Origin of the sequence: Rothia sp. HMSC067H10, from assembly GCF_001810635.1 — a bacterium.
Taxonomy (GTDB): Bacteria; Actinomycetota; Actinomycetes; order Actinomycetales; family Micrococcaceae; genus Rothia; species Rothia dentocariosa.
On record NZ_KV802317.1, the window covers coordinates 596,666 to 654,336 of the forward strand.

At 54.5% G+C, this 57,671-nt stretch carries 47 protein-coding genes and 1 pseudogene (1 of these 48 cut by a window edge); 18 read left to right on the top strand and 30 right to left on the bottom strand.

All coding sequences use genetic code 11. From position 1 onward, the window contains the following. Positions 1-164 precede the first annotated feature (164 nt). The gene (locus HMPREF2756_RS09595; protein WP_070620668.1) at positions 165-740 is read right to left on the bottom strand and encodes an HdeD family acid-resistance protein; all 576 of its coding nucleotides are present in this window, start codon (positions 738-740) and stop codon (positions 165-167) included. Between the two features lie 257 nt (positions 741-997). After that, positions 998-2,677 (bottom strand): energy-dependent translational throttle protein EttA, encoded by a 1,680-nt coding sequence (gene ettA / locus HMPREF2756_RS09600; protein ID WP_070620671.1) that lies wholly within the window; start codon positions 2,675-2,677, stop codon positions 998-1,000. Between the two features lie 180 nt (positions 2,678-2,857). Here ettA and HMPREF2756_RS09605 point away from each other — a divergent pair, with 180 nt between their 5' ends. Both HMPREF2756_RS09605 and HMPREF2756_RS09610 read left to right on the top strand, forming a co-directional pair. Next, a complete protein-coding gene (locus HMPREF2756_RS09605) occupies positions 2,858-3,271 on the top strand; it encodes an MmcQ/YjbR family DNA-binding protein (protein ID WP_004004862.1) in 414 nt (137 codons plus the stop codon). Between the two features lie 15 nt (positions 3,272-3,286). Continuing rightward, on the top strand, positions 3,287-3,925 hold the full coding sequence (locus HMPREF2756_RS09610) for a hypothetical protein (RefSeq protein WP_070620674.1): 639 nt from the start codon (positions 3,287-3,289) through the stop codon (positions 3,923-3,925). 62 nt (positions 3,926-3,987) lie between these two features. Here HMPREF2756_RS09610 and trmD read toward each other — a convergent pair whose 3' ends face one another. From trmD to ffh, 7 genes are all read right to left on the bottom strand, one after another. Further along, the gene (gene trmD / locus HMPREF2756_RS09615) at positions 3,988-4,860 is read right to left on the bottom strand and encodes a tRNA (guanosine(37)-N1)-methyltransferase TrmD (RefSeq protein WP_070620677.1); all 873 of its coding nucleotides are present in this window, start codon (positions 4,858-4,860) and stop codon (positions 3,988-3,990) included. Between the two features lie 3 nt (positions 4,861-4,863). Continuing rightward, entirely contained in the window at positions 4,864-5,502 is a 639-nt protein-coding gene (gene rimM / locus HMPREF2756_RS09620) for a ribosome maturation factor RimM (RefSeq protein ID WP_070620680.1), read from the bottom strand. Positions 5,503-5,692: 190 nt separating this feature from the next. Then, positions 5,693-5,935 carry an RNA-binding protein gene (locus tag HMPREF2756_RS09625; protein ID WP_004004867.1) on the bottom strand — a complete coding sequence of 81 codons (243 nt, stop codon included), beginning with the start codon at positions 5,933-5,935 and terminating at the stop codon, positions 5,693-5,695. Positions 5,936-5,937: 2 nt separating this feature from the next. Further along, on the bottom strand, positions 5,938-6,369 hold the full coding sequence (gene rpsP / locus HMPREF2756_RS09630) for a 30S ribosomal protein S16 (protein ID WP_013399230.1): 432 nt from the start codon (positions 6,367-6,369) through the stop codon (positions 5,938-5,940). A 203-nt stretch (positions 6,370-6,572) separates the two neighbouring features. Beyond that, the gene (locus HMPREF2756_RS09635; RefSeq protein WP_048751484.1) at positions 6,573-7,058 is read right to left on the bottom strand and encodes an NUDIX domain-containing protein; all 486 of its coding nucleotides are present in this window, start codon (positions 7,056-7,058) and stop codon (positions 6,573-6,575) included. Positions 7,059-7,110: 52 nt separating this feature from the next. Next, positions 7,111-9,525: a hypothetical protein gene (locus HMPREF2756_RS09640; protein WP_070620682.1), complete on the bottom strand. Its 2,415-nt coding sequence runs from the start codon at positions 9,523-9,525 to the stop codon at positions 7,111-7,113. 406 nt (positions 9,526-9,931) lie between these two features. Further along, positions 9,932-11,518, bottom strand: a complete 1,587-nt coding sequence (ffh, locus tag HMPREF2756_RS09645) for a signal recognition particle protein (RefSeq protein ID WP_013399233.1) — start codon at positions 11,516-11,518, stop codon at positions 9,932-9,934. A 187-nt stretch (positions 11,519-11,705) separates the two neighbouring features. On the opposite strand from ffh, the gene HMPREF2756_RS09650 reads away from it, so the two are divergent. Continuing rightward, positions 11,706-12,155 carry an NUDIX hydrolase gene (locus HMPREF2756_RS09650; protein ID WP_070620684.1) on the top strand — a complete coding sequence of 150 codons (450 nt, stop codon included), beginning with the start codon at positions 11,706-11,708 and terminating at the stop codon, positions 12,153-12,155. 141 nt (positions 12,156-12,296) lie between these two features. Here the strand turns inward: HMPREF2756_RS09650 and ftsY are convergent, their stop codons facing one another. Further along, positions 12,297-13,412, bottom strand: coding sequence for a signal recognition particle-docking protein FtsY (gene ftsY / locus HMPREF2756_RS09655; protein WP_004004877.1), 1,116 nt, complete (start codon positions 13,410-13,412; stop codon positions 12,297-12,299). Positions 13,413-13,683: 271 nt separating this feature from the next. Between ftsY and HMPREF2756_RS09660 the strand changes: the two genes are divergently transcribed. Continuing rightward, positions 13,684-15,288 carry an MFS transporter gene (locus tag HMPREF2756_RS09660; RefSeq protein ID WP_246825911.1) on the top strand — a complete coding sequence of 535 codons (1,605 nt, stop codon included), beginning with the start codon at positions 13,684-13,686 and terminating at the stop codon, positions 15,286-15,288. 83 nt (positions 15,289-15,371) lie between these two features. On the opposite strand, the gene smc is transcribed toward HMPREF2756_RS09660, so the two are convergent. Beyond that, complete coding sequence (gene smc, locus HMPREF2756_RS09665; protein WP_070620687.1) at positions 15,372-18,989, bottom strand: chromosome segregation protein SMC; 3,618 nt, start codon at positions 18,987-18,989, stop codon at positions 15,372-15,374. A gap of 444 nt (positions 18,990-19,433) precedes the next feature. Between smc and HMPREF2756_RS09670 the strand changes: the two genes are divergently transcribed. The 3 genes from HMPREF2756_RS09670 (at position 19,434) to HMPREF2756_RS09680 (ending at position 24,833) form a co-directional block, all read left to right on the top strand. Next, positions 19,434-20,507: a 3-oxoacyl-ACP synthase III gene (locus HMPREF2756_RS09670; protein WP_070620691.1), complete on the top strand. Its 1,074-nt coding sequence runs from the start codon at positions 19,434-19,436 to the stop codon at positions 20,505-20,507. A 133-nt stretch (positions 20,508-20,640) separates the two neighbouring features. Next, complete coding sequence (locus HMPREF2756_RS09675) at positions 20,641-23,571, top strand: alpha/beta fold hydrolase (RefSeq protein WP_070620694.1); 2,931 nt, start codon at positions 20,641-20,643, stop codon at positions 23,569-23,571. Positions 23,572-23,684: 113 nt separating this feature from the next. Continuing rightward, a complete protein-coding gene (locus tag HMPREF2756_RS09680) occupies positions 23,685-24,833 on the top strand; it encodes an NAD-dependent epimerase/dehydratase family protein (protein WP_070620697.1) in 1,149 nt (382 codons plus the stop codon). A gap of 8 nt (positions 24,834-24,841) precedes the next feature. Here HMPREF2756_RS09680 and mutM read toward each other — a convergent pair whose 3' ends face one another. The 10 genes and pseudogenes from mutM to HMPREF2756_RS09730 all read right to left on the bottom strand — a co-directional run bounded on the left by mutM (position 24,842) and on the right by HMPREF2756_RS09730 (position 36,451). Then, positions 24,842-25,837 (bottom strand): bifunctional DNA-formamidopyrimidine glycosylase/DNA-(apurinic or apyrimidinic site) lyase, encoded by a 996-nt coding sequence (mutM, locus tag HMPREF2756_RS09685; RefSeq protein WP_070620700.1) that lies wholly within the window; start codon positions 25,835-25,837, stop codon positions 24,842-24,844. A 78-nt stretch (positions 25,838-25,915) separates the two neighbouring features. Next, positions 25,916-26,602 carry a ribonuclease III gene (gene rnc, locus HMPREF2756_RS09690; protein WP_004004884.1) on the bottom strand — a complete coding sequence of 229 codons (687 nt, stop codon included), beginning with the start codon at positions 26,600-26,602 and terminating at the stop codon, positions 25,916-25,918. A 17-nt stretch (positions 26,603-26,619) separates the two neighbouring features. After that, a complete protein-coding gene (gene rpmF, locus HMPREF2756_RS09695; RefSeq protein WP_004004885.1) occupies positions 26,620-26,823 on the bottom strand; it encodes a 50S ribosomal protein L32 in 204 nt (67 codons plus the stop codon). A 30-nt stretch (positions 26,824-26,853) separates the two neighbouring features. Beyond that, entirely contained in the window at positions 26,854-27,381 is a 528-nt protein-coding gene (locus tag HMPREF2756_RS09700) for a YceD family protein (RefSeq protein ID WP_180950114.1), read from the bottom strand. 208 nt (positions 27,382-27,589) lie between these two features. Further along, a complete protein-coding gene (coaD, locus tag HMPREF2756_RS09705) occupies positions 27,590-28,087 on the bottom strand; it encodes a pantetheine-phosphate adenylyltransferase (protein WP_070620704.1) in 498 nt (165 codons plus the stop codon). Next, positions 28,081-28,698 (bottom strand): annotated as a pseudogene (rsmD, locus tag HMPREF2756_RS09710) (16S rRNA (guanine(966)-N(2))-methyltransferase RsmD); the annotation flags it as partial. The pseudogene rsmD and the gene coaD, both read right to left, overlap by 7 nt. Positions 28,699-28,766: 68 nt before the next feature. Continuing rightward, positions 28,767-32,057 (bottom strand): ATP-dependent DNA helicase RecG, encoded by a 3,291-nt coding sequence (locus HMPREF2756_RS09715; protein ID WP_246825912.1) that lies wholly within the window; start codon positions 32,055-32,057, stop codon positions 28,767-28,769. A gap of 184 nt (positions 32,058-32,241) precedes the next feature. After that, complete coding sequence (locus HMPREF2756_RS09720) at positions 32,242-33,459, bottom strand: DAK2 domain-containing protein (RefSeq protein WP_246825913.1); 1,218 nt, start codon at positions 33,457-33,459, stop codon at positions 32,242-32,244. 55 nt (positions 33,460-33,514) lie between these two features. After that, on the bottom strand, positions 33,515-34,600 hold the full coding sequence (locus HMPREF2756_RS09725) for a thiamine-phosphate kinase (protein ID WP_141747848.1): 1,086 nt from the start codon (positions 34,598-34,600) through the stop codon (positions 33,515-33,517). Positions 34,601-34,681: 81 nt separating this feature from the next. Continuing rightward, positions 34,682-36,451 (bottom strand): prolipoprotein diacylglyceryl transferase, encoded by a 1,770-nt coding sequence (locus HMPREF2756_RS09730; RefSeq protein ID WP_083301717.1) that lies wholly within the window; start codon positions 36,449-36,451, stop codon positions 34,682-34,684. Positions 36,452-36,726: 275 nt separating this feature from the next. On the opposite strand from HMPREF2756_RS09730, the gene HMPREF2756_RS09735 reads away from it, so the two are divergent. After that, complete coding sequence (locus tag HMPREF2756_RS09735; protein ID WP_246825914.1) at positions 36,727-37,317, top strand: DUF3515 domain-containing protein; 591 nt, start codon at positions 36,727-36,729, stop codon at positions 37,315-37,317. Between the two features lie 124 nt (positions 37,318-37,441). Here HMPREF2756_RS09735 and HMPREF2756_RS09740 read toward each other — a convergent pair whose 3' ends face one another. The 6 genes from HMPREF2756_RS09740 to leuC form a co-directional block, all read right to left on the bottom strand. Further along, positions 37,442-38,566: a D-alanine--D-alanine ligase family protein gene (locus HMPREF2756_RS09740; RefSeq protein WP_070620722.1), complete on the bottom strand. Its 1,125-nt coding sequence runs from the start codon at positions 38,564-38,566 to the stop codon at positions 37,442-37,444. Between the two features lie 107 nt (positions 38,567-38,673). Next, on the bottom strand, positions 38,674-39,786 hold the full coding sequence (locus HMPREF2756_RS09745; RefSeq protein ID WP_070620725.1) for an NAD(P)H-dependent glycerol-3-phosphate dehydrogenase: 1,113 nt from the start codon (positions 39,784-39,786) through the stop codon (positions 38,674-38,676). Positions 39,787-39,797: 11 nt separating this feature from the next. Next, the gene (locus HMPREF2756_RS09750; protein ID WP_070620727.1) at positions 39,798-40,652 is read right to left on the bottom strand and encodes a lysophospholipid acyltransferase family protein; all 855 of its coding nucleotides are present in this window, start codon (positions 40,650-40,652) and stop codon (positions 39,798-39,800) included. Position 40,653: 1 nt separating this feature from the next. Further along, the gene (gene murA / locus HMPREF2756_RS09755) at positions 40,654-42,087 is read right to left on the bottom strand and encodes a UDP-N-acetylglucosamine 1-carboxyvinyltransferase (RefSeq protein WP_004004898.1); all 1,434 of its coding nucleotides are present in this window, start codon (positions 42,085-42,087) and stop codon (positions 40,654-40,656) included. Positions 42,088-42,435: 348 nt separating this feature from the next. Continuing rightward, positions 42,436-43,029 (bottom strand): 3-isopropylmalate dehydratase small subunit, encoded by a 594-nt coding sequence (leuD, locus tag HMPREF2756_RS09760; protein ID WP_048778289.1) that lies wholly within the window; start codon positions 43,027-43,029, stop codon positions 42,436-42,438. An 11-nt stretch (positions 43,030-43,040) separates the two neighbouring features. Further along, on the bottom strand, positions 43,041-44,525 hold the full coding sequence (leuC, locus tag HMPREF2756_RS09765; RefSeq protein WP_048778287.1) for a 3-isopropylmalate dehydratase large subunit: 1,485 nt from the start codon (positions 44,523-44,525) through the stop codon (positions 43,041-43,043). A 200-nt stretch (positions 44,526-44,725) separates the two neighbouring features. Between leuC and HMPREF2756_RS09770 the strand changes: the two genes are divergently transcribed. Further along, positions 44,726-45,565 carry an IclR family transcriptional regulator gene (locus HMPREF2756_RS09770; RefSeq protein ID WP_371440705.1) on the top strand — a complete coding sequence of 280 codons (840 nt, stop codon included), beginning with the start codon at positions 44,726-44,728 and terminating at the stop codon, positions 45,563-45,565. 79 nt (positions 45,566-45,644) lie between these two features. Here the strand turns inward: HMPREF2756_RS09770 and HMPREF2756_RS09775 are convergent, their stop codons facing one another. Together HMPREF2756_RS09775 and HMPREF2756_RS09780 are read right to left on the bottom strand one after the other, a co-directional pair. Further along, the gene (locus HMPREF2756_RS09775) at positions 45,645-47,426 is read right to left on the bottom strand and encodes a dynamin family protein (RefSeq protein ID WP_070620731.1); all 1,782 of its coding nucleotides are present in this window, start codon (positions 47,424-47,426) and stop codon (positions 45,645-45,647) included. Next, positions 47,423-49,306 carry a dynamin family protein gene (locus tag HMPREF2756_RS09780; protein ID WP_070620734.1) on the bottom strand — a complete coding sequence of 628 codons (1,884 nt, stop codon included), beginning with the start codon at positions 49,304-49,306 and terminating at the stop codon, positions 47,423-47,425. Before HMPREF2756_RS09780 ends, HMPREF2756_RS09775 begins: the two co-directional genes overlap by 4 nt. A gap of 256 nt (positions 49,307-49,562) precedes the next feature. Between HMPREF2756_RS09780 and HMPREF2756_RS09785 the strand changes: the two genes are divergently transcribed. The 9 genes from HMPREF2756_RS09785 to epsC all read left to right on the top strand — a co-directional run bounded on the left by HMPREF2756_RS09785 (position 49,563) and on the right by epsC (position 57,113). Continuing rightward, positions 49,563-50,384 (top strand): DUF6318 family protein, encoded by an 822-nt coding sequence (locus tag HMPREF2756_RS09785; protein WP_246825915.1) that lies wholly within the window; start codon positions 49,563-49,565, stop codon positions 50,382-50,384. Positions 50,385-50,422: 38 nt separating this feature from the next. Continuing rightward, the gene (locus HMPREF2756_RS09790) at positions 50,423-51,136 is read left to right on the top strand and encodes a DUF6318 family protein (protein ID WP_070620737.1); all 714 of its coding nucleotides are present in this window, start codon (positions 50,423-50,425) and stop codon (positions 51,134-51,136) included. A gap of 121 nt (positions 51,137-51,257) precedes the next feature. Beyond that, a complete protein-coding gene (locus HMPREF2756_RS11205; protein ID WP_141747849.1) occupies positions 51,258-51,536 on the top strand; it encodes a hypothetical protein in 279 nt (92 codons plus the stop codon). Then, positions 51,529-52,068, top strand: a complete 540-nt coding sequence (locus tag HMPREF2756_RS09795; protein WP_141747850.1) for a DUF6318 family protein — start codon at positions 51,529-51,531, stop codon at positions 52,066-52,068. Before HMPREF2756_RS11205 ends, HMPREF2756_RS09795 begins: the two co-directional genes overlap by 8 nt. A 346-nt stretch (positions 52,069-52,414) precedes the next feature. Beyond that, positions 52,415-53,035: a DUF6318 family protein gene (locus HMPREF2756_RS09800; RefSeq protein ID WP_004004910.1), complete on the top strand. Its 621-nt coding sequence runs from the start codon at positions 52,415-52,417 to the stop codon at positions 53,033-53,035. A gap of 250 nt (positions 53,036-53,285) precedes the next feature. After that, positions 53,286-54,035, top strand: coding sequence for a DUF6318 family protein (locus HMPREF2756_RS09805; RefSeq protein WP_070620743.1), 750 nt, complete (start codon positions 53,286-53,288; stop codon positions 54,033-54,035). Positions 54,036-54,504: 469 nt separating this feature from the next. After that, entirely contained in the window at positions 54,505-55,116 is a 612-nt protein-coding gene (locus tag HMPREF2756_RS09810) for a DUF6318 family protein (protein WP_246825916.1), read from the top strand. 261 nt (positions 55,117-55,377) lie between these two features. Further along, positions 55,378-56,313, top strand: coding sequence for a cysteine synthase A (gene cysK / locus HMPREF2756_RS09815; RefSeq protein WP_004004913.1), 936 nt, complete (start codon positions 55,378-55,380; stop codon positions 56,311-56,313). A gap of 215 nt (positions 56,314-56,528) precedes the next feature. Beyond that, entirely contained in the window at positions 56,529-57,113 is a 585-nt protein-coding gene (epsC, locus tag HMPREF2756_RS09820; protein WP_070620749.1) for a serine O-acetyltransferase EpsC, read from the top strand. A gap of 340 nt (positions 57,114-57,453) precedes the next feature. Here the strand turns inward: epsC and gndA are convergent, their stop codons facing one another. After that, positions 57,454-57,671, bottom strand: the end of a protein-coding gene (gene gndA / locus HMPREF2756_RS09825) for an NADP-dependent phosphogluconate dehydrogenase (RefSeq protein WP_070620752.1). 1,255 nt of this gene lie beyond the right edge of the window; only the last 218 of its 1,473 coding nucleotides appear in the window; the start codon falls outside the window, past its right edge; it ends in the stop codon at positions 57,454-57,456.

Sequence of the window (57,671 nt, forward strand, 5' to 3'; positions counted from 1 at the left end):
CCGTGGCGCAGGAAATGATGTTCCGCCTGCCCGAGTACCGATAAAGCAGAGTACCGCTAAGGTTCCGGCGCAAACGTCAGAGCATACAGAAAGACCGTGTGAGGTGGTTGTCTCACACGGTCTTTCCGTATCTAGTTTATGCGCTCAACGCCGCTAACGGGTGTTTATCGGGCTTCGACGTCAATCACACCGTCCGGGGAAATGTGCACGGTGCTCTTGGTGCGGCGGGAAACGAAGAAGTCACCCACGAACACGAAGCCAGCCAGCATCAGCACCAGGGCAATCAGCCAGACCGCCACCGCGCCGAAGAGCACGGGGAACAGAACCACCAGCAGACCCAGAATCAGGGTTCCGATGGCGGAGAACTGCAGGTGTCGGCCAGCACTATAGCTGAGGTATTTCAACCCCTGAGCGGTCATCAGACGAATCAGCGCCCAGGAAATCAGCCACACGCCCACAATGGTCGGGATGTAGGTTGCCTGAGCGCCCGCGGAGGCACTGAGCAAAAGCAGACCCACAAAGATGGTGAGAATAGCATTGACCAAGTCCCAGCCGGTACGTGCCGGCTTCAGCGCACCGAAGTAACGCACCAGTTCAAACACACCACCGAGCAACACCGCAAAGGAGAACACAAATCCCAGAACTGCTAGCGGAGTAGCGGGGTTGGCGAACATGTAGATTGCCGCTGCAACCAGTAGCAGACCGGTCACTAGGGACATCCAGTTATATTTTGAAAGCATGATCTCAAGTCCTTCGTATCAAATGCGTTAGTTATACACACCCATTATAAACCGCGAATGTGAACTCCACCATGACGCACCGGTCACCACGGGGCGAACTATTTCTACCGGCGAGCACACGCCCCTCCCCTCGCCAGCGCACTCCCCTCGTCCGCGCGTACACCATTCCGCCCATACGACATCTAGCGGGCACAGCAAAGCCCCACCTCCGCACGCTTCAACAGCGCAGGAGGCGGGGCTTACTACCGAACCAAACCCTAGCGGGTCAGCTTGCGGTGCACCACGCGGTGCGGCTTAGCAGCCTCAGGGCCGAGGCGCTCAATCTTGTTCTTCTCGTAGGACTCGAAGTTACCCTCGAACCAGTACCACTGATCCGGGTTCTCATCGGTGCCCTCCCACGCCAGGATGTGGGTTGCCACGCGGTCCAGGAACCAACGGTCGTGAGAGACGACCACTGCACAGCCGGGGAATTCCAGCAGCGCATTTTCCAGGGATGCGAGGGTCTCAACGTCCAGGTCGTTAGTGGGCTCATCGAGCAGCAGCAGGTTACCGCCCTGCTTGAGGGTCAGCGCCAGGTTCAGACGGTTGCGCTCACCACCGGAGAGCACGCCCGCCTTCTTCTGCTGGTCCGGGCCCTTGAAGCCGAACGCGGAAACGTACGCACGCGAAGGCATTTCAACGTTGCCAACCTGAATGTAGTCCAGACCGTCAGAGACGACCTCCCAGAGGGTCTTCTCCGGGTCAATGTTCGCGCGGTTCTGGTCAACGTACGAGATCTTGACGGTCTCGCCGACCTTCAGCTCGCCGCCGTCGAGGGGCTCCAGGCCAACGATGGTCTTGAACAGGGTGGACTTACCCACACCGTTAGGACCAATCACACCCACAATGCCGTTACGGGGCAGTGAGAAGGACAGACCGTTGATCAGGGAGCGGCCATCGAAGCCCTTCTGCAGGTTCTCAGCCTCAATAACCAGGTTACCCAGGCGGGGTCCCGGAGGAATCTGAATCTCTTCGAAGTCAAGCTTGCGGGTCTTCTCAGCCTCCGCAGCCATCTCCTCATAGCGTGCCAGACGAGCCTTCGACTTAGCCTGGCGGCCCTTAGCGTTGGAGCGGACCCAGTCCAGTTCCTCGCTCAGGCGCTTAGCAAGCTTAGCGTCCTTCTTGCCCTGAACTTCGAGGCGGGCACGCTTCTTCTCCAGGTAGGTGGAGTAGTTACCCTCGTAGGGGTACAGGTTACCGCGGTCAACCTCGGCGATCCACTCGGCAACGTGGTCGAGGAAGTAACGGTCGTGGGTAATCGCAATGACGGCACCCTCGTAGGACTGCAGGTGCTGCTCCAGCCAGAGCACGGACTCTGCATCCAGGTGGTTGGTGGGCTCGTCGAGCAGCAGCAGGTCAGGCTTCTGCAGCAGCAGCTTGCACAGTGCCACGCGGCGGCGCTCACCACCGGAGAGGTGGGTGACGGGCATGTCAGCGGGCGGGCAGCGCAGCGCTTCCATTGCCTGCTCCAGCTGGGAGTCCAGGTCCCAGGCGTTTGCGGCGTCGATAGCTTCCTGCAGCTTACCCATTTCTTCCATGAGGGCATCAAAATCAGCATCAGGTTCAGCCATGAGCGCGGAAATTTCGTTGAAACGGTCCAGCTTCGCCTTGATCTCGCCCACGCCTTCTTCGACGTTGCCGAGCACGGTTTTCTCTTCGTTCAGCGGCGGTTCCTGAAGCAGAATGCCTACGCTGTATTCGGGCGAGAGGCGTGCCTCGCCGTTTGAGGGCTGATCCAAGCCAGCCATGATTTTCAGGATGGTCGACTTACCGGCGCCGTTGGGACCAACCATACCAATCTTGGCGCCCGGGAAGAACGACATGGAAACGTCGTTAAGAATGACCTTATCGCCCACAGTTTTGCGGGCTTTGGTCATCGTGTAAATAAATTCAGCCATAGTGTTCTATTCTACCGTGATTCTTTGGATGCGCACGCGGTTTTCGCCGCATATTTTACGGGTGTATTCTTTCCGTGTTCTAGACGTTCTACAGATGTGAACCGCCCAGGCAGCTTGGTTTTGGTTTTCCCAAACTTTGAATCCTTTCACTACGGTGTAACAGCCGTTAGACTCGAAGGTATGGGTACACCTAATTCTCAAGAGATAACCGCCGAAGACCTCCATGAGGTTGTTGATCAGATTGCGCTTACTATGCCGTTGGCGACCTCCGATCAGCCTTTCGGACCACGTAATACGGTGTACCGCATTAGCGGCAAAATTTTTGCTATGTACACAGACGGTATCGGCTACCCGATCGTGAATCTGAAGACCGACCCCGAAGAATCCGAGGTTCTGCAGCGCATGTACCCAAGCATTATTCCAGGGTGGCATATGAATAAACGGCATTGGATTTCGGTCGGTGCAGGCAAGGGTGTTACACGCCAGCTTCTTGAAGAGCTCATCGAAGATGCCTACCTGCGTATTATGTACGCCCTGCCCAAGGCAAAACGCCCTATCGAATTCCGCGAGCGCCCGGTTCCCGAAAAACATTAGATACTGCAGGCTCACATGTATATTCCTGCCAGCGATCCCGTTCTCTTTCTGAAGCTTTCTGCTGATTACAACTATGCATACATGGCGCATGGACGTACCGGCGGGGTGGTCTTGCGCGCCTATGATAGGTTTCAGAAGGCGCATGCTCTCGGTATTCCTGCGGTTCCGTGGGGCTTTTCATGCCCTGAGAAAACGGTTCGGCACATTCGCCAGGAAATTCTGCGTGCCCGTAAGCTAGGCGGTGAGCTGGAAATTTTGATGATCTATCGTGAGCCTGATCTGCCGGTTATTCCGGCGCCCGAATCGCACGGTTTTGAGAGGCGTGATGATGTTCCTCAGCTGATGCCTTCCAAGTTGCGTGATAGTTGGCTGGATGCCGGTTTTTCGGCGGAACGTCACGGTAGTTTAGAAGATCGGATGCTTGCTCTCGCTCAGGTAGAGGAATTTACTGACCCTGAACCTCTAGATCTTGCCCGCTACGAGCATACGAGTACTCACCGCCCGTTATCATTGTCGATGCGCGGCTCGCTGTCCCGTGCCCTGGGCAGTAAGTATAAGCCTGCGGAAGATCCGGGTGCTCCGAGTAAGATTTATTGGATCCAGGGGCACGCCGTTGTTTACGATATTCTCGACTTTGAACGTTTTAACCCCTAACTGTAAGGGGTTTCAACGAATGCAACGGTGCTGCGTGTTAGAGCTCTTCCGGTCTAGCTTGCTTAACGAGATTTAGGGAAATGCACACCGCGCTCGGCAAGAAAATGTCGGTCTTTCTTATCCCAATTTTCTTCAGGATACGCCTCAAAAAGATCGGGGCGGCGGCTCATGGTACGTTCAATCTGCTGCTCGCGCCGCCACCTGGCAATAGCACCGTGATTGCCCGAAAGCAGGATAGGCGGAACCTCGTAGTCGCGCCACTGCGCCGGTTTTGTATACACCGGGTACTCCAAAAGCCCGCCGGTGTGCGACTCTTCTGCAAGAGATTCTGGGTTTCCCAATGCCCCAGGAATTAGTCGAGTAATAGCCTCGATCATCGCCATGACCGCTACCTCTCCGCCGTAGAGCACATAGTCCCCTACCGAGACGGGAAGCACGCGGAAGCGGGTTTGTGCCCAGTCGAGCACACGCTCGTCAATACCTTCATAGCGCGCGGGAGCAAACGCAATATGCTGTTCTTCAGCGAGTTCATAAGCCATTTGCTGGTTAAAAACCGCGCCTGCTGGGGAAGGAACAATCAGGAGAGGACGATTATCCTGCGCAGGCACGAGTTTCTGAGGACTCGAATTTTCCTCTGCTCTTTCTCGCTGTTCTTCCGGCTCATCGCGATTATTTTCGTGGTGCTCTTCCCCTGCCTGCAGCGGTGAATTCGTGAGCACTTCATCAAGCGCAAGCCCCCAAGGTTCCGGTTTCATGACCATGCCGGCACCACCGCCATAGGGGGTATCATCAACCGTGTGGTGGCGGTCGAAGGTATAGTCACGCAGATTATGCACGCGCAGATCGACCAAACCGTTTTCGCGGGCTTTCCCTACCAGCGAGAGGTCTAACGGAGTCAAGTACTCGGGAAAAATAGTGATAACGTCGTAGCGCACAGGCTACTCCCCCGTATTTTCTGAGTTCGATGCGGCAGATTCTGCTTCAGCCACGTTGATAAGACCGGGTGGCGGGGTCAGAAGCACGAAGCCGGGTTCGTCCTCAGCGGTGGTCACAACTTCTGGAACGATTTCTTCGACGAAGGGAATCATAATCTCGTCACCGCCGTGCTCGGCAGCAAGTTTAACGAGCAGTATATCCTGCGCGGGCATGGTCTGCAGACCGGTAACCTTCCCCAGAGGCTTCCCCGCTTTAGGATTATTGACGGGGTTCTCCCCCTCAGGAACCTTCATCAGAAGATATACGGGCAGGTTCACGAGTTCCTGTTCGTAGAAGCCTTCATCATCTTCGTCCTCGGGAACTTCAAACATCAAGCGGCTGCCCCGCAGCTCTTCCGCTTGGTTGCGGGTAGTGACTTCCTCAAAACGCACCACCAGAATCTTTTTATTCCAGCGGTGCCCCACCACTTTAAGCCTTCCCGTTGGTGCAACAGTAGCCACAGGGGTTTTCGGGGTGAAGTTTTCCAAGTCGAGAACTTCTCCGGGGGCAAAGCGCTCCTCGGGGATATCTGTGAAGAGTTGAACCGTAACTTCACCACGAATACCGTGCGGTTTGCCGATGCGCGCAACCAAAACCTGCATGTTGTAAACCTCTAGAAAAACTGGGGCTTGTAGACACCTAATATTCTACCGGCAGGTCCGAAAAAGCGCAGATTCTCACAAGCTTTGGAAGCGCCCACCTGCTGTGCGATTACCTGATGAAAATTCTCACGCTTAAAGCAGAGCGTTCCAACACCTTGCCGGTGGTGGAACGCTCTTGATGCTATATCAGCTAACGTTTTCTGTCGGTGTCGATAATATCAATCCGAACCTGATCACCCTCAGAAATCGCATCCATCACGGTGCGAATGCTCTTAGCGGTTCGGCCCGAACGACCAATCACTCGACCCAAATCATCGGGATGTACCCGAACCTCCAGCGTCTCGCGATGGCGCTGCTGGCGCAAACGCACTTTCACATCGTCCGGATGCTCGACAATCCCTCGAACCAAGTGTTCGAGTGCATCAGCCAACATAATTACTCAGCTGCTTCCTCGGCAGCCTCTGCTTCAGCTTCAGCAGGAGCTTCCTCGGTTGCTTCCTCAGCCTTATCGGCCTTGGGGGTGATAGCCTCAGGCAGAATAACGGAGCCCTTCTGGGGAACAACGAATTCAGCCTTAGGCTCAACGGGCTTGATGCTGTTCTCAGCCTTCTCGCCCTTGAAAGTTGCCCAGTCACCTGAGAGCTTCAGCAGAGCCAAAACCTGTTCGGTCGGCTGTGCGCCAACAGACAGCCAGTACTGAGCACGCTCAGAGTTAATCTCGATACGCGAGGGCTGCTCGGTTGGGTGGTAGATACCGATCTCTTCGATAGTCTTACCATCACGCTTCACGCGAGAATCCGCAATCACAATACGGTAGCGAGGATCGCGGATCTTACCCATACGCTTGAGACGAATTTTAACAGCCACTGTAGTGGTTACTCCTGTTTCAATACTTGGTGCGAAACCGCGCTTCAGCACCCGTGGGGCGGGCCGTTCACGAAGTCTCTATGGACACAACAAAGCGCGAAGAGAGGGGTCACGCAATGTCGGGTACTCAGATAGGGTAACAAATAGGGCGATTTAAATCTAGCGGATCCTCGCGTTTTCGGGCATATGTCGCTGTTATAGCGTTAATCGTCGGAGCTTATCTCAAGAACTTCGCCGGTTTCGAGGGCTTTCAGGGCTTCTTGCAGCCGCCTCACCATCGCCGGGCGCACGTAATCGCCCAAGTTTTCGCCGGCCACCCACTCATAGGTCACCAGTTCATCATTCTGCAAAGTAATGGGGGTGTCGCGCGGAATAACGCCCGCATCGTACATGTAATATGTGGAATCGCCCCAGACACCTAATGCGAGCCCATGGAAAATAGCCACCAAACGACCCGGAGTCAGGGTAAGCCCTAGCTCTTCCTGAACCTCACGGAAGCATCCTGTTTTCGGTGCCTCGCCCGCCTCTACGGTTCCGCCCGGAAGAATCCAGCCGTCCTTGTAGTTCGGCTTCACCACAAGTAGTTCGCCTTCTTCATTGCGAATAAGCGCTCCGGCGGCAAGTCGACGTGTTGGAAGTGTTGCAATAAAAGCTACCAGTTCCTCATGGCTTAAATATGTATCTTTCATAGATTCCGCTTTCGTCTGTACTTAAGCATGGTTCTTGCAAGCGTTGAAGGTTTTAAGAGAAGAACTTACGGACGGTACGACGTACCCTCTCCCCCAGCTCTGTGGCGGACGAAGTATCTGACGTGGAACTCGCGACCTGCGAGCGGACTTTGCGGGACGACTTACGCGGAGCTTCCACGTAGATGCCGTCACGCAGGTCATCAACTAAGGTTCGCCGGTGCAGCCCCTCCGACGATGCGCCCTGCGGGTTATCGCCCCGGCGCACGAGCTCCGCGTTTACGGGAGCGTCTGAAGCTTCTTTACTGCGATGCTCATCAAGTTTCTCGCCAGCAAGCCGAGCGAGACGAGGCGCTAAGAGAATCTCACTCGTGCCGCCAGCTGCGAGAACAGTGCTCAGAGCTGTCAAAATTGGGGCGCTCTTACCCTGCGCTTTTTTGCGGCGCGCAACAGTCCAAAACACGGTTGCCAGCCCCAACTGCGCGGTACCGTCCACCCGAAAAACACGGGTAAGCAAACGATTTTTGAGGTCTTTTCCGGTAGAAGTCCCGCCGGGCGATTCCGAGTGTGCGGGCTGAACTGTATGCGTTGAAGAGTTCGTCTCAACGACCGCTTTGCCTGATGCACCGCTAGGACTATACGCATACACACGCGGACTTGAGGAAGGCTTTTTCACCAAAGACTCTTTCTGCTGATTATCACGTTGTTTGGTGGTACCCACATGAGTATATTCGTAAGGAATCTCGCCGCTTTGAGACGCAGCAAGCCACTCCGCAAGAGTCACACGGCGGTTTGTAGCTACCAGACGATAGCTGCGTTTTAAAGCCTCTATATCAGGGAGTTTATCGGACTGGTAATGCGCAGACAGTGAGTTATCGTCACTCTGTGCCGGATCCATGTCTGCTTGAGACGAACTTTCGTCATGAGGTGCCGCCAGCAATTCAGCAGGGTCTTCGCCAAATACACGAGCGGTTCCAATAGCACCGATCTCAAGCCCTTCCGTCGGTACCGCTGCCAGCTCAACGGGAACGTGCAATAGCTGAAGCACCGATTCGAGAGCAAGAGTGTTCTTCGTATCTCGCAGATAGCTTTCAAGGCGCCTTCCCGCAGAAGTTCCAGAAGGAACGCCGAAAAGCAGGGAAAGCTCAACAATAGAGCGAGTAAGCTCGTCTTGGTCCAGACCAAAAGGCTCGGGCGGCAAACCTGGCAGACTCGTCAGAATATCTTCTAAAGATCCCTCATAAGAATCGCAATGTTCACGAGTCATAGTTCGTGTGAGGGTCTTCGGAACAGACTGCCAGAAGAACTCCAGAATGGTCGAGTCCTTCTCCTCCGGCTCGCCCAACATCCAGGCAGGTGCGTTCTCGTTCTGCTCTAGCTCTTGAGGGGCCTCCATAAAGATGAGATGCTGTTGATGCGCATTCCCCTCCGCAATCAAGGCGTGACACTTTGCTTCGGCGATAACAGCCAAAATGTCATGCGGATCGCCACTAATAATCGTCCATGTTCCTGCCGGGGCTGCGACAATCTGGCGTTCCGGCTGGGTGAGGAGCATGCTGGTGAGTGCATCCAGGTTAATATCTAGAAGCGCCGCAGCATCGCCATCAACTAAAAATTCGATCTGGTAAACATCATGCGGTACCGGTACCCACATCCCTGGTTCTTCTTCAAGAGCAATACCGGTTACTGGCATTCGTTCAAGAAGCCACTCAACGTATTCTTCCAAGGGTTCACCCTTGCGAATCTGTCCGTGTGCCACATGCAAAACGTTCAGGTAACCTGCGGGATTAAGCGAACACAAAACATATATCTGAACTTCACGCTCGCCCATCTCATAGGCGATAAGTTCGGGTCGTTCCCGAGTCAGCTCTATAAGAGCCTGAATCACATCATGATCGCTGGCGGCGCGCGCCAACATGCGGCGACGGTGCAGGTTCTCATCCTCAACGTCAGAAAAAGTCACATCAAAGATTTCTTCGGGAGAACCCGCATGGTCATGCTGAGGAGCCGAATAATGTTCGCCGTTTTCCTCGGAGTTATCCGGATCTTGGGGAGCCGGAGTATCCTGCCACATCTGGTTAAGTTCTTCGACCGTCAGATCATCATGGGCTAGTGAGGCGGCAACATCATCTACTTCACGCGGATCAATACGGTGTTCTTTATCCTCATGAAGTTGTTTCGCCCGCCGGATCAGGTCAATAATAGCGCTCGCAACATCCGCAGTTTCAGGATCAGCATCATCACTAGAGTCACTGGAATAGACCACTTTAGAACCGGCGATGTCGGGGGTGTTTTCACCATACTCTAAAGACAGGCGAACCCATAAATAGTCCGGGATGGGGCCATTTTGACTGGCAGATGCCTCCGGCTTGGTGTAAGTCCAAGGGTTGGCAGTTTCATGGCGCTCACGACCGTTCTGTTCAGCGCCGCCCTGCGCTGATTCTCGGTGATGTTGCTCGTTGTTCTGCATTCTTCCCCTTAATAGCGTTCTGCCGTTTGCCTCATCTGCCCCGCTACTAACACCGTAACGCCTTCTGCTAATTTGTAGGCGCAGTTCGCTTTTAGGGCATCGCCGGTGAGAAACGGCGTTACGAATCATCGGATGCACACTGTAGAGATCTGCATTCCACGCCTATCAATCGGATCCGTTTTCTCATGCAGGTTTTCAGCCTGCAGCACGTGACCTGATGGTGTGTGTCATAGGCGCGGTATTATCGAATCCTCTATACCAGAGTAACGCGTATGTCTTCATGATGTGTGAATACGGAGTGAGTCGTCTTCATACACCGGTAAATTCTTGTCAAACAACGTTCACGATGTTTGACGGCTCTTTCATAAAGCCGCCAGAACACCGCGAACACCATTTCACAGTTCCTCTACTGTAGGAACTTCTCAAAGCCCTTCGGCAGATTCATCTTCGAAAGATCAAGATCTTCTTGCTGCTGCGCCTGCTGCCCGAAAGCCGCACCCTGGCGTGCCTTCTGAGCGGCAAGTGCCTCTGCCTCTTGCTGCTTACGCTTCATGGGGTTGCCTGAGCGACCCGCCTTCTTCTTGTTATTATTTTTCTTATTCTTTTTACGGTTACTTCCGCCAGCCGCGGCCATACCGGGCATCTGCATGCCGCCGGGCATACCAGACATCTTGCCGGTGGCAAGCTTCTTCATCATCTTCTGTGCCTGAGCAAAACGCTCCATGAGCTGATTCACCTCAGAAACAGTCACGCCCGAACCTTTCGCGATACGCGCACGGCGTGAACCGTTAATGATCTTCGGTGCCACACGTTCATGCGGGGTCATCGAACGTACAATAGCTTCAACGCGGTCAATTTCACGTTCGTCAAAAGACTCTAGCTGCTGGCGCATCTGGGCGGCACCGGGCATCATCATGAGAAGTTTCTTCATGGAACCCAGCTTGCGAATCTGCTGCATCTGCGCCAAGAAATCATCAAAGGTGAAATCTTCCTGATCAATGAATTTCTTGGCCATGCGGTCGGCTTCTGCCTTATCCCACGTGGCCTCTGCCTGCTCGATCAGGGTGAGCACATCGCCCATATCCAGAATGCGGCTGGCCATACGGTCGGGGTGGAATTGCTCGAAATCATCCACGTTCTCACCCGTGGATGCGAACATAATCGGTTTGCCGGTAACCGAAGCAACGGAAAGAGCCGCACCACCACGGGCGTCACCATCAAGTTTAGAGAGCACTACGCCGGTAAAGTCCACACCCTCGTTGAAGGCATTTGCGGTATTCACGGCGTCCTGACCAATCATCGCGTCGATTACGAACAGGACTTCTTGAGGCTCAATAGCATCGCGGATATTACGCGCCTGCTGCATGAGTTCAGCATCCACACCCAAACGGCCTGCAGTATCAACGATCACCACGTCATGGAGCTTCGCACGCGCTTCAGCAACGCCATCTCGCGCAACCTGCACAGGATCGCCAGTAGGGGTATCAAATTCACTGGTCACACCCGGGTGGGGCGCGAAAACGGGTACGCCCGCGCGCTCGCCCACAACCTTCAGCTGGGTCACCGCGTTCGGACGCTGCAAGTCAGATGCCACCAGGATAGGGGTATGCCCCTGCCCCTTGAGCCACTTCGCGAGTTTACCCGCCAGCGTGGTTTTACCGGCGCCCTGCAGACCAGCCAGCATAATAATGGTGGGACCGGTCTTAGCCATGTTAATGCGGCGAGTCTGCCCGCCCAGAATGGTAATAAGCTCTTCGTTTACAATCTTGACGATCTGCTGTGAAGGGTTGAGTGCCTCTGAGACCTCAGCACCGAGGGCACGCTCTTTAATATGTGCGGCGAATTCACGGACAACAGGCACGGCGACATCCGCATCCAGCAGGGCGCGGCGAATTTCGCGGACGGTTGCGTCAATGTCTGCCTCAGAGAGGCGGCCCTTGCCACGCAGGTTTTTAAAGGTTGCCGTCAAACGGTCAGAGAGAGAATTGAACACGAGCCGTGATCACTTTCTTATCGTCGAGGAAACGGACTGCACCCAGCTTGAACCCAAGATGGTCGCCCATTTTTAAGATGCTTACTCAATCTTCAAGGATACAGGATGTGCCAAGATCTACTGTCGATGACACCCTCCAATGAGCGTTTGGCGAAACTGTACATAATACGCAGTTGATAATAAAGGTATGGATTTTCGAACGACAGCTGCAGAATATCAGTACGGTGTGCGAGCTTCGGCACTGATCATACACGCCGGTAAGCTCTTGACCTACAGTCACGACGGCAAATATTTTGTGCCCGGCGGCGCTGTACAAGTTGGTGAGCACAGCGCGGATGCGGTGCGTCGCGAAGTACGCGAAGAACTAGGCATCGGCTGCACGATTCGGAAGCTTGCGTTCGTAGGAGAGCACCTTTTCACAGTGCACGATATACCGAACCATCGCATTGAATTTCACTACCTCGTGGAGGTTGATTCTGAAGCGGTTCCGATAACCACCTGCGAAGAGGAGCATCGCTACCCCTGTGCCTGGCTGCCGCTCGATTCCCTGGCGGATTATCCGCTCAAACCAGAGTTTCTCGTGCACGAACTGCCACATTGGAACGGAAAACTCAAGCACCTGGCAACCCATGAATAGGGTGTTCTGGCAAACGAATACACAAACCGGGAGCATTTTCTTCATCTGGTAACAATTTAAGATGAAGAAAACGCTCCCGGAAATATCGCCTCATCATGTGCTCCGCTAAAATGCACGACGCACAAGAGCAGGGTTCAGCCGCTAATCGAGAAGCGCATCCACGAAGCCTTCGGGGTCGAAGGGGGCCAGATCGTCCGGGCCTTCGCCGAGTCCCACGAGCTTGACGGGAACACCCAATTCTTCCTGAATAGCCACCACGATGCCGCCCTTTGCGGTACCGTCGAGCTTGGTGAGCACAATACCGGTCACGTCCACGATTTCGCCGAAAACCTTCGCCTGCACCATACCGTTTTGCCCGGTTGTCGCGTCAATCACCAAAAGCACCTCGGTCACGGGGGCTTCCTTTTCGATCACGCGTTTGATCTTGCCGAGCTGATCCATCAGACCGGCCTTATTCTGCAGGCGACCCGCAGTATCGACCAGCACCGTGCCGATACCCTCAGCCTTAGCGGTCTTCACCGCGTCGAAAGCAACAGAGGCAGGATCAGCACCTTCCTTTTCGCTGCGCACGGTCTTCACGCCCACGCGGTCGCCCCAAGTCGTCAGCTGTTCGGAAGCCGCAGCACGGAAGGTATCAGCCGCGCCCAGCAGAAGCGAATTTCCGTCCGCAACCATCACACGGGCGATCTTACCGACCGTCGTGGTCTTCCCTACGCCGTTCACGCCGACCACAAGCACCACGCCGGGATTACCGTCGGTGCCCTCGGTCTTTAACTCACGATCCATTGTGGGACCGATAATCTCAAGAAGCTCTTCATGAAGCATCTTCTTCACGGCGGCAGGGTTATCGGTTCCCTCCACACGCACCCGCTTCTGAAGCGCCTCCACCAAACGGGTTGTCGGCTCAGCACCCAAATCAGCCATGAGCAGAGTCTCTTCGACCTCATCCCAGACATCCTGATCGATACGATCTCGTGAGAGCAGAGCCAAAAGCCCCTTGCCCAGCATGTTGTTCGACCGCGCCAAACGGGCACGCAGCCGCACCAGACGCCCCGCCGAAGGATCAGGAATATCGTAACGGGAGGCTGGTTGCTCGGTCTCTTCCGATGTGTCTTCCGCCTGCGTATCATCAGCATCACGTGTGCTCGGATACCCGCCACGCGGCGCTTTAGCACCGCGTGTAAAGGCGAAAATAACGCCAGCAATCACTAATACACCCAGCACAACTGCCAGGATTATCCACATTGATTCATTCACACTACTAGCTTACCGGCTGGTATGAAGATGAAAAGGGGGCTTGTGAAGGAAAATCCGTTCTGCAGCGCACTTCCGCATAAAATGACTCTTCACTCAGGCGTTTCGCGGTAGGCGAGGAACATACAAAATTCTCCTGCCTGACGATTCTTATGAAGAGTAGACTAGTGAGAGCGAGCGGTATCAGGCAAGATTCTGATGCGCTCCCCCTAACCAACACGCACGGCAGCTTCGCTGCCAGGGTGGTTCTACCGCCAAATACTCAGAAAGAGTTATGACCCCGCACGAACACAACGCACAGTCCCAAGGCTCCTCCCCCGCAGAAACTCAGCAGGATACCGGGAAGAACAAACCTTCCAATACCGGCAGCACGCAGCAATGCACACCGGACTACATGAGTGCAGCAACCGGGGCGATCCCTATCGTCAGCCCCGGAGCGGATGCCATCGCATCCGCAACTATTGAGGATGAGAGCGGCAGGCGCATCCAGCTCACGAAGGCTGACGAAGCTGAAGGTGCACCGTCTGAAACCCCCGCAAAAACTCGTATTCCTACCGGGTTGAAGGTACTCATTGCCGCATCTTTTATGATCGCGCTCGGGTACGGACTCGTAGCACCTGTACTCCCCAGTTTTGCGCGTAGCTTTAACGTGGGAGTAGCGGCAACAACGATTGTGGTCTCGGCATTGGCAGCCATGCGGTTAATCTTCGCACCGGGGGCGGGCAAGCTCATCTCACGGTTTGGTGAGCGCCCTATCTACACCTGCGGCATGGTTATTGTGGCGGTTTCGTCCTTCGTAAATGCCGCTGCCTGGGATTACTGGGTGCTGCTCGCTTCGCGCGCATTCGCGGGTATCGGTTCGGTCATGTTCACGGTTTCTGCGATGGGTCTTCTGGTGCGTTTAGCACCTTCGCATATGCGCGGGCGGGTTTCGGGATACTACGCTACCGCATTCCTGCTCGGGAACATTATGGGGCCGGTCGTCGGCGGTGCACTCAGCGGCTTGGGGATGCGCCTGCCATTTGCCCTCTACGGCTGCTCTCTGCTGGTAGCTGGGGCTATCGTCTGGTTCATGATGCCTCCTGCCGATCAGATTGATGCCGAACGTGAGGCATATAGTCTTCCCACCCAGCATGATACTGGCTCCAAAGCTTCCCCCGATACTAACGATGCTTCTGCAACCGATGTACCGGCTTCGGGCAAGGAATCACCCCGGCAGAAACCCCCTATGCCAGCCACGATGACCGTTCGGCAAGCACTCAAATTTACGAACTATCGATCGGCGCTTTTCACGAACTTTACGATCGGCTGGGCTGTTTTAGGCATACAGTCTTCTCTGATTCCTCTGCTCGCGGCGTATTTGGCGACGGGCGGCGATGCGTCTAGGGCACCGGAGGGAACCGTCCTTGCCTCTACGGTGATGGCGGTCGGTTCGTTAGCAAATGCTCTTACCCAAACCGTTTCGGGGCGTCTATCAGACAACTTGGGGCGGCGCATCATGATTTTTATCGGTTTGCTTATCGCCGGAACCGCCATTTCGACTATTGGTATTTCTTCGGCGCTTTGGATGCTTGTGGCTCTCATCGTGGGTATGGGTGCTGGTGCCGCACTGATCACGCCCTCGCTGCAAGCCTCTGTTGCCGATGTGATCGGTAGCAAACGCGATGGAGCACCCGTGCTTGCAACTTTCCAAATGCATAGTGATTTCGGCATGATTCTGGGCCCGCTTCTCGCCGGTACTGTTGCCGATACGTGGGGCTTCACACCTGCATTCATGCTCTGCGGAGGTTTACTCCTGGCAGCTTCACTCACCTGGCTACCGTTCCGCACTCCACACTGGCCCCGCGAACTGGCGGATGAGAACTATACCGGAAGGTAGGGGAACATTCACAAAATACTGTGGGCTAAGAACATCTTCGAGCATTCTTAGCCCACAGTATTTTATTTTGCGCTTAGAAAACGTTAGAGCAGCTCGCGCAGCTCATCCATATTTTGTGAGATTACAGTCGAAACACCGTTGCGCATCGAAACGCCGTAAAGGGTTTGTGCAATCTGCATCGTACGTTTTTGGTGGGTTACCACGATGAGCTGCGAGCGCTCCCCTAGTTCTTGCAGTACTGTGAGGACTCGCCCTAGGTTGCGGTCGTCAAGGGCTGCTTCTACCTCATCAAGGGCATAAAACGGTGAGGGGCTTGCCATAAAGATGGCGATTAACAACGCCAGGGATGCGAGCGATCGTTCCCCTCCGGAAAGAAGCGAGAGACGTTTGACTTTTTTGCCAGCCGGACGGGCATAAATATCTACGCCTGAGTTAAGAATATCGTCAGGGTCGGAGAGTTCCAGGCGTCCCTCGCCTCCGGGGAAAAGTATGCCGAAGATACGTTCATAATGCTCGTTTACGGTGTTGAATGCCTGCGTGAAAACTTCGGCAATGTGGGTGGTGACTTCGTCCATGACGGTCATGACATCGCCGCGAGATTTTTTGAGGTCAGCGATTTGTTCTCGCAGGTAGGTGTGTCGTTCGCTAAGCGCTTCGTATTCTTCGAGGGCGAGGGGGTTGATTTTGCCGAGCTTTTCGAGTTCGCGTTCGGTGGCAGCAAGCCGTGTTTGAATGGTCTCGGTGGGTACGTAATCTTCGGCGTTTTCGTCTGGGTTGGGGTGTGTCTGCAGAATTTCGTCGAGAGGCAGCTGGGTCAGAAGCCGTGAGCGTTCTGCCAGAGTTTCACGACGGATTTCGAGGCGTGCGAGTTCGGTTTCGGCGCGCGAGATGAGGGCGAGGGCTGCTTGATGGGCCGTCGCAAGGTCTTGTTCTTCGGTATAAGTTTCGGCGCGTTGCTCTGCGGTTTCACCCATGCTGCGCGCGATTTCGTCAAGACGATTTTTCCAGGTTTCTGCTTCAGCAGCTAGAGCATCAGCTAGCGCGTGAGCTTGACGCTGTTGTGAACGTGCTGCGGTAGCTAGGCGATGCGCTTGCTCGCGCGCTGCCTGCGCCGCGGTGAGAGCACGTTCTGCACGGCTATAAACCTCCCGGGTGCGTTCCATTGAGGCTTCTGCAGCATGCATTTCGGCGACTCGTTGTGCAGCTTCGGCCTGGATGCGGGCATGGTGCTGTTCTGCCTCATGCAGTGTTTTGCGTGCCTGCGCGAGAGAGCCTTCGAGATCGACGGGATTATCCGGGGTACTGTCGGCTTCGGCCTCTGCACTCCCCATGATGCTATGCGTTATACGAGCTTCTTCATGGGCGGTCAGCTCGTCGCGTGTCTGTTGGTATGCGCTCTGAAGTTCCTGTGCTTCATCTGCGGCATGGTGCAGTTTTTCGGCGGCGCGCGCAATCTCTGCGTGCAGACTTTCGGATCGGCTTAGGATGCGCGCATGTTCAGCCTCGGCGCGGGCGCGGGCGGCACGGGATTCGCCTAGAAGTTTGGCGATTCCGCGTTCTGTCTCGAGTGCAGCGGTGAGAGCGCGTTCGGCGGCCGTAAGTTTTTTCTTGGCACGGTTGAGTTTTGCTAGAGCTTTTTCGGCGTCGTCACGGGAGGTCTGCGCGGCGGCGGCAAGTTCGAGGGCACTCTGTTCGTGTGCCGGGTGCAGAACACTGTAGGCGGTGTATTCGATTCCCTGCCTGTCGTAAACACGGTAAGCGCCGGCGGTAAGTGCTAAGGCAGCTGCGGGCGCATCCTGCACAAAGTAAACTCCGTGCAGGCGGGCGTAGAGTGCCGCGTTAAGAGCTGTGCGGGCAGATTTATCGAGTAAATTCTCTGCCGAGTCTGTGACAGGAGTAATGACTGTAAGCGCCGCTACGGCATCTGGCACATCTGAAAGATCCAGAGTTTTTTCCGCTAATTCTTCTGTCTTTCGAGATGGCTTCTTAGTCTTCGCTGTCTTCTTCCCAACATCAGAGATAAGACGAGAAATATGGGTGTCTTGCGGGGCGTTAATTGCCGCCGATGCAAAGGCAGCCAGTGCGGCAGAAGCGGCGCGCTCCCAGCCTTTCTCGATGGTAAGGACCTCGAAAACACGCACAAGCTGATCAAGATGTACTTCCGAGAGATTGCCAGCTATATCTAGGCTTTGCCCAAGGGCTTCTCGCAGAGTTGCGGCACGTTCATGGGCACCAGCATATGTTTGGGAGGCCTCTAATACCTGGGCACTGGCCTTTTCACGGGTTTCTTCGGCTTTAGTTCGTGCACTAGCGGCAGCGGTGAGATCCCGCTGGTGAGTTTCTTCTTCCGCTGCAGCTGTCTGCAGGGCAACCTCCGAGTGTGCCACGGTCTCGACCAAACGAGTAAATTCAGCATTCAAGTCTTCGTGTTCAGCACGGCGGGTCTCTTCCATGGCACAAGCGCGTTCATAGGTGGCGCGTGCCACGGCGGTAGCTTCAGCAAGTTCGGCACGGCGTTTTCTAGCGCGGTCACGCTCAGCCTCGTGTTGAGCACGGGTGTTTTCCAATGTGGCGAGAGCACTTGTAAGTTCCTGTACTCGACGTTCAGATTCCTGAGCCTCCGTCTGCGCTTTTTCGTGCTCAACAGCCGCGCTGTCACGATTTTTTTCATCCTCTGCAAGGCGTTGTGCACAGCGCTCAACTTCCTGCCGATAGTCTTCAAGAGCAGGAGCGTTTTCTTCCGCTTGGGCACGCTCAGCCGCTACCGCAATTACCGCGTTAACCCGTGCCACAAGCTCGCGGATGCGCGCTAGATGAGCGTTCGCCTCCGTTTGCTCGCGGCGGGTTGATTCAAGATTCTCGTCGAGGGTTTTTCGCCGCGTCCGTATTTTTTCGCGGCTTTCATCGAGTTCATGCGCCTGCTCACTCGTATCGCTAAGTCGCCGGGTCTGTTCCTGTACTTGGGCGTTGAGCGCATGGGTTTCTCGGGTGATTAGTATGCCGTGCAGTTCGCGGATGCGCGCTTGCAGTTCGCGCGCGGTTGCCGCAGACTCTGCTTGATCCCCAAGCGGTTCCAACTGGTTGCTGAGCTCGGCAGCCAAGTCGTTCAAGCGGGTCAGATTAGCACTCATGGCCTCAAGTTTGCGGGCGGTTTTATCCTGGCGGCGGCGGTATTTTAGGATTCCGGCGGCCTCTTCCATAATTTCGCGGCGTTCGGCGGCAGAGGCGTGCAAAATTTTATCGAGCTGACCCTGTCCGATAAGCACGTGCATCTCACGCCCCATTCCAGCTTCCGCGAGAATATCATGCACATCGGACAGACGAGCAGGCGACCCATTAATCTCATATTCGCTGCCACCGGCACGGAACATAGTGCGTGAGATCTCGACAGCGTCGGCGGGTATCGACAGCGCACCATCTGTATTATCTAGGCGCAAAACAACTTGGGCACGCCCTAATTGGGATTTTCCGCCGTTTTCGGCTCCACCCGTACCAGAACCCGCAAAAATAACATCCTGCATGGAACCGCCACGCAGAGTTTTCGCCCCCTGCTCCCCCATAACCCAGGCGAGCGCATCCATAATATTTGATTTTCCTGAGCCGTTAGGACCTACCACAGCGTTAATGCCGGGGGTGAATTCAAATGTGGTGGCCGATGCGAAAGACTTGAAGCCGCGTAGGGTGAGCGAAGTCAGGTGCACGGATTGCCTTTCATTGGGTGGAAACCGCGCCGGGATTTTAGCAGGCGCAGAGTAGTTCTATTGTACTCAGATGCATCATCAGCGTTCCGGGTGTGAAACGAGCTCATCCAGATTTTAAGGATGCACAACGGACGTTGCCCGGCTTTAGGAAAGTTTGCATCCTGATCTGCCGGGAAGCGTCGGCTTCCAGTTGAAGGTCTTAAGCGATAGGTGAACGAATATTCCGTATCTCGAAGCCGCCAAGGGCTGCACAATAACTTTACGCCTTGATATTCTAGGGATGTCTGCCATGCGGCGCACGGAGTCATGAATGCGGAATTTCGGACTTTAGGGCGCGGGTACGGTAGATTTAACTAAGTCGACGATGCGGGGAGCGCACCAGCGCCTCCGCTATTTCTTCGTTGTGCCCATCATAGACGTACCTCCCTGTAAAGGTCATACAGATTGTCCGAACACACTGCAGCCGCGACTTCTGACGCAGATAATCCCGGCGTAAATTCTGATATCCGGCATCGTAACGCTGCTTTACTTTCTATCGCGCATGAACTTCCTCCCCGTGTAGTTACAAGCTCATATTTTGACGAACAATTGTCCAACACTTATAAGCGTCTGAAGATGCCTAAGGGGTTACTGGAGCGTCTGGCGGGGATTAGCGAACGTCGTGGCTGGGCTGAGGGCCAAACTTTTGAAGATGGTGCCGTTGCTGCAGCAGAGAAAGCGCTTCAAGCTGCGAAGGTTGACCGGGATCAAGTGGGGCTGCTTATTAATGCTTCTGTAACCCGCGACAATTTTGAACCCGCAGTATCTGTGGGTATTCATGACCGCCTTAATCTGCCTCGTCACGCCCTAAACTTCGATATTACGAACGCCTGCCTAGGGTTTGTAAACGCTATGACTGTGGCATCTACGATGATCGATTCCGGTGCCGTTGACTACGCTCTCGTTGTTGCCGGTGAAGATCCTTCCCCGTGGCATCGTACCGCCCTGCGGATTTTGAGCCAGCCTCATACATCTCGTGAGGATGTGCTCGCCCAGTTTGCTACCCTCACCCTCGGCTCGGGCGCGGCGGCGGCGGTACTCGGTAAGGCAGATGCGCATCCCGAAGGGCACCGCATCATCGGTTCGGTATCGCGTGCGGGAACTGAGCATCGTAATCTGTGTATTGGCGGTGAAGCTGATCAGGGCATGAATACTGATGCCGCTGGTCTTCTTGAGCATGGTCTGCAGCTGGTAGCTCAGGCTTGGGAACAAGCTCATGAGGACGGCTGGAAGTGGACCGATATGGATTCCTATGTAACTCACCAGATTTCTAATGCTCACACCAACGCTATTATCGAAGCCGTGGGCATTAAACGCGACCGTATTCCGCTGACTTTCCCCGTTTGGGGTAACGTAGCGGCAGCGGCACTGCCCATGACTCTTGCGGAATGCGCCCCCACCTATAAAAAAGGTGACCGTATTCTATGCATGGGTGTGGGTTCCGGTTTGAATACTGCGCTCATGGAAATCGACTGGTAATGTGAATTAGTATCGTCTCATCGCGTGGGAGCCTCGGCAGGTGCGGGGCTCCTCACTGTATCGGTACATAGCCCCACGCCAAGGTACTCTGAATATCACCGGCGACGAGCCGTCGCAACAGCAAGGACAGTATATGCGCCACCTTAACTTCCCGAAGACCCAACCACCATATAACCCACACGAGTGGACGGGCGTTGATCCTCGCTACTCGCACATGCTTGAGGTACCTACCACCGCCCCGATTGAGCTGCGGGCCGCCCAAGCGCAGGCACGACGGTGGCATTACCTCGACAATACTCCAGCGCTTCAGGAACATGGGCTTGACCCTATCGGCACGATCCTGTGCGTACACGGCAACCCCACCTGGTCGTATTTGTGGCGTACCGTACTCGATGCCGGCGTGAACAGTACAGCACCGTGGCGTGTTATCGCTGTCGACCAGCTCGATATGGGGTACTCCGAACGCACTCACCTCGACCTGGAGGACGAACGGCGCTCGCTTGAAGACCGCATAGCAGACTTGAGCGATTTTACCCGCGAACTCGGGCTGGATAAAACCGATAAACCGGTGGTGACCCTCGCCCATGACTGGGGCGGTTTAGTCTCGCTGGGCTGGGCGCTTGAACACCAAAATATTCTTTCGGGCGTCATGCTCACGAACACAGCCGTATATCACAATGGTGTTGAGCGCATCCCGGCGGCGCTGCGCCTAGCTTTGGGGGTTCACGAGCTGGGTACACGAGACTCTACAACTTTTCTAGACGTTACTCTGGGGCTGGCGCAGAACCAGGGCCGGGTGCCCTCCGAAGGTGAGCCAGGCTCTTCGGAACAGGCTCTAGCTGGGCCACAGGAATCCCAACCGCGTGCACTTTACCCCAGCAAACTTCACGAGGGGATTCGCCGCACCTACCGGGCGCCTTATGCGCATCCGGCGTGGCGCGAGGGTATCCGCAATTTTGTGGGCGATATTCCCACCGGAACCGATATACCCTCATACGCTCATATGGTGCGCATCGCGGAAGGTGTTCGGGATTTGAAGGTTCCCGCATTCTTCCAGTGGGGTACTAAAGACCCGGTTTTTCAGCGGCGCTACCTCTTCGATCTGATGGATCGTTTTCCCCAGGCCAAGGTACACCGCTATGAAAAGGCGTCGCACCTAGTTGCCGAAGATGAAGATATTGCCGCCCCTATCTTTGCTTGGCTGGGGCAGAACTTCGGCACGCTCGTTGAGGGTTATCTAGAGAAACCGGTCAACGCAGAGGCGCAGCATCGTGAGGCTCGGCGAGCTTTGGACGAACGTATTCGGAATCTGAAAACTTCCGAAGAAGCAGCACACGAAGAATTCCGCCCGATGATAGCAGCGTTGAACGAACGCGCGCAGGACACCTCACTCGCAATTGTAGATATGGACTCCGCAGGCGATGGTACCCAGGTTGCAGCACAGCTTACGTGGCAACAGCTCGCAATGCATGTAGATGCGGCGGCGGCACGCCTGCACGCCCTAGGGGTACGTCCCGGTGACCGTGTGAATCTGATGGTGCCACCTGGGTCACGCCTGACAACGCTTATTTATGCGTGCCTTAAACTGGGCGCGGTTATTGTGGTGGCGGATACCGGTTTGGGGCTTACGGGCCTTACGCGCGCACTCAAGGGCGCCAACCCGCAATTTATCGTGGGCATTCCCGCCGCTCTCGCCGCCGCACGATCCCTGTTATGGCCCGGGCACCGCATTTCCGTAGAACCGCTCGGTAAATTCCAGGATCGGGTGCTCGGTGTAGAAGGTTCTGTCTTTGAGTCCGCTCACAAACATTCGGCGCGTTCTAAAACATCCGAAAACACACTCAGCGCCCCTATTGCCACTCCTGCGGTTATCGAGTTCCCCGACCCCGATCCGGATGCGGATGCCGCTGTCCTGTACACTTCCGGCTCAACCGGCCCCGCAAAGGGTGTTGTGTACACCCAGCGCCAGCTGGCGGGTATGCGCGATGCCATCGTCAACACCTACGGGTTCAAGTCCGGGTCAGGTCTGGTGGCTGGATTCGCACCCTTCGCGCTTCTAGGTCCGGCACTGGGCGCTACGAGTGTTACCCCGAAGATGGATGTGACCAAGCCCAAGACGCTCACCGCAACCGCGTTAGCCTCCGCGACCGAGGCGATTGGCGCATCCACCGTCTTCGCCTCCCCTGCGGCACTCGTGAACGTGGTGGCAAGCGCCTCCGAACTCACCGATTCGCAGCGCACAGCCCTAGCGGAGGTCACCACTGTGCTGTCGGCTGGGGCGCCTATTCCTGTTCCTCTGCTTGACGAACTCTCGAAGCTGATGCCTCATGCCTCGCTGCACACCCCTTATGGTATGACCGAGGGACTGCCGGTTACCGATGTATCTTTGGATATGATTCGCCAGGCACTAGCTGAGGGAACCCCGAATGCCGAGGGCGATATTCTTGATCCTTTTGCACGAGATGGGGTATGTGTAGGGTACGCGGTATATGGTGCGGCGGTGGCGATCGCTCCTTTGCAGGAGGATGGAACCGTGGCTTCGGAGATGACTCACGAACCGGGTGTGACCGGTGAGATTTTGGTATCGGCTCCCCATGTTAAAGACCGTTACGATACTCTGTGGGTGACTGAAGAACAATCGATTTCGACCCCCGGCTGGCATCACACCGGCGATGTGGGGCATCTGGATGCCGCCGGTCGTCTCTGGGTTGAGGGGCGCTTAGCGCATGTTCTTTTGACTGCCCAAGGTGTGCTGACCCCGGTTGCCGCCGAGCAGTCCGCTGAGACCTTGGATGCGGTACGCCGTGCCGCACTGGTCTCGGTCGGTCCTGCAGGTACCGCCGCACCCGTGCTCGTCATTGAGGCCGCCGACCGCAAGCTTAAGCAGGGGCAGGCACCCTTCGAGCTGAGCCGACAGATCCGCGAGCGCGTTCAGGACGATACGGGTATCGAGCTGGCGGTTGTGTTGGTTATCAAGGAGCATCCGACCGATATTCGCCATAACTCGAAGATTGATAGGCCTGCCCTTGGCGAGTGGGCTTCAAAGGTACTTGCGGGTGCTTAGTTCTTAAGATAGCGGAGAGAGGACGCAGAGAATCTGCCTGATACTGTTCTCCCGTTGTGTGTTCGCATGTAGATTCTTGAAGATCAGGAGAAACCTGAATTTTGGAGGCTTTTATGGCTACCCCGGCTCCTTTAGCGGCTCGGTATACCGACCCTGCGCCGCGGTCTTTGCGTCCTGTCGATGAATCGTATTTTGCTGCCCGTAGCGGCGAACGTGTGCTTATTACCGGTGCAAGCGGTATGCTCGGTCGTGAAACCGCCATCGCGCTGTTGCGTGCTGGGTATGATGTGCGCGTATTCCAGCGCAGTGATGCGGGTATTGCAGCGCTGCTGCCAGATACGATACGCCCTCGTTTCGATCAGGTTCGCGGTTCTCTTAATAATGCTGAGGTTATTGAGCAGGCTCTTGTGGGAGTGGACGGCATTGTGCATGCCGCTGCGAAAGTCTCGGTTTCGGGCGATTGGGAGGATTATGAGCGTACCAATATTGTGGGCACGCAGGCTCTTCTGGATGCCGCTATAGAGCGTTCGATTCCTAAGTTTTTGTATGTATCTTCTCCTTCGGTTGCTCATGCCGGAACGGCTCTCATCGGCGAGGGGAACGGGGTGGCATCCCCCGAGCATGCTCGCGGAAACTATGCTCGTTCCAAGGCGACGGCAGAGCTTGCGGTTTTGGCGGCGAACGGCACGAAGCTCGCCTCGGGATCTACCTTGCGCGTGGGGGCGTTACGCCCGCATCTGATTTGGGGACCGGGCGATACTCAGTTGGTGGAGCGCATCCTAGATAGGGCTCAGTCCGGGCGGCTGCCCCTGCTTTCCGGGGGCACAGGTCTGATCGATACGCTCTATATTGATAACGCGGCGGATGCGCTGGTACGTGGTTACGAGCGCCTAGAGTCAATAGCCGGGCGCGCGCTGGTGGTCACAAATGGTCAGCCCCGCACGATTGCTGAGCTGATGAGTGGTTTCTGCACGGCGGTTGGGGTTCCTGCGCCGCGTTTCTCGGTTCCCGCACCGACGGCGGCTTTTGTGGGGCGTTTGATCGAAAAGGTGTGGGGGCGTCTGCCGAAGTCGGTAACAGCCGGGGATGAACCTCCCATGACCGAATTTTTGGCGGAGCAGCTTTCAACGGCGCACTGGTTCGATCAGAGGCTCACCCGCGAACTTTTACAGTGGGAGCCCACCGTTACGATCGACGAGGGGTACCGTCGTCTGGGTCTTTTCTACGGGGATAAATATTCACGTTCCTCTTCAGCAGTGTAGGAAAAACGTTAGCTGATTTTTAGCCCGCGCGGGGTGCGTTGGCAGTGCGGGCAGCGGTATGAGGAACGGTTCATAAATGGTTCACGCACAATAATGCTGGTGCGCCCAGCCTCTAAGCACCGGCGGCAGGGTTCGCCGGCACGGCCGTAAGCGTTCAAGGACCTATCAAAATAACCGGACTGCCCATTGACGTTCACATAGAGCGCATCGAAACTGGTCCCGCCTGCGTGTAGCGCTTCGGTCAGTACCTGGTGTACGGCGGCGAATAGCTCCCGGGTTTGGGCGGCACTGAGAGATTTTGCGGGTTTTGCGTAGTGTATTCTGGCACGCCAGAGCGCCTCATCCGCATAAATATTCCCGATCCCAGATACCACGGACTGGTCCAGAAGCAGGCGTTTAATGCCGCTGGAGGTACGCAGCATGATGCGGCGAATCTTTGCCACATCAAAGTATGGATCTACCGGGTCACGCCCAATATGCTCAACAGCTTCAGGAACCAAGAGCTCCTCTGGTATTTCCTCCGCACCAGCGAGCGAGGCGCCCGCAGGAATGCCGGGAACTACTTCCGAAAGGAACATTCCACCGAAAATACGCTGGTCGACAAACCTTAATTCGATGGTTTTACCAATATCACCATTGGCGGGTTCGAGTTCAAGTACGATTTTGAGGTGCTTCTCAGCGGGGAATTCTGGAGTCTTCACGAGCAGCTGCCCGCTCATCCCCAGATGAATAACAAGCGCGTACGGCAGTAACATGTCATCGCTGTCGCCACGCTTCGGGAAAGGTTCGTCTTCGGGTGCAGAGAGCGTGAGCCACATATACTTACCGCGCCTATATGCCCCGCGAATACGGGTTCCTTCTAAACGCATCGTAAAATCCGCAGAACCCCCGATATGGCGGCGAATAGAGCGTTCATCGAGAATGCGTACCCGCTCGATTACACAACCGACAGCATGATGATGCACACCCTCACGCACAGTCTCAACCTCGGGTAGCTCCGGCATCTCTCCCCTTCACAGCGTCATGAACTCGCCACTCGGCGCAAGAGCTAGTTTCTCCCACCGGGCGGCGCAAACTTATTTTTAGACTAGTATGCGATACGCAGCTTCTGCGGCGAGACGCTCTGCTTCCTTCTTGCTGGGTCCGCTTCCGGTACCCGCGGTCTGCTTTGCCACGATAGCGCGGGCAGTATACACGCGAGCATGGTCGGGGCCTTCTGCTTCGATCTCGTAGGTTACATCTCCCCAAGACCGCGAGGTTACCAGCGTCTGCAGATCGGTTTTCCAGTCGCGTCCAGAATTGAGAATTTGCTCGTCTTCTAACATGGGCGCAATCAACCTCAGAACGAGCTCACGGGCGGCTTCCCGCCCCAAGCTGATGTACGTTGCTCCAAAGATAGCTTCCATGGTGTCGGCAAGAATCGAATCTTTATCGGCACCTCCCGTAAGCCTTTCCCCCTTACCTAGACGGATATGCTTACCCAACTCTAGTTTACGGGCGGCTATTGCCAAAGCGGGAGCCGAAACCACCACATGGTGCAGTTTCACGAGCTCACCTTCGGGAAGTTCGGGGTGGCGGCGGTACACCTCCTCTGCAATGGCGAGAGAAAGTACAGAATCACCCAGGAACTCTAGGCGTTCATTATGCTCTACCCCGGGGTTTTCAAAGGCGTAGGAACGGTGTGTGAGAGACAGCAAAAACGTCTCGGCGTCAATATCGACACCGAGACGTTCAAGCAACTCCCCAGCTTCGCTAGGAATGTTAGTCATCAGGAATACTCGCGTGATTAAGCGTCGGCGACCTTACGGCCCTTGTATTCCAGGAACAGGGCATTGCCTGCAGCGTCGGTTACAACCTTTGCCTGGTGAGGCAGGCTGTAAGTCACGCGACCGTTTTCAACAGTCTTAACCAGCGGCGGAACAGATGCCTTCCACTGGGAACGACGCGCGCGGGTGTTAGCGCGGGACATCTTGCGCTTGGGAACAGCCACAGCTATCTCTCATTCTCTCGTAACAACAATTTAGTTTTCGGTATCCTCGCTCAGCAAGCCCTGTAGGGCTGACCAGCGCGGATCCAACACCTCGTGATGATGCCCGGGGTCTTCCTCCAGGCGCGCTCCGCATTCAGAGCACAGTCCCTGGCAGGTTTCCCGGCAGACGGGCTGGAACGGCAGTTGAAGGATTACTGCATCCCGCAGCACCGGTTCAAGGTCAATAGATTCACCTTCAACGGCATACTGCTCATCGTCTTCGTCTTCGGGGCCGCCAGAGGGGGCCTTCTCGAAAACAAAAAGCTCTTGTATGTTGGTCGACATTTCGTAATCAATCGGATCCAAACATAGGCTACACTCGCCGTGTACATCCACTACGGTTGTGCCGCTTACCAGGATACCATCTACTACCGACTCCAGCCGAATGTTCAGGTCCATGTCGGTGCCTTCTTGTACACCAATCAGGGCATTACCCATCTCAGCGGGTGCCTGTACAACCTCGTCGAGGGTTTCCATAGATCCGGGACGGTGCACCAGATTTTTGACTGACACCACCAAATCAGAGGAGTTTTGAGGTGAAATGGCATATCTCCTTATACAAAATGCTTAAACCAAAGAGATATTCTATCCGCTCAACCGCCGTTAATCAAGGTTCGGGCGGCAAACTATGACATTCGACGCATCAAAATTCACATAAAATACGCGCAAAACCCAGGAAAAACGCCCTAGATCGTGGGAGAATCGCGCATAAAACTACGCAATCGTGTTATCGGCCCGATACCTGTGAGTGCTTAGCGACGAGCGCATCCGAAACCACACGCGGCACATAAACCGAAACGTCGCCGCCTAAGGATGCAACCTCACGGATAATCGTCGAAGAAACCCCGCCGAAACGGTCTTCCCCCGCCAAGAACGCTGTCTCCAAGTTTGCCAAATGACGGTTCATACTCGCCATTGGAGCCTCATACTCGTAATCCGCCCCCGAGCGGAGGCCCTTAACAAGCACCTGCGCCCCGTGTTCCTGAGCCCACTGTGCCAAAAGTACCCCAGGCGGAATAACCTCAACCTTCACGGTGGTAATACCGCGCTCTGCTAGGGAACACTCTACTAGGTTCACGCGCTCCGACAGAGAAAAAAGGTATTTTTTAGAGGAGTTATGCGCGACCCCCACGAGCACCTCATCAAAGAGCGTAGCGGCACGAGCAATAATCTCCAGGTGTCCATGGTGAATCGGGTCAAACGATCCGGGGCAGATAGCTAACATGAAGCATTCTCGCTTTCGGCGGGTTCAGAACCAGTATCCGTATATGATTCATCTGGTTCAAGATAGTACAGCACCGTCTCGCCATATTTCTTCATTGCAAACCGGTGCAGCTGAGAGTTCCACGCAGGTTCCGCATCGCGTGAGGAACGCTCCACGACCACGATGGCACCCTCCGCTAAATTCGGGGCGATGACACGCAAAATATCAAGAACCTGCTCTTGTATAAACGCATATGGAGGGTCAAGAAATACAAGATCCCAGGGGCCGCTATGGACCGCTACATAGCTTTGCGCGCTCCCTTGAGTCACTCGGGTAATACCGGTTGCAATTTTCGACGTTGCCGCAACATTTCGGCGGGTTATCTCACATGCCTTTGGGTACTTCTCCACGAACTCGACGGATGCGGCGCCCCGCGAGAGCGCTTCGCATCCGAGGGCACCCGACCCGGCATAAGCATCAAGAACACGCGCTCCCTGCACAACATCATAGCTCTCCAGTTTCGAGAAAAGTGATTCCTTCACCCGGTCGGTCGTGGGACGAGTGTTCTCCCCCGGCACCGAGGCAAGGCGTAGACCGCCAGCGGTTCCGGCAATAATACGGCTCATACGTTCCTCACGTCTGTTCGTCGATAGTTTCTAGTGGCGGAGGCCCAAGGTAACAAAACCGCCAAACCCGTGTGTTAGCCACGCCCCAAAAATGCCTCACGGTCGGCATCAAGCGCCCGGTCAATCGTACGTGCCAAGTTCGGATGCTTCGCCAGCGTGGGATCCGCCGCGATCAGCGCCCGCGCATCCTCACGAGCGCGCTCAATAATGGTTGCGTCAGCGAGCGCCCGCAGGAATTTAAGGGTACTCTTCTTCCCGGACTGTGCGGCACCTAGGATATCACCCTCTCGGCGCTGCTGCAGGTCTATCTGCGAAAGCTTAAACCCGTCGGTGGTGGCCGCTACCGCGTCTAGACGCTCGCGGGATACTCCCCCGGCCTGTTGCCGGGTAACAAGCAGGCAGGTTCCGGCAAAACCGCCACGCCCCACGCGGCCGCGAAGCTGGTGCAGCCCGGAAATACCGAAGCGATCGGCGTCCATAATCATCATGAGGGTTGCGTTCGGTACGTTCACACCCACTTCAATAACAGTGGTGCTCACCAGAATATCTATCTCGCCGCGTTCAAACGCGGTCATTACAGCAGTTTTTTCCTCGGGGTCCATACGCCCATGCAGGCTTGCAATCCGGGTTCCAGTCAGCGCCGGATTCTGTTTTAGATAGGCGGTCATCGCAGTCACGGAAGTCAGGCGTATTTTGCCGTCAGAACTCTGAGAACCTTCACGCCCGGCATCGCCGAAGAGCTGCTGGCCTTCTTCAAGTTCTTCATCGTCATCGCCAATTTTGGGAACCACCACGTAGACTTGGTGCCCTGCATCAATCTCTTCGCGAGCGCGTGTCCACAGGCGATCTGCCCAGGTCGGTTTTTCCGCAAGCGGTACCACATGGGTTGCGGTCTGCTGCCGTCCGGCGGGCAGCTGATCGAGTACGGAAACATCAAGGTCACCAAAGACGGTCATGGCGACGGTACGGGGAATGGGGGTTGCCGTCATCACCAGACGATGCGGCAGCTCGCCGTTGTTCCCACGCAGAGAGTCACGCTGTTCCACACCGAAACGGTGCTGTTCATCGACCACAACCATGCCAAGGTCGCGGAAGATGACCGTGTCCGAAAGCAGGGCGTGGGTTCCGATTACCACGTCGGCGGTGCCGTCGGCGATCTCGGCGAGTACGGCACGCTTGTGTGCACTAGGCATTGAGGCGCTGAGTAGCCTAACCCGCACACGATGCTCGGTTTTTTTGCTTTCTTTTTGGTTTTGGGGGTGAAAAAGCGTAGTCTCATATCCCGGTATACCCTCGGTATCCGCTAAATCCCCAAGAATATCGAGGATCGAGCGGAAATGCTGTTCGGCGAGCACTTCGGTGGGTGCGAGCATCGCGGATTGCCCACCAGAGTCGGCTACCTGAAGCATAGCGCGAAGGGCTACCACCGTTTTGCCCGAGCCGACATCGCCTTGCAGAAGCCGATTCATGGGTGACGGTGAGGCTAGATCACGGGAAATTTCCTTGCCCACTCGTTGCTGCCCCTCGGTGAGCTCATAGGGAAGCACGTTCAGCAGAGCATCTGCTGCCCCATCCGGCAGAGCGGACCGGGCCACGGTGGCGTGGGCGGCACGTGCGGCGTGTAACCGGGCCAAGGCGCTCTGCAGAACAAAGGCTTCTCGGTAGCGCATCTGAGCTTGAGCGGCGCGCCAAGTGTCCTCACTATCGGGAGTATGCAGGGCGCGATAGGTCCACTCCAGCGAAGGGACTTTTCGGGCGCGGCGTATTTTATACGGTATTGGGTCTTCAAGCTCTTTTAGGGGCACAGATTCGATGAGCTGAGCAATAGCGGTTGCGATGCGATCCGTTGGCAGTTTTACCGGAGCACGATAAACGGGTATGGGCGCCTCGACCCGTTCGGGGGCGTTCGCATTTCCGTCATCCGAAAGCAGAGCGTAATGCGGGTTTGTCAGTGTATACTCCCCGCGATAAATCCCTACCTTCCCGGAGAACATCATGGTTTCGCCAGCATGGATCTCGCGTGCCGCGGTCCATGCGTTGAAGAAGGAAAGCTTCATGGTGGAGCCCACCCGCCCAGTTCCTGATATATCCGAACTGCCGAATATATGTTGCGGCACGCCGAAGAAATTATTCCCGCTGCTCTGTTGTCCGTAGGAATCCGCATAGCCTGAGTAACCGGCGGAAGGCACGGCTAATCCGCTCACGCGCGGGTTGGTTTTACCCGCAGACATTCGTTGCGGTGTATTGGCCCTGCCCTCGCGTACGGCGAAGGTACCTGATGAAGAATTATCGACCGAATTCTGGTCGGATTCTGCAAGGGTATCGGTAATCGTGACTTCGGTGATTTTTCCTCTGCGTGCCGCCATGGTTCGGGTCGAAACGTTCGTGACCCTGGCGATAATTGTCACGTCCTGTCCCTCAACAAGGTCGGCAAACCGGCTAAGTTCTCCACGAGGCAGGTATTTCCGTGGAAAATATTCCAGCAGCTCCCCCACCGTGCTTATGCTCAGGTGAGTTTTGAGGGCGCGTGCCGTTGCCGTCGGCAGGTAACGTGTTAAGGGTGCGTTTTCCAGGCGTTTCTCATCGTTATAGCGTGCTAAAACCTGCGACCGTGCGGCACGTTGCTGTTGCTTTTCTTGCTCTTGAGAAGAGTCCGAATTATATTTTATATTCCGCACTCGCGCGGCTGGCTTATCTGTTTTCTTTGGGTCGGTGGTTTTCTTGCGCGCAGGTTTCTTTGCCGGTGTTTTTACGGTATTCTTTGGTTTGCTCTTTTCCTGATGCGACTCTTCCACATGAGAATCGAGGCTATTTTTTTGTTCCGAAGAGGAGGTCTCTGCACCTGATCGAGTATGCTTAGATTTTTTTGGATTGGTTCGTGTGGGTTTCGCTTTCTTTGCTGCCGGTTTTTGCGATGCTGTTTGTGTGCTCTTCTTGGTTTTTCCTCGGATAGACGTTCCACGCTGGGACGGTGCTTCGGTACGTGCCGTATACGCAATATCAGCCAGTTCGTACAGTTCCGCTGTCTCCATATTCTGAGCCGCCGCGCCCAAAGAAGCACGCAGAGCATCCACAATACGCTGATACTCCGAGCTTTCACGCTGATGCGCAAGGGTGGAGAGCTCCGCTAACGTTTTAGTGCCGCGTGCATACTCGGCAAGGTCGCGAACCGTTACATATTCATGGGCTACAAGTTCGTCCTCAGAGAGAATGGCAGATGATTTAGGGTCAGAATGCTCGGCATCGGTTGGCTGCTGTCCGGCAGCTCTCTTGGCCCGTCCAAAACCGCTTTCCAAAATTTCGTCGGCAAAAAGGCTGGGAGTCTCGCCCTCATGATGTGTTTCTTTCGAGTTTTGAGGTGACACGTTTTCCCTCCTTTCTGCTCGCAGCACTCCGTCATCCCGAATGCCTTCGGCTCGAACGGTCATATAAGACGTAGCGTAGGTTTAATACTACCGTTGCGCATTTGGGGCACGCTACGAACCTCGTCAGCTCATGTCACCACGCAGCGCATGTCCTGATCGCCCACCCTCCCCGTGAACACAGGCTCTAGAAATCTTGAGAGCAGGATGGCGCAGTACTTTCATTCTCTTGGGCGCTCAGTGAGCTCACCCGTTCATCGTCCAATACGCCGTAGCGCGCGATAACTCTGCGGGCTTCTTCCAAAGACGGCACATGCACGTGTAAGGTCCACATATTGTTCTTGAAATCGAGCGGGGTGAGCAACAGCGAGTCGCCAAGCTCTTCTAATTCTGCTCGAAGCTGCACCAGAGTAAGGGGGTCTATAGTTAGCGTCCCCATGATTTCCCAGATTGACCCTGGGTTTTCCCGAGTACCGGTCGCATCATTATGATGCTCTGCTTGGTCCTGCGTTCCTTCGGTCTTTCGCGCTTTCCGAGCAGACGTACTGTTCGGCTTTGTAACATCTGTAGGAGGCTCCGCCAAGGCATAAACCTCCTGCGCAGGCATACGCGAGCTCATCCAGCGCGGATTTGATTGTACCGCAGCCAGATAAAAGCCCAGGGCACCTGCATCTACGTATCCCTTGAGTTCTGGCAACGGCGGATTCTGCGCCGTGCCCTCAAGCGCTCGGCGCATCGTGGCGCGACGAAACTCTGCACGTGCCGTCACATCGGTGAGCTCCGATCCTGCACGATAGTGAAAACGGTAATCTGCGAGCGCAACCATAATCGCTACCATAGTGCCCTGCTCTAGGCTTTCATCTGCAATAATACGGCGTACTCGTTCGGCGGCAAGCGCTAACGCATAGCTCTCACGGTACGCGCTCTCGCGTGTACCGGTTTCCGTAACGGGTGTTTCGCGGTACATCGCCTCAAGCTCCTGAAGAAGTGTCAGATTATGTGCCTCTTCGCCCAGCTCTTCTGCTAGACGGCCGGGAAAATTCCAGTAGGTACGCACTGCCTCCAACGCCCAGGCGCACAGGAGCGTCCCAGAATTGCCGCGAGCCATCCGACTGGCTTGCACGAGAGCGTTCTCGTAGATTTCACCCAGACGTTGGTTAACGCTCTGTATATCCGTCGTGAGAGCGTGAAGATCATGCAGAAGGGTATCAAGCTCCTCACTAAAGGCCTTATTGAGGGCCTCTAAAGTGTGTACCAAATTCGAGCCTGTGTCCTGGTCGGGAACAGGGAAAGCGTTCAGAGAGTTAAGTGTGTCGCGATATGCACGCACCGTTGAGAGCGCCTCGCCAATCCACGTGACCCCGAAGTTAAGCGGGGTTTGTGCGGCAAAGTGCTCGCTCGTCATAACGTATCCTTCCCATCCGGGGTTGGGTAACCGTGCTCTTTCTAGCATACGACGGTTATGCTCGGTAATGTTCCCAACCATAGTTTTGGAGCTCATATCCATCGCACAGAATTCGTGATGCACTTCGTTCTTGAGCACTGCAAGAGCCTAAAGCGACAAATCCCTCAGGAATTGTGGCACCCGCCGGAAAACATGCTAAAAGCCCGTGGTCCTCGCCACCGCCCAGAACGCATTCACGGGCCAGGCTGACCGCAGAATCACCATGATCGTTATGAGGCTGATGCTCAAGAATAAGACTTGCCACTGGTACCAGCTCACGTGCCAGCTCGGTAATCGCAGGATCATTGAACACGATATCGACGCCGGATGCTTCGGCAATTCGACGCGCGTCTTTAACGAGTCCGTCTGAAAGGTCTAGCATAGCGTTGGCGCCGTACGCTGCAGCGCGTCGCCCTGCGGGTATGGGCGATACGGGCCTTAGCTGATGGGTAACAGCGCGTTCGATACGTTCTTTCTCCGTAAAAGGCAGCTGCTCTATCAAGTCGAGAGAGCCTGTGATTGTCAGTAGCCGCAGCCCGGCATCAGCCCACCCGGTACAGCCCGCCAAAGCTACGGTATCGCCCGGTTGCGCCCCGGACCTCAGCACGGGGATTTCGCATCGTCCAACAGCCGTTATGGTAACGCTGGCATCGCGTGCGCTGCCTAGATCACCGCCGCCTACCGTACAGACTGTAGCGCCGCATGCATGCAGCGAGTCGAGGATACCGCGGGCAAAGTCTTCAACCCAACCATAGGGGGTTCCGGGCGGCAGACTTAGAGATACAAAAAGGCTAACGGGTTCAGCACCCATAGCCGCAATATCGGCAAGGTTCTGGGTGGTGGCTTTCCACCCTACCTCGTAACCGCCGCTACGCGGACCGGCAGGCCAGATATCGAGAAAATCTTGCCCATGTACCAGAGTATCTGTGGTGATAACCGTGCGTCGATTATCGCCCGTGAGCACTGCGCAGTCGTCACCGGGACCTACTTCAAGCACCGGCTCCTGCCCATGTGCGGAGGCAACCTGGATTACGGAGCGGTTATGCTCATCCAGCATGGGCATAAACAATTGCAAAACACGGGACTCCCCCAGCTGAGCCAATGTACTCTTCCGGAGTGAACTTTCCCGTGCTTTATGCTTTTTGGTCCGAGGGTTCATTCCCCAATAATCGCCCATACCCTGTTACCTGGCACGGATAAAGTACCGAATCGCCACAATGGTAATCGCGAGAATTAGCAGGGAGAAGAACGCCAACGGCACGAAACCTGAGAGTCCAGGGCCACGAGAATCCGTTGAACGTTCCTGAACGCTCTTAGGGCTATCGCCGTTCCGTTGCGCTTGCGAACCAGCGGACGTTGCAGGCGGACGGGCAACCGGGTTCACGGCAGATGGAACAGAATAAGAACCGTTTCTAGACTCCTGTGGGTTCGCCATTCTCAAAGTTGGCGAGCCATTCCGGGCGTTCTCTCCACGGGACAAATATCCCTGTACCCAGTCCGCGGCGCCGGGGAACGCATTGGGGAACCCTGAATTTGTTGCAAAACGCCCCAACGTCGCGATGCTATTGGGGAAGGGTTCAGCAGATGTAGACGGCGCGGGTGCTGGAGAGACATTACTCGACGGCGTTGCTGAAGGGCTGGCATCTGGGGCTGGCGAATCGTCAGACCCCGGGTTTCCATGCCCCGAAGGACTCGGGCTAGGAGTTGGAGCTGCCGATTCGGAAGCACTTGGGCTCGGGAACGGAACAGGCTGGCTAGTAGGCTGCTCCGAAGGCGCAGGGGTCCACCCAGGATCCTGAGACGGTGCGGGTGCGGGGTCTGCAGGAGTAGGTGTTACGGGCGACGGGGTCGGCGAGACCGGTACCGGTGTGGGGGTCACGGGTGTTGGCTTAGCCGGAGCCGGTGTTACGGGAGTGGGGGTAGGATACACCGGTGTCGGGTTGGCCTGTGTAGGCGTAGGGTTCGCCGGGACCGGTGTGGGATTCACCGGAGCAGGGTTAACCGGGGTCAGATCCGGACTAGGCACAATGGTCGGTACCGGATCAGGCGCAGGGTTAACTGGTGTTGGGTTGGCCTGTGTAGGCATAGGTTTCACTGGGGCCGGTGTGGGATTCACCGGAGCAGGGGTTACCGGTGTGGGATTCACCGGAGTCTGATCTGTAGGAGCCGGAGTAGGCGTCACAGGAGTAGGGTTGGCAGGCACAGGCTCCGGGTTCACCGGGGTCGGATTAACCGGTGTGGGCGTAGGGGTTACCGGTGTGGGATTCACCGGAGTCTGATCTGTAGGAGCCGGAGTAGGCGTCACAGGAGTAGCCGCTGGTTCTTCTCCGAGATCCGGGGAAGCTGCCTCAGCTTCCTCAGCAGGAAGGTTCTGAACGGGAGCATCAGGAGTTGGAGTTACAGCCTCTGTTTCAGAATCCTCAGTAGGAACTTCGGCATCATAAGGCTGCGCCTGTGGACTCTCATATTCGGGGGTGACAGGCTGAACTTCCGCGTCATCTTCATCAGTGTTCTGGTCCGGGACAGCTCGTTGTGTAGGGGTTTCGGTAGCCTCAGGAGTCTTGTCGTCCTGCTGGTCATAATTAAGCGGAGGTGCAGCGGCAAACTCGGCGCCTGCAATGGGAGACTCCGATTGCAGGGCGACGGCAGGCTGAGCAGCATAGGTCACGTTGCCGGAGGCCATGCCGTACATAGTCAAGGTAGCGGTTGCAGACGGCATGGGCATAGGAGTCACGGCATTTTTCTGACCTAAAGCTGCAAAGGTAGCTGGTACGGCAGGCTGCGTGATAGCTTGTCCGGGCGCGGCAGCCTCAGAGGTCGCAGGATGGTTTGCGACCTTCCCGGAAGCGCCACGTGCCTCCTGTGTCAGCGTTGCGGCGATCGGCACACTACCGAATGCAATCAATGCAGTCGCTAGGCTAGCCGACGCTACTTTGCATTGTCTGTTTCCCAAAAAGTGTCCTTATACCGAATAGCTACCGAACAATATGCGTGCTTGGGTGAGTCTACACCCTAAATAACAAGGATGTGCTTCTCTCAAAAGTTTATCGAATTTTAAGAATCTTTTCACGATCAACTATTAACTGTTACTTTCATGGTACCTGGACTATGGGCAAATTGTCGTGACTTTGAGCTTTAAATTGGTATTCAAATTTTTGCTTTCTTCTGATCTGCCGCGCTATGTTTCTGCGACACGCCGGTGAATATACCGTACGTTAGAATGAGAGAGTGACTTTTACGTCTTTTAGCTTTTTCGTCATGTCCCCAGCGAAGCGAGTAGGCTTGGGTCTTGCGCTCACCGGGGTGCTGCCGCTCAGCGCGTGTGGAGCGGGCAATGTCAATCTTGATCCGGCTCCAGATGCCGCCAACCCCGTATGCGCTTATGCGATGGTTGCTATGCCAGAAAAACTCGTTGGCCTACAGCAGCGTGAAACTACGGCGCAAGGAACGACCGCTTGGGGCGAACCAGCCTCCGTGATTCTCAAATGCGGTGTTACCGTTCAGGAACCCGTATCGGACCCATGCGCTGAGGTCAATGGGATTGATTGGGTGCTGCGTCCCAAGGATGCGCCAGAGAACTCAGCACCGCCAGTCTCTGCGTCTTCCTCCGCCGCTGCAGGCCCTGAAAACCGTGCGACGGGAACGTGGACGGCAACCACGTACGGACGAACGCCAGCCATTGAAGTAACCTTCGACGCCGATAAGGTTTCGTCATCAACCCTTCTTGCTGAGCTCAATTCGGCGGTCAAACAAATTCCGTCTCAGAAGAAATGCACGAACATCAACGATACTCTCAACGGTGTCAAAACCGGAAAATAGAGGATTCAAGACCTCTGGATCCTTACCTTCAGTTCGCTTCACGCAAACGCAAATTTTAGAGCCCCCAAAACCTTAGGTCTTGGGGGCTCTAACACTGGAATTTCCTTCTCTATTTAAGACTTCATTAGCGCAGCCCTAAAGGACGCTCCAGTGCAAGAGTCAGCAGTTCATCAATCAGTTCGGTATAGGAAATTCCGGTGTTTTCCCACATGGTTTTGTACATTGAAATCGGGGTAAATCCTGGCATAGTGTTCACCTCGTTGATCACCAAACGACCATCCGGGGTGTAGAAGAAATCTGCGCGGGATAATCCTTCGCCGTCAAGGGCCAAAAACGCCTTAACCGCCAGAGCACGCAAACGCTCCTGCATATCCTTCGGTAAATCGGCGGGGCACCGGGTAACTGCCGAAGACTTTGAGATATATTTAGCATCAAAATCATAGAAACCGTGGTTCTCATCAACAACCTCGATTTCGCCAGGGTATGATGCACGCGGCATATCACCGTGGTGACCGTCTAGGACGCCGCACTCGATTTCACGCCCCACAATGCCAGCTTCCACAATAATCTTTGCGTCATGGCGGCGCGCTTCTTCGATAGCCGGAACAAGTTCCTCAAATTTATCCACTTTGGTAATGCCAAAAGAAGAACCCGCACGCGTGGGTTTAACGAACATGGGGTAACCAAGGGCGGTTATACGTTTAAGCGATTCCTCGCGCTCATGAGTCCATTGGCGATCGGTCACCACCTCATAAGGCCCAACCTCCAGCCCAGCCGACTCAAATGCAACCTTCATAAAGTGCTTATCCATACCTACAGCTGATGCCGTCACGCCGCATCCTACATAGGGCAACTCAGCGAGTTCCAGAAGACCCTGAATTGTTCCGTCTTCGCCGAAAGGACCGTGTATGAGGGGGAATACCACGTCAAGGGCAGGACCATACTCAAGATTTCCGTCAGCATCTACTAGGTGCACTCGCGAATCCCCGGCTCCAAGAGGCAGGAAAACCTGGTGCGAACCACCCGTAAACTCTGCATGTGCAGGGGCAGCGTCGAGAAGTGTGCTCAGCTCTTCCAGATTCGTCAAATACCAACGACCGTCTTTTGTAATGCCAATAGTCACCACGTCGTAGACGCTGCTGTCAATGGCGCCTAGCACGCCTACGGCAGTAATCAGAGAAATAGGGTGTTCCGAAGAACGTCCGCCACACAGTAGAGCAACAGTTTTCTTCTGTGCGTTTTCGGTCATTGTATCTCCTTCGTAAGAGGGCGCCCCTCAAGCGCCCATGTCTGCGCACACGTGCTGTATTAGTTGTTTTATCTGCCGCAAAAATTTTCTTGCGGAAGATCTTGATGTTATTGGCCTTCGTGTTTCAGGCGCCGTCCCAGTAGCAGCGGTGCCAGCTGCCCGATCTCGATGCGTCCAGTCAGGACAGCAACGACCGCTTCCACGATAGGCATTTCGACTCCGTGACGGCGTGCCAATTGCGCTACGACGGGGGCTGATTTGATGGATTCCGCTGTCTGGCTCATATGTTCGCTGAGTTTATCCGGGCTTACCCCTTCGGCAAGTAGACGCCCGGCAGTATGATTTCGTGAAAGCGGCGATGAACAGGTAGCAATCAAATCTCCCATCCCCGCAAGCCCGCTCATTGTTGCTGCTTCACCACCCAGTGCGACCGCAAGACGAGTAATTTCGGCAAGTCCGCGCGTCATGATTGAGGCTTTGGAGTTATCACCGTAATTGCGGCCTTCACAGATGCCGACGCACAAGGCGATCACGTTCTTCACCAAACCACCGATTTCCGTACCCACCACATCGGTATTCGTGTAGGGGCGGAAATAGCTACAGGCACAAGCCTGCGCGACAATTTCTGCGATGGGCAGTGTGCGTGCCGCGACGACGGAAGCAGTTGGCTCCTCCCCCATAATCTCAGTAGCAAGATTCGGCCCTGAAAGCACGCATACCCGATGCGGTATATGCCCGATAGTGCGGATGTCTGCGCCGCGCATCGCCAAGGCTTCCTCAAGTTCCTCGGTAATCACCTGGGACATGCGCAAACCGGTGCCGGTTTCTAATCCCTTCGCAAGCGAAACCAGCAGGGCATGCGGCTCAATATAGCGAGCATAAAGTTGAAGCTGCGAACGTAGCACCTGTGAGGGTAAAGCCAGTACCACCAAATCGGCATCAGTAAGCCCGGTAGGAGCATCCGCCGTAAATTCCAGGTTCTCAGGTAGCTTCATCCCCGGAAAATATTTACTATTTTCCCTAGTCTGAGAGCACTCTGCCATAGCTTGTTCGCTGCGGCCAATAAGGACTACCTGAACGCCCGTTTTATTTTCTCGCGCCGAATCAGCCACAATTTTGGCGAATGCGGTCCCCCAGCTTCCCGCACCCAAGATCGCAATTTTTACTACCTTACGTGGAGCCGGTTCGCTGTTGTCAGCGGAATTCTTGAAAAGAGCCATAACCTCGCCTCCTATTTAGGATCCGGTTCGCCCAGGTTACCAGCTATCCCGGTCATTTCACCGGGAGCTTCACGACGCTTGGTTCGGGGATTCCAACGACCGGTTGGAGCCTTTTCACCACGTATATCTTCCAGCAGCTCGGTCACGGCATCAAGCATAGCGTCGGTCACGACCCCAAGCTCAGTGCGCGTATGCTTTACCTCCGGCGAAGGATCATCGATTAAAGAGGCGATATCGAGAGGCTTACCCACTTTCACTTTGACCGTTTTACGGGGAAATAGGGAAACCTTACGATGCTCTTTGACGCGGCCACCATCCACGGTTTCGTAGTCATACCCAAGAATCTGCTCATCACCCCAGTGCGCCACCGGTACTACGGGGGCACCAGTTGCGAGGGCAAGACGGGCAGCACCCGTACGGGCCTGCATGGGCCAGCCCTCGGGGTCGCCAGTAGTTGTCCCCTCAGGGTAAATCACTACAGCGCCGCCAGCCTCTACAACTTTACGGGCAGTAATAAGTGCCTTGCGAGCGTCTACAGAGCCGCGTATCACGGGAATATGCGCCATTTTACGCATAATATATCCCAGAACGGGCGCTCGGAACAAAGAGTCCTTCGCTAAAAACCGCGGGAAGACTCCGTTATTGAAAATAGGGAGTGCAACGGTCACAGGGTCTATCTCGGTGGAATGGTTAGCAACCACGATATAGCCTCGGTCGGTCGGGAAGTTCTCGCTCCCGATAATTTCGATGCGGGCTATGCCTTTATACACCACGCGCGCAGCGTTACCAAGAACTTTAAAGAGCTTATCTCCTTGAGGGGTAGGCTCAAGTGTGGGTAGTGCTTTTTTCCCCTGTTGACCGCTCATACTAGCCCTGTACCTCAACCTCTTCTGGCACAACAATCTCAATTTCTGCATCGGGCTTAGGAGTCTTGCTCTGTTTGCGGGCAAGTACCTCAAACTTTGCGCCCAAAGCTTCGAGTTTCTTTTCAAAGTTCTCGTAACCGCGCGCGATAATTTCAACACCCGTAACGTGGGATGTACCTTCTGCTGTCAGAGCGGCGATAATATGCGAGAATCCACCGCGCAGATCGGGAACCTCAATGTCAGCGGCCTTAAGCGGGGTAGAACCGCTAATAATAGCGGAATGCCCGAAGCTCTTACCGTGGAAACGACAAAACTCGCTGCCGATGCAATCGCGCATAACCACAATATCGGCGCCCATCTGTTTGAGGGCATTAGTAAACCCAAAACGCTCTTCGTACACGGTCTCGTGCACAATAGAAGTTCCTTTTGCCTGCGTCAGCGCAACGACAAGCGGCTGCTGCCAGTCGGTCATAAAACCGGGGTGCACGTTGGTCTCAAACACAATAGGGTTCAGCTCTGCTCCGGGGGTAATCACGCCGGGGTGAGTAAAGCGGATTCCTTCCGGGGTAACCTCGAATTCACCGCCCATCTTCCGGAACTGGTTGAGGAACGCAGTCATATCCTTCTGTGAAGCGCCGCGCACAAAAATATCTCCGCCGGTTGCCAACGCGGCGGATGCCCAGGAAGCGGACTCATTGCGGTCTGCCAAGGCGGTGTGGTCGTACCCGGTTAGGGCGTCAACCCCTTCAATAATAATGGTGCGGTTTTCGTTAATGAAGATAATGGCACCCATCTTCTGCAAAACCGCAATAAGATCAATAATCTCGGGCTCAATAGCGGCGTTCTTCAAAACCGTGGTGCCACGAGCGCGCACACCGGTCAGAAGAACCTGTTCTGTAGCGCCAACGGAGGGGTAATTGAGTTCGATTTCAGCACCGTGCAGACCTTCATCGGGAGCGTTCAGAGTAGTGCCGCTTTCATCGTCTTTCTCGACGACGGCACCAAATTTACGGAGGGCATCCATATGGTAGTCAATGGGACGGTCGCCGATTTTGCATCCACCTAGATTAGGGATGCGCGCGGTACCGAGCGTATGCAGAAGCGGGCCTACCATCAGGATCGGAATACGTGAGTTACCGCCAAAGAGCTGAATCTCTTCAGCATTGTCGGCCGCAGTCTTTGCGTCTTGGGCGGGGTCTAACGTGAGAATACCGGCTTCAGGATCATAGTTAACTTTCGCACCGTGAAGTTCAACAAGGGTAGTTACAATCTCAACATCGCTTAGGTCTGGTACGTTACGCAAGGTCGAACGGGTGGATCCGTGCAACGCTGCTACCATCGCTTTAGGTACGAGGTTTTTGGCGCCTCGAACGTGGACTTCGCCTTTAAGAGGGGTACCACCCTCAATGCGAAGTTCGCTGATGTTAAGGGACATAACTAATCCTTCGAACGGTCGGCTCGGTGGGGCCGACAAGAACTGCTGTTAGTGCTGAGGTCCGGCGCCATTAACAAATTATTAATAGGTCTGCACAGACTTTCAAGCTATCATTTTACGTTCTCGAACGGGCTGCTACAAACGGAAGAGCTGTGTAGAACCTGTGCTTCGCAATGTTTATCGAGATAGTTCAAAGATGCCGCTCATAAACTTTCTTGAAGAACTACCTCACATAACCGTCAAACCACAGCAACATACCTATGATGTGTTTCTATATATACACCCCGTAACGCTAGGTGAGGTGCGTACCCTGACGTCACAGGGTACGCACCTCACCGAGTATCCAGACTAGACTTCCTGAGTCCGAGGCATCCATGCGGGGCGACGCACCTCGTAGTCTTTAATGGCGTCAATGTTCTGAAGGGTCAGACCAATATCGTCTAGCCCTTCCATCAAGCGCCACCGCACATAATCATCAATCTGGAAGGGCACGACGAGGGCACCCACAGTTACCGTCTTATTCTCTAAATCAACGGTAATTTCGGTACCGGGTTCCCGCTCAAGAGCCTTCCAAATCAACTCGACATCATCCTGAGCCACCTGAGCGGCAACGAGTCCTTGTTTACCCGAGTTACCACGGAAAATATCGGCAAACCGTGACGATATAACGACTCGAAACCCGTAATCCTTAAGCGCCCAGACCGCGTGCTCACGCGATGATCCTGTGCCAAAATCGGGGCCCGCCACCAGCACTGACCCATTTTTGTAAGGTTCCTGGTTCAGAACAAATTCGGGGTTCTTACGCCAATTCACAAAGAGGGCATCGTCAAAGCCTGTTTTCGTTACGCGTTTGAGGTAAACCGCCGGGATAATTTGGTCGGTATCCACGTTCGAGACGCGCAAAGGAACACCAACTCCGGTGTGTTTAATAATCGGTTCCACAGTGTTCTCCTTTACGCCGCTGCGGGGGCCTTGTCCGCGTGTGGTTCCAAGTCAGAAGGTGATGAGAGGGTTCCGCGAACCGCTGTTGCGGCAGCGACTAGCGGCGAGACAAGATGGGTTCGTCCGCCTTTACCCTGGCGTCCCTCAAAGTTGCGGTTTGAGGTAGATGCGCATCGCTCCCCCGGTGCCAGTTGGTCGGGGTTCATGCCCAAGCACATAGAGCATCCAGCAAAGCGCCAATCTGCCCCAAAGCCTTTGAAGATTTTATCTAGGCCTTCTTCTTCGGCCTGTGCGCGAACTTTCTGTGAGCCGGGAACGACCATCATACGCACGCCTGAGGCAAGTGTACGCCCACGAATGATTTCAGCGGCAGCACGTAAATCCTCAATACGCGAGTTAGTGCACGAACCTAAGAATACGACGTCCACCGGAATATCTTTCATGGGAGTTCCGGCTTTAAGGTTCATGTACTCCAGAGCACGGGATGCGGCTGCCTGGTCGTTTTCATCCTCAAAGTCTTCAGGTGCGGGAACCGCTTGGCTCAGCGGCACGCCCTGACCGGGGTTTGTTCCCCAGGTAACGAAGGGCTCAAGCTCGTCCGCATTAATAAAGATTTCTTTGTCGAAAACGGCACCTTCATCGGTGGGAAGTGTCTTCCAGTAAGCGAGCGCATCCTCCCAATCTTGCCCCTTGGGTGCGTGAGGGCGTCCTTTAACATACTCGAAAGTAGTCTCGTCGGGAGCTACCATACCCGCACGAGCGCCTGCCTCAATCGACATATTGCAGATGGTCATACGCCCTTCCATAGACAAGGAGCGTATCGCAGAACCGCGGTATTCGAGTACGTATCCCTGCCCGCCTCCGGTACCGATCTGAGCGATAACGGCAAGAATAATATCTTTGGCGGTTACTCCGGGTTTTAGGGTTCCTTCGACATTGATTGCCATTGTTTTAAAGCGCGCCAACGGCAGGGTTTGGGTTGCCATCACATGTTCAACCTCAGAGGTGCCGATACCGAAGGCAAGCGCACCGAAAGCCCCGTGGGTTGAGGTGTGCGAGTCACCACAGACGACGGTTATTCCGGGCATGGTCAATCCCAGCTGCGGGCCGACTACGTGTACGATACCCTGTTCAATATCGCCGAGCGGATGGAGGCGCACGCCAAATTCCGCGGTGTTACGACGCAGGGTTTCGATCTGGGTTCGCGAAGTAATATCCGCAATGGTCGAGAAAATATTTTCGGTGGGGGTATTGTGATCTTCAGTTGCGATCGTCAAGTCGAGACGGCGCAGAGGCCTGTTTTCGAGGCGTAGTCCTTCAAAAGCCTGGGGCGAGGTCACCTCATGCAGAAGATGCAGGTCAATATAGAGAAGGTCGGGTTTGCCATCTTGCCCGGGCACCACGACGTGGTTCTCCCAGACTTTTTCGGCGAGAGTACGCGGGCGCTTCACAGATGTGGGTATAGCGCTTGTCGCAGCAGTATTGTCCCCTGCCATTTTTCCTCCTGCTTTGATATGGCGGGCTTTCCGCCCATCATAGACATATAGTGCCTTATAACACATATATTCTTGACCCTGGAATATATTTCAAAAATTTGGTATTCAGGGTTCCTCCATCATGGGCAGGTTCAGAGGAAGAGTCTATGAAGTGCGCCCTATCTTCCACATTTTGAGATGCACTGAGCTAAACTAGAGTTATGACATCTGCACCATCGTCTACACCGTTGCCTGGAGCACGTCACCCTCGCGATACGTCGGGGCTTTCGACTCCTTTGAAGACTCCCCATACTCTCACGGATGACCAACAGGTTGTTGAGGTCGAACCAAACATCTCCTCTGGCGTGGGGGTACTTGATAAAGCCGCGCTTATTCTTTCATGCCTAGAGGCTGGTCCGGTCACGCTGGGGCAGCTTGTTAAGGCCACCGGGCTAGCCCGTCCAACGGCACATCGTTTGGCGGTGGCGCTCTCTCACCACCGTATGGTGGCGCGCGATGTTCAGGGACGATTTATGTTGGGGCCCCGCCTAATGGAACTGGCGAATGCGGCTGGTGCCGATCACCTCCTAGCGGTTTCGGGAGCGGTTTTAAATCAGCTTTGCCATGTGACCGGCGAATCGGCGCAGGTTTATCGGCGTCAGGGAAATTGGCGCGTATGCGTAGCGTCCGCAGAACGTCCCGTTGGGCTGCATGATTCAATTCCTATAGGAACGCAGCTCTCTATGAAGGCTGGTTCCGCAGCCCAGGTACTCTTGGCGTGGGAAGATCAGAGCCGCCTTGTTGAAGGTCTGCAAGATGCGTATTTCAGCGCTGCCATGCTTGCTTCCGTGCGGAGATTAGGCTGGGCGCAGTCTGCAGGTGAACGTGAGCGCGGCACGGCTTCCGTGTCTGCTCCTGTACGTTCACCGTCGGGCAAAGTTATTGCAGCCGTTTCTATTTCCGGTCCTATCGAAAGACTTGGTATGCAGCCCGGTCGCAAATACGCCGAGGTTGTTGTTGATGCAGCTCATAAGATTTCACAAGCGCTTCGGAACGTATAGTAGCTTAGGTCAAAACCATAGAGGGGTGTGGAACCGATTAGTTGGTTCCACACCCCTCATGTTGTTTAGGTGTTCATTCTTATGTCAGAGCCTGCCTATAGCGCCTGAGCTTCTCGCATTCTGCCAATACGGGCGCTATGATAACCTGCTGTGCCGCGTTTTCACACTGTTGGATCATGCGCATTCGCAAGGAACGCCGGTATGCACGGGCACTCGCATTTACCAGTGCCCTACCCAATACGGCACCCAGGATTCCTAAAAGCACCCCCAAGATAAGTAGAAGTGTGGGCACCGGCACAGGGGATCCTTCGGGTACAGGCGCAGGCGGCAGAGGTATCTGCAGGTAGCTTGCAAACGCCATTGCAGTCAGCCAGGCTACGCCTCCCAAAAGGCTTAGAAATGCAATCCATTGCACCGTGTTAAGTAGCTTCCACCAGAAACGTGACTGGGTAGTGTTGTAGTCTACACGCGCGATCGCCCTTTCAAAAGCCTCCGGAAAGTCCTGTTCTCGGGTCAAGGAGGCGTTCTGGATACGTTGCTTCCAGGGAGCTTCAATATTTTGGGCTACAGACTCACCATAACCGCGCGCTGCCTGAGCTAATGCTGCCTGCTGAGCTGCAGTAAGCGGCGGTAACGAACTAGCCGTTAGATGCATCGGAGATTTCTGTGGTGCAGATTCACTCGCGCTATGAGTGCCCGCAGTATCGTTTCCAAGATGCAAGCGTTTAAGCGGGTCGGCACGGAACTTAGCAACCCACCGCGTAGCTATCCATCCTGTGTTGGCAACAGCACGACGACGATACGAGGCTTCTGCAGCATCAAGAACTTCAACGGCCCCACAGGCTTGAAAGCAGCCTTCCGTCAGCTCATCAACGGCGTAGTCAGGCTCATGAAGAGGTGCTTCACCACCCTGATAGGCTGCAAGATCACGGCGAATCGCATATAGCTGTGCCTCAGTACGCTCATACGCCGCATTTTTCTCAGCCGCCACTCGTCCTAACAACGACCGCAGAGCAGAGACGCCTTCACCAGTACGCGCTGAGAGAGCGAACGGAGCGGTAATGAGCAGCGGCGTAATGCCGTCCGCTTCTAAAAGCTCCGTGAGCGCATCAAGTACTTGTGGAACCTCATGGGAATCTAGGGTATCTGCTTGGTTCAGAACGCATACCATGCGATGTCCACGAGTGGAGAGAGGAGCCAGAAAATCGTGGTGCACCGCCGCATCCGCGTACTTTTGGGGGTCGAGGACCCACACCAGCACATCCACATAGGAGAGCATGCACTCTACCTGCTCCCGGTGGTGATGCGCTACCGAGTCAAGGTCGGGCAGATCCAGCAGGATCAGCCCGCCAGATCGTGTACGGGTCTGCCCACGCCCAACCGCCGTTTTGAGCTTATTCCACATGCCAGGAACGGGCTCTACGATTTCGTGGGGTGCTGCAGAATCTGCCGCCGAATTTTGTGTTTGGGTACGAATCTGGCGTATCGATTCGTTCTCCTCGGGATAGACCCTATGTTCGATCTTAAGCCAGTCCAGAAGCTCTTCGCTTCCGTCCCGTCCCCAAATCGCCGCCTGAATTTCTGAGGTAGTCGGGCGTGTAACGGCGGTACGTGCCAGGGGCATCCCAGCAATGGTATTGAAAAGGGTGGATTTTCCACTTCCGGTGGCTCCGAAAAAACCAATTATAGTGTGTTCTGCCGAAAGCTGCCGACGTTCCATGACACGGCTCAGCGTTGCGGATGCGTTCTCCTGCACGGTATCAGGAATAACGTCAAGCCCCAGGCCGAGCGCATCGTGAAGGCGAAGCGCACGTTCTTCAAAAGACCCGCGCAGCGTAGCGGATGCTAAAGATGAGTTCATCGTGTGTGCTCCTGGCGAGAGTTCTTAACAGGTAATGGCTGTGTTGTATCATCATGCATGTACTGAACGAGCCCCGAGTTTTGAGGCGAGTCTTCACGCCGAGCCAAGGGATCATGATCTAGTTCTTGACCTAAGTCATGAAGCTGTTCGGCAGCGACACGAATTTCGTCCGGCTGTACGTGCGGTTCACGGGAAGAAAGCACCTGCCGGTAGTTTTCGGATTGCCGTTTGAGCAGGGTTTCTAGGCGTGCCACTAGATCACTGCGAGCGCGAGTCGCCATGCGGCGCACAGCATCCTCGCCGAAGACCGATTCAAGAAGCTTAGATCCAACGACCCCAGATCCTCCCGCAATACCAATTTCGATGCCGGTGAGTCCGCCAGTCGCCGAAAAAGCCACCATCATGAGCAGCACCGCCGTCGCGTTAACACCCAGGGAGAGCACGCGCGCTCGCTGGCGTTTGCTGCTGCCTTCAGCACGGATCATATCAAGTACAGAACTTTGCCAGGCTCGTATTTCTGCGGCGATAGTCTCATCAAGCTCCGCACGAGCCTGGGTGCTGTGCGGAGGGTACGGGATCTCGTCAATATTCTGTAAGAGTACGCGCCCTGCTCGTTCCGCTCCCCAGCTTCGACGGATAGTCTCATGCGCACGTTGAGCAGCATCAAGAACAACGGCGTGCAGACCCGTTTCGAGAGCCTGCTCAACCCGCGTGGTCGCTGCCGGTTTACCGGTCAACATTCCGGCAAACCTGTCCCGCAGCCGTCCGATGCGGTTCTCCAAAGAGCGGAAGAAGTCGCCCGTTCCCACAAAATCGTGCCACCGGGCCAGAACCTCGCCGCGAAGCAATGAGCCGTCAGTGAGAGAATCTTCCACACGGGCGAGCGCATCCTCATAGGCTAAGGTCACCGCAGTTTCTAATCCGGTGTAGGTTTCCACCTGACGGGTTTGTGCATCAGCAAGTTCTTGCAGAGAGTTACCGGTACCGGTGATAGCGCCCGCCAGGGTGCGACGCGCGATCGCTGCACGGGCTGGCGCATCCGCACCAAGCTGCTCAAGCCAGGATGTTAGAGGCGTTACCGCTTCTGCGGGCAGCATCCCCTGTTCGTCCCGCGGCTGTTCATGGATACTATGCAGAATAACCGGTGTTATACCGGCTTCGGTGAGCATTCGCATAAGGTCGGACTCGATCTCACCCGCAGCCCCTTCGGGAACTCGGTTGAGAACGACTGCTACAGCAATATTGCGCTGGGCAGCGCGATGCAGCAAATCCCAGGGTACGGCATCCGCATAACGGTTAGCAGTTGTGACGAAGAGCCACAGGTCGGCGGCAGATAAGAGCTCGTTGGCAAGCCTGCGGTTCTCGTCGGAGACCGAATCAATATCGGGGGCATCGATCAGGGTGATGTCGCGCGGCAGAGCGTTAGTTTGCACGCTGATAAGCGTATCTTGCAGATGATGTTCGGCACCTGGCAACTCCTGAACGTCACTCTGGTGTGGTGAAGTTTCAGAGATAGTTGGCATCTCCTGCCGTTCTAGGGTAGGCAGAAAACGTTCGGGGGTCAGGTATTCGGAGTCTTCAGCCCGATAAAGCAAGATTGGCTGCCGAGTGGTGGGGCGAAGCGCACTGGAACGGGATACGGGGGTTCCCATCAAGGTATTCACCAAAGTCGATTTACCGGCACCCGTAGAACCACCAACAACCACGGTAAGGGGTGCTTCCCAGGCGTTAAGCCGCGGCAGGATGTAATCGTCGTACTGTTTACTCAGAGAACGCACTTGTTCCCTCGCCCGGGTAACATCGGCGGTATCGAGGGGTAGAGTGAGCTCATTTAGGAGTTTGCGTGCAAAGTATACACGCTCATCGTTTGTGTGTTGCACGTGCGCTATTGTTTCACACTTTACTGCATGCTTGCTGAGGAAACTTAGAGTGTTTCCTGTGAGTTTAAGTTGCTTACCTCACGAATTTTAGGTGCCGTAAACAGAGTCGAAGCGCTGTATTTTGCGTAACTCTAGCCTAATATCACGGTTTAGGTCGCTGTACGTTTGTGCTTTCACCCACCACGCCCTAGTCTGGTTTTACACACTAAACCCGGGTTTCAGTTTTTCTGGAAATAACGATATTTTGGGAGTTGCTATGCGCCCTTCACGTCGCCAGTTCTTCATCTTTACTGGCAGCACCGTTGCCGCCGCGCCATTATTAGTTTCATGTGCCTCTAGCGATTCCTCTGATTCTGCCGCTGGTTTAGCAACCGCTGAGGGAGCATCCCCCTCAGAGACAGGCGCGCACTATGGAAATCTTTCGGGAGAGCTACTCTGGCAACGTTACGATTCCGCCACCCCGGTCACTCCCAGTATGAACCCCGAAACCGGGGAAAAGGTCGTTCCGGTTCCCCAAGCAGACCCGGCAACTGCCGATCACAAGGCTCAGAACGTTCCCATCCCCCAAGAAGACGACCTGATGTTCAAAGAGGATTTTCAGGGGCTGCGAAACACCTTCGCCTATTATGTGGCGTGTATTAACTATGCACGCATGACTGGAGATCTCACCCCTGCTTTCAAAGTGGTACACAGCGAAAACACCGTCGATCTTGAGCGACTTAAGACCTGGGAAACTCTGTACGCCGAGCCTAATAATAGTTGGATCGTTGGAGGTACCTGGAAGATCTCCGTCTCGGAGAAACCGACAGAGCATAACGGCAAATTCTCGTGGGAATGCACCGCTACCCAGGAAAACGGAACGCTCATCAATAAAACGACAAACGTGACGAAACCGCTTTCGCAGGATGAAATACGCGATTTTACGGCTCTCTACGCCCAATGGGTGAAGGACAGGTGGCTCATCATCTCCCCACAGCAGTTCGACCCAGCGGCAAAGCCCACACGAGCCTATACACCCGCTCCACAACCGACTTCTACCTATACCCCAAAGGTGAGTACCATACCCGCCGATTACTAAACCCCTAATCCTTTATTTCTCAACGTGAAAGGTTCCGCGTGATAACTTCACTTCCCTATTCCCGACGTTGTGTATTACGTACCGTTGGGGCAGGGTTATTCGGCACTGCAGCCACCACTTTGATAGTCGCATGCTCTCGAAACCAGCAAACTCATGCTACGAGTGACCCTTCGGTAAGTCAGTATGTACGCAGCGATTTTAGCGGTGAGGTGGCTTTCGAGAGCTTCAACACCTCAGCAGGTACTTATGTGCCCGCAAACGCAGAGCATCCTGCGCAAAACGTTCCGGTCCCCATCAAAACAGAGAATATGGGCAAAAACTCCATTGCAGGTTTTTACGATACCATCGGTTACCTCAATGCGGCACTCAATTATCTCTTGGCTACCGGTGACACCAATCCTCTGGAAGTCATCACGATCAACCCCGAGTTCACCAAAGCTCTCCTGCTTTTCACTGACGAGACTGGTGAGAGTCAGGCTGCCAAAAGCTGGTATGTTTCTCCTCAAGCCACGCTCTCCCTCACCTCACGCATGCCAACAGCCGTGAACGATTATCGAAAAGATTGGCGATACACCCTCGATATCAGTTTGGGAGAACAGCAGGTCGTCAACTCTCAGGCCAGTGCAATACCTGCCGAGCAGCAGAAATTCCACTATGCGGGTACTATCCAAGGCACCTTCGAGAAAGAAGCCTGGTCCCTCACGCTCACAGTTCGTGACCAGCAGTCCACGGCAGGCGCGAGTCCGTCCTAGAACTAAGAAGGCTCAGCGGCACCTCCGCATGAGAATATAGAGACATAATATTTTCTTCTCCAACCGCATCCGGGTGAAGGTGCCTATGCGCTTTAACCCTCATAATCATCGAAAGGCTTCCATGTCACAGCACTTAACTCGCAGACAAGGTGTTACAGCCGTTTTAGCAGGTGCCGGACTCACTATGCTCGCCGCTTGTTCCTCGAACAGCTCCACCAACACATCAAACGGCAATAACGCTAACGGCTCTGCACCAAGCCCAAAATCCTCAAACCCACACGGGTATAGCGACGACGGCAATAACTATTCCGGGCGTATTACATTTGACAATTTTGAACCGGGTAGCACTTATGAACCAGGCAACACCGAACATCCCCCACAAAAACGCACCTATGCCTAAGCTGCCTGATAACACCAACGAAAATAGCGTGACAGGCTTCCACGCGACCGTCGCTTACTATGCTGCAGCCATGGATTACCTAGTGAAAACCGGCAGCCTTGACGCCGTAAAAAAGGTCAAACTTGCAGGTAACGATGCCCAAGAAAATGAGGCGCTTGCTAAATCCATCGCTCAAGGAATTGAACAGAAAACCTGGTATGTAGATCCATCTGCCTGGTACGAGCTCAAGGAATCACAGCCCGCTATTATGAGCGATGGAAATCTGCTCTTCAAAAGCGTCTACACGTTCGATTACGGTGCTGAAAGCGTGGCAAACGGCGAAATAAAACCGGTTAAGGAGGAAGAGCGAGTCTCTACCCAGGACTGTGATTTCCGTGGTCGCTATAACCCCACCACGAAATCCTGGGAGCTCAATCTATCCTATGGCACGAAGAGCTCGGGAAATGCGGCAGCAAGTCCTGCTGCATCGGCAACGGGTGGAGCCTCGGACCCTGCGGCAACCGGAGAACCGGCAGCTAATCCCGAGAAATAGTAGCTGTCGTTATCCTTGCCCAGCCTCCGAGGCTCTGGTGATGCAGAAACCCGGAGGCTGGGTATTTTGAATTCCTGCTCTTCACCTTGCGTTCTTCAAAGTCAAACTAAGGGTTTTATGTCTCGACATATACCCTCTAGATATGTATTTTCCCTCACATGTCGAAGAGCCCTGCATATACGGTATTATCTGCGCAGCAGTGTTACTTTCCCTGTGAACTATTGGGGTTCCTGCACAGCAACGTATAACTATTTCGCGGGTCCCCTATATCTATCTTGCCAGGGCGTCTTCCATGTAGAGCTACACTTGAGAAGCTAGTGCTATTTCAACGTTGAAGGGGCATTTTATGTCTTTCACTTTTTCGCGCCGAATACTCCTGCGCACCACCGCCCTCGGTACTGTTGGACTGGGCGGAATCACCGTACTCTCTGCGTGTAGCAATACGTCGCAAAACAGCGCCGAAAGATCGAGCTATAAGGGCGAGGCTAAGCTTGATAGCTACGATACATCTGCCGGAACTTATGAATTAGCGTCACGCGAGCATCCGGCACGGAACGTACCCAAACCTGTCAAGCCTAATAATATGAATGACAACTCAGTAGCAGGCCTTTACTCGACTATCGCGTTCTTTGCAGCTGCACTGCAATACCGGCTTATTACGGGCGATGCCCAGTACCTCAAAGAGGTCAAGCTAGAACATACTGTAGATTCCATCGAAGAGATCACCGATGGTTCTACCTGGCTCTCCAATCCCACGGTTACGATTGAGCTCACTACCGATCAGCCGGAGCAAAAGGACAACGAATACTTTTGGCCTGCAAAGCTCACACTCACCAAGGGCGACTGGGCGGTCGCTCAACACAGAGCAATCAACGTTCCAGAAAATGAGCAAAAAGTCACAAGTGAAGGAAAAATCAAGGCGAAATACACCGATGGCGCATGGGCTATTCGGGACATTGCTGACTAGTCTTCACCGGATTCTCTAGAGAAAAATACGGGACTTCTAAGTCTGCGCTGGGCATGGCAATAAGCCTTTGCCCGGGCATTTTAAGTGCGTATGAGACCCATGCCCTCTCCATGCCAGGTATTACCTTATACGGTAACGTTACTCACCTTCGGTTAGGGTTAGGTCACATTCCTCGGTACAATCAAGTATCTCGTTTTGTTTTACGTTTAGACTTATACGGGATTAATGCATTCACACGAAAGGTATAACGATGTCTTCGGCTCTGAATCGTCGTGCAGCATTGGGGATTCTCAGTGTGGGAAGTGTCGCGTTCTTAGCGGCGTGCGGCAGCGATAAGAAAGAAGAATCTAATTCTTCAGCCTCCGCAAGCACTTCTCAGACGAAGAGCTCCAGCGCTTCCTCTTCAGCTTCTGCTACCCCCTCAGCTTCCGAATCACCTACCCCCACCCCGACTCCTACAGAACTCGTCAACGACGGTAAAGACTACTCCGGAGTCGCTAAGCTAGAGCAGTACGAAACCCCCGGAGAGTACCAGCCCGCTACGGCGGAATCTCCCGCGCAGAACGTACCCACCCCCGTTATTCCCGAAGCAATGCACCAAAACACAGTTGCAGGATTCGCCTCTGCGCTTGCATATTTTGGTGCTGCTGTCGATTACCTCCTGCAGACCGGCGATATGAAGTATGTTCGGGAAGTCAGCACCGATGCTGATACCCTGAATGCACTCCAGAAATACGCCGATCGTACAGCGAAGGGTATTGAAGAAAAGACATGGTACGAAAAGCCTTCGGCCACAATGGTTATTAGCAGCAAGCAGCCTACTATCGCGCAGGGTGCCTATAACTGGACCGTCGATTTCACCATTGATTTGGGCGAAAAACTCTTCAATAAGGGTAAAGAGCAAGACACCCCTTCTGATAAACGCTACGTACGTATGCAGGGCGAGGCTGTTGGCCGCTACATCAATAACGTGTGGGATCTACACATGGATATCGACTAATAGATATCGTTCCGCAAACACAACACCGTATACTCACAAACGTTGAGTATACGGTGTTTTTATATCTTTCCGATTATTTTTCAAATCTCTTTTCTGTACCGCACACCAAAAATATGTGCGGCAGAAAAATATTTATGTGAGGCTCCCCCTACCCGCCAAAGCAGCAGTCTTCGTACCGAAAAGATACCAATTAACAAGAGTCCAGCAGACGACACAACGCGGGTATCAGGATGTGTGCGACGACTCTCTCGATTCTTGTGCTTAACTCTAGTTCTACAAGCAGCTAGCAGTCAGTCACTTGCTCGTCAAAATGCTGTCTTTTCACGCTTGTATAAATGCGACTCGAACAAAAGCGTTTAGAGTGCGTGTTAACTTTGTGCAAAATACATTAAAAGCTTGTACCAAATAATAAAGTTTAGGTAAGCTAAAACCATCACCAACACATCCCATGAGAGAGGACTACTTCATCATGCCTACTTCCGGGGTATTTTCCCGCCGTAACACGCTCAGATTTACCACTTTAGGAATACTGAGTCTCGCGGTTATTCCAACGCTCACCGCATGCGGCAAAGATTACCAAGGCGAAGTCAAACTTGATTCCTATGACGAATCTGCAGGTTCTTACGAGCCCGCGACAAAGGAGCACCCAGCGCAGAATGTTCCAAAACCCAAGAAGCCTCAAGACATCAACGATGATTCAACCGGCGGGCTATACTCAACCCTCGCTTTTGCCGCCGCTGCTATGCAATATGCACTGCGCACTGGAGATACGAGCTATCTTCAAGAGGTCAATGTTCCTGAGAGAACCAAAGTATTCTTTATGTCTAATTCCCCTTTTCTCGGGGGTACTACGTGGACCGATAACCCCGTTGTAACCATCGCCCTCAAAGCTGGTTCTCCCACCAAAGATGGTGACACATATACCTGGCCGGGTCATTTCAAAGTCGATTTTGGCGCATGGACTGTTAAAGACGGTACGGCAACCGACACTCAAAACAACAGATTAAATCTAGATCAAGATATCGATATCAAAGCAAAGTACCAGAATAACGCTTGGACTATTCTTTCACTCGACCATTAATACCGCTTAGAACCTCGAGAAGGAACGCCGTGCCGTATAATTTTCCAATGGGAAATATATACGGCACGCGGACTATTAAGGGTGAAAAATTATTGCCTGCTACACCACCGCCAGCGTTTTTATTCCCAAATCAGCAGCATATTACGAACTGTGACGGGTAAACTTACACCGCTACCCACAGCGTAGTAAAGTTTCTCACGTACCCAAGGTTCCCCGGAAAATCAATAGGATTTTTCACCACACACTAAAGGATTAAATACTGTGGCAGAGATCGTAAACAGCATTGTTGATGCTATTGGTCAGACTCCCCTTGTTCGACTCAACCGCCTCGATGCTGGTTTGCCCGGCAACGTAGCCGTCAAACTCGAATTCTACAACCCCGCAGGCTCTGTGAAAGACCGCATCGGTCGCGCCATCATTGATGCCGCTGAAGAAGCAGGAGCCCTCAAACCCGGCGGCACTATTGTCGAAGGTACTTCTGGAAACACTGGTATTGCGCTTGCAATGGTTGGTGCAGCACGCGGATACAACGTTATTTTGACAATGCCCGAGACAATGTCGGCTGAACGTCGAGTACTGCTTCGCGCTTATGGTGCGAAAATTGTTCTTACTCCCGGCACCGACGGCATGCGCGGCGCTGTCGAGAAGGCACAGGAAATCGTTGCCACCACGGACAACGCAATTCTCGCATCGCAGTTCTCCAATGAGGCAAACCCTGCTATTCACTATAAGACCACCGGCCCTGAAATTTGGGATGCGACTGACGGCAAGATTGATATTTTCGTATCGGGTATCGGTACCGGGGGTACTATCTCTGGTGCAGGCAAGTACCTGAAGGAGAAGAACCCTAACCTGCAGATTGTTGCCGTTGAACCTCAGGATTCACCGCTCCTGTCTGAAGGACGCGTTGGTCCGCACAAGATTCAGGGCTTGGGCGCTAACTTTGTGCCTGACACCCTCGACCGCGAAATCTATGATTCGGTCATCGCAGTATCTGGTGAAGAAGCGATCCGTACTTCCCGCGCACTAGCAACCCAGGAGGGTATCCTGGGCGGTATTTCTTCCGGCGCAGCCGTCTATGCAGCATTGGAAGAAGCTAAGAAGTCCGAAAATAAGGATAAGCTGATCGTTGCAGTTGTTCCCGACTTCGGTGAACGTTATATCTCTACGGTACTCTACGAAGATATCCGTGGCTAACCTTCCTCAAGAAACAACGCCCCACGCTTCCGTTCGCTACGGTGCTGTGGGGCGTTTCCTCTGCTCAGAGAAGAATAGGGAATTTCAGCATTCTTTTATAGTTGTACGCAATAAAGGGTCAACATCAATATTGTGCGGCGCAGGCGCGCCTAATATGAAAACAGGCTTCGATGTTGGTACCTTGGGGAAGTATTTACTGTAACAGAAAGAAGATTATGGGATTTTTTGCCCGTCTGCGCGAAGACATTGAAAATGTTCGAGAGCATGATCCAGCGGCGCGTGGGGCTGGCGAAATCATGCTTAACTATTCGGGCATGCATGCGATATGGGTCCACCGGCTTACACACAAACTTTGGCAGAAGGACAGCACGAAATCTCTAGCTCGTACCCTCTCGCAGCTCACCCGTTTTTTGACCGGTGTCGAGATCCATCCGGGTGCTGCCATTGGGCGGCGTTTTTTTATCGATCATGGCATGGGTATCGTTATTGGTGAGACCGCCGAAATAGGTGATGATGTGATGCTCTATCACGGCGTTACTCTCGGTGGCCGTTCGCTTGAAAAAGTTAAGCGCCATCCTACGATTGAAGATAGAGTAACAATCGGTGCTGGTGCTAAGGTTTTGGGGCCAGTAGTTATTGGGGCAGATAGCGCTATCGGAGCAAATGCCGTGGTGGTAAACGATCATCCGCGTGATTCCATAATTACGGGTATCCCTGCGAAACATCGTCTGCGTACACCCGAGAAGAAGAAGCCTCTGGTCGATGCTGTGGAGTATATCGACCCAGCAATGTGGATCTAATCTTGAGTGGTGCTCTCTATGAGGTTTGTGGTGTTTTATCTATGACGGCATCTCGCTGCAAACCTCAATAGTGCAACTACTACAATATAAGGTTTCTGTACCCTGAATAAGGTCATTAAACCCACCGATAATCCGGTGTTACCCGTGTGAACCACCCACGACTCCAGGTCTTCTTTAGGCAGACGGAGCATCATTGCTCGCAGCGTGTTCTCAAGATTCTCAGTCTTGTCGGTCACTGGATCGCGCGCATACGGACAAAACACAGGCAAAAAGGGGTGTGGCTGCTTCGTGAGAAAGCAGCCACACCCCTTTTATTGACGCTGTTCTTAAGATCCAGGTTCTAGTGAACGTGGATATCTGCAGCGTTTACTTCTGAACGGTCACCACTCCACATAGTGTGAAATGCGCCTTCTGCATCCACACGTCCATAGGTGTGCGCTCCAAAGAAGTCACGCTGCGCCTGAATAAGGGCTGCGGGCAGACGGTCACGGCGCAGTCCGTCATAGTAAGAGAGCGCCGAGGAGAAGACCGGAACCGGTACACCCAACGCGGTAGCCT

Coding starts and splice junctions, on each gene's coding strand:
- HMPREF2756_RS09805 (WP_070620743.1), top strand. CDS start 53,286: ATGTCTTCGGCTCTGAATCGTCGTGCAGCATTGGGGATTCTCAGTGTG.
- rnc (WP_004004884.1), bottom strand. CDS start 26,602: ATGACTAACATTCCTAGCGAAGCTGGGGAGTTGCTTGAACGTCTCGGT.
- HMPREF2756_RS09810 (WP_246825916.1), top strand. CDS start 54,505: ATGCCTACTTCCGGGGTATTTTCCCGCCGTAACACGCTCAGATTTACC.
- HMPREF2756_RS09675 (WP_070620694.1), top strand. CDS start 20,641: ATGCGCCACCTTAACTTCCCGAAGACCCAACCACCATATAACCCACAC.
- HMPREF2756_RS09770 (WP_371440705.1), top strand. CDS start 44,726: ATGACATCTGCACCATCGTCTACACCGTTGCCTGGAGCACGTCACCCT.
- HMPREF2756_RS09720 (WP_246825913.1), bottom strand. CDS start 33,459: ATGACGAGCGAGCACTTTGCCGCACAAACCCCGCTTAACTTCGGGGTC.
- HMPREF2756_RS09800 (WP_004004910.1), top strand. CDS start 52,415: ATGTCTTTCACTTTTTCGCGCCGAATACTCCTGCGCACCACCGCCCTC.
- HMPREF2756_RS09610 (WP_070620674.1), top strand. CDS start 3,287: ATGTATATTCCTGCCAGCGATCCCGTTCTCTTTCTGAAGCTTTCTGCT.
- HMPREF2756_RS09775 (WP_070620731.1), bottom strand. CDS start 47,426: ATGAACTCATCTTTAGCATCCGCTACGCTGCGCGGGTCTTTTGAAGAA.
- leuC (WP_048778287.1), bottom strand. CDS start 44,525: ATGGCAGGGGACAATACTGCTGCGACAAGCGCTATACCCACATCTGTG.
- ettA (WP_070620671.1), bottom strand. CDS start 2,677: ATGGCTGAATTTATTTACACGATGACCAAAGCCCGCAAAACTGTGGGC.
- HMPREF2756_RS09745 (WP_070620725.1), bottom strand. CDS start 39,786: ATGGCTCTTTTCAAGAATTCCGCTGACAACAGCGAACCGGCTCCACGT.
- HMPREF2756_RS09605 (WP_004004862.1), top strand. CDS start 2,858: ATGGGTACACCTAATTCTCAAGAGATAACCGCCGAAGACCTCCATGAG.
- HMPREF2756_RS09640 (WP_070620682.1), bottom strand. CDS start 9,525: ATGCAGAACAACGAGCAACATCACCGAGAATCAGCGCAGGGCGGCGCT.
- rimM (WP_070620680.1), bottom strand. CDS start 5,502: ATGCAGGTTTTGGTTGCGCGCATCGGCAAACCGCACGGTATTCGTGGT.
- HMPREF2756_RS09750 (WP_070620727.1), bottom strand. CDS start 40,652: ATGAGCGGTCAACAGGGGAAAAAAGCACTACCCACACTTGAGCCTACC.
- HMPREF2756_RS09680 (WP_070620697.1), top strand. CDS start 23,685: ATGGCTACCCCGGCTCCTTTAGCGGCTCGGTATACCGACCCTGCGCCG.
- mutM (WP_070620700.1), bottom strand. CDS start 25,837: ATGCCGGAGCTACCCGAGGTTGAGACTGTGCGTGAGGGTGTGCATCAT.
- murA (WP_004004898.1), bottom strand. CDS start 42,087: ATGTCCCTTAACATCAGCGAACTTCGCATTGAGGGTGGTACCCCTCTT.
- HMPREF2756_RS11205 (WP_141747849.1), top strand. CDS start 51,258: ATGTCACAGCACTTAACTCGCAGACAAGGTGTTACAGCCGTTTTAGCA.
- HMPREF2756_RS09625 (WP_004004867.1), bottom strand. CDS start 5,935: ATGTTGGCTGATGCACTCGAACACTTGGTTCGAGGGATTGTCGAGCAT.
- HMPREF2756_RS09660 (WP_246825911.1), top strand. CDS start 13,684: ATGACCCCGCACGAACACAACGCACAGTCCCAAGGCTCCTCCCCCGCA.
- epsC (WP_070620749.1), top strand. CDS start 56,529: ATGGGATTTTTTGCCCGTCTGCGCGAAGACATTGAAAATGTTCGAGAG.
- coaD (WP_070620704.1), bottom strand. CDS start 28,087: ATGTTAGCTATCTGCCCCGGATCGTTTGACCCGATTCACCATGGACAC.
- HMPREF2756_RS09595 (WP_070620668.1), bottom strand. CDS start 740: ATGCTTTCAAAATATAACTGGATGTCCCTAGTGACCGGTCTGCTACTG.
- HMPREF2756_RS09650 (WP_070620684.1), top strand. CDS start 11,706: ATGGATTTTCGAACGACAGCTGCAGAATATCAGTACGGTGTGCGAGCT.
- HMPREF2756_RS09635 (WP_048751484.1), bottom strand. CDS start 7,058: ATGAAAGATACATATTTAAGCCATGAGGAACTGGTAGCTTTTATTGCA.
- HMPREF2756_RS09785 (WP_246825915.1), top strand. CDS start 49,563: ATGCGCCCTTCACGTCGCCAGTTCTTCATCTTTACTGGCAGCACCGTT.
- HMPREF2756_RS09795 (WP_141747850.1), top strand. CDS start 51,529: ATGCCTAAGCTGCCTGATAACACCAACGAAAATAGCGTGACAGGCTTC.
- HMPREF2756_RS09740 (WP_070620722.1), bottom strand. CDS start 38,566: ATGACCGAAAACGCACAGAAGAAAACTGTTGCTCTACTGTGTGGCGGA.